Origin of the sequence: Iodobacter fluviatilis (assembly GCF_004194535.1) — a bacterium.
Classification (GTDB): Bacteria; Pseudomonadota; Gammaproteobacteria; order Burkholderiales; family Chitinibacteraceae; genus Iodobacter; species Iodobacter fluviatilis_A.
This window is the reverse complement of the sequence record NZ_CP025781.1, coordinates 3571588-3629258: the sequence shown is the minus strand read 5'-3', so window position 1 is coordinate 3629258 and position 57671 is coordinate 3571588. Positions and strand designations below refer to the sequence as shown.

Annotated in this window: 45 protein-coding genes and 2 rRNA genes (2 of these 47 only partly in view); 24 read left to right on the top strand and 23 right to left on the bottom strand. The window is 48.8% G+C overall.

The genetic code is table 11. From position 1 onward, the window contains the following. The 6 genes from C1H71_RS16040 to C1H71_RS16015 form a co-directional block, all read right to left on the bottom strand. Nucleotides 1-1150 carry the 5' portion of a M3 family metallopeptidase gene (locus tag C1H71_RS16040; protein WP_130107450.1) on the bottom strand. Its footprint begins 851 nt before the window's first position, so only the first 1150 of its 2001 coding nucleotides appear in the window; its start codon is at nucleotides 1148-1150; its stop codon lies off the left edge, out of view. A gap of 155 nt (nucleotides 1151-1305) precedes the next feature. Next, the gene (locus C1H71_RS16035) at nucleotides 1306-1725 is read right to left on the bottom strand and encodes an ExbD/TolR family protein (RefSeq protein ID WP_130107449.1); all 420 of its coding nucleotides are present in this window, start codon (nucleotides 1723-1725) and stop codon (nucleotides 1306-1308) included. Between the two features lie 69 nt (nucleotides 1726-1794). Beyond that, complete coding sequence (locus C1H71_RS16030) at nucleotides 1795-2232, bottom strand: ExbD/TolR family protein (protein WP_130107448.1); 438 nt, start codon at nucleotides 2230-2232, stop codon at nucleotides 1795-1797. A 2-nt stretch (nucleotides 2233-2234) separates the two neighbouring features. Beyond that, on the bottom strand, nucleotides 2235-2972 hold the full coding sequence (locus C1H71_RS16025) for a MotA/TolQ/ExbB proton channel family protein (protein WP_223145898.1): 738 nt from the start codon (nucleotides 2970-2972) through the stop codon (nucleotides 2235-2237). A gap of 33 nt (nucleotides 2973-3005) precedes the next feature. After that, the gene (locus tag C1H71_RS16020) at nucleotides 3006-3650 is read right to left on the bottom strand and encodes a hypothetical protein (RefSeq protein WP_262488312.1); all 645 of its coding nucleotides are present in this window, start codon (nucleotides 3648-3650) and stop codon (nucleotides 3006-3008) included. 386 nt (nucleotides 3651-4036) lie between these two features. Continuing rightward, entirely contained in the window at nucleotides 4037-6532 is a 2496-nt protein-coding gene (locus C1H71_RS16015) for a TonB-dependent receptor plug domain-containing protein (protein WP_188053356.1), read from the bottom strand. Nucleotides 6533-7315: 783 nt separating this feature from the next. Here C1H71_RS16015 and C1H71_RS16010 point away from each other — a divergent pair. The 3 genes from C1H71_RS16010 to C1H71_RS16000 all read left to right on the top strand — a co-directional run bounded on the left by C1H71_RS16010 (nucleotide 7316) and on the right by C1H71_RS16000 (nucleotide 11194). Next, nucleotides 7316-8011 (top strand): crotonase/enoyl-CoA hydratase family protein, encoded by a 696-nt coding sequence (locus C1H71_RS16010; RefSeq protein WP_130107445.1) that lies wholly within the window; start codon nucleotides 7316-7318, stop codon nucleotides 8009-8011. Between the two features lie 669 nt (nucleotides 8012-8680). Further along, the gene (gene serS, locus C1H71_RS16005) at nucleotides 8681-9955 is read left to right on the top strand and encodes a serine--tRNA ligase (RefSeq protein WP_130107444.1); all 1275 of its coding nucleotides are present in this window, start codon (nucleotides 8681-8683) and stop codon (nucleotides 9953-9955) included. 330 nt (nucleotides 9956-10285) lie between these two features. Then, entirely contained in the window at nucleotides 10286-11194 is a 909-nt protein-coding gene (locus tag C1H71_RS16000; protein WP_130107443.1) for a hypothetical protein, read from the top strand. A 292-nt stretch (nucleotides 11195-11486) separates the two neighbouring features. Here C1H71_RS16000 and tssA read toward each other — a convergent pair whose 3' ends face one another. The 5 genes from tssA to C1H71_RS15975 form a co-directional block, all read right to left on the bottom strand. Next, entirely contained in the window at nucleotides 11487-12575 is a 1089-nt protein-coding gene (gene tssA / locus C1H71_RS15995; protein WP_130107442.1) for a type VI secretion system protein TssA, read from the bottom strand. Continuing rightward, entirely contained in the window at nucleotides 12572-16381 is a 3810-nt protein-coding gene (locus tag C1H71_RS15990; protein WP_130107441.1) for a type VI secretion system protein, read from the bottom strand. The genes tssA and C1H71_RS15990 overlap by 4 nt, the downstream gene beginning before the upstream one ends. Beyond that, a complete protein-coding gene (locus tag C1H71_RS15985; protein ID WP_130107440.1) occupies nucleotides 16378-17106 on the bottom strand; it encodes a DotU/TssL family secretion system protein in 729 nt (242 codons plus the stop codon). The genes C1H71_RS15990 and C1H71_RS15985 overlap by 4 nt, the downstream gene beginning before the upstream one ends. Next, entirely contained in the window at nucleotides 17099-18451 is a 1353-nt protein-coding gene (gene tssK / locus C1H71_RS15980; protein ID WP_130107439.1) for a type VI secretion system baseplate subunit TssK, read from the bottom strand. The genes C1H71_RS15985 and tssK overlap by 8 nt, the downstream gene beginning before the upstream one ends. A 324-nt stretch (nucleotides 18452-18775) precedes the next feature. Further along, nucleotides 18776-19237: a type VI secretion protein gene (locus C1H71_RS15975; protein ID WP_130107438.1), complete on the bottom strand. Its 462-nt coding sequence runs from the start codon at nucleotides 19235-19237 to the stop codon at nucleotides 18776-18778. A 152-nt stretch (nucleotides 19238-19389) separates the two neighbouring features. Here C1H71_RS15975 and tssB point away from each other — a divergent pair, with 152 nt between their 5' ends. The 12 genes from tssB (at nucleotide 19390) to C1H71_RS15915 (ending at nucleotide 34438) form a co-directional block, all read left to right on the top strand. Continuing rightward, the gene (tssB, locus tag C1H71_RS15970) at nucleotides 19390-19956 is read left to right on the top strand and encodes a type VI secretion system contractile sheath small subunit (RefSeq protein ID WP_130107437.1); all 567 of its coding nucleotides are present in this window, start codon (nucleotides 19390-19392) and stop codon (nucleotides 19954-19956) included. A gap of 16 nt (nucleotides 19957-19972) precedes the next feature. Continuing rightward, on the top strand, nucleotides 19973-21451 hold the full coding sequence (gene tssC / locus C1H71_RS15965) for a type VI secretion system contractile sheath large subunit (RefSeq protein WP_130107436.1): 1479 nt from the start codon (nucleotides 19973-19975) through the stop codon (nucleotides 21449-21451). 439 nt (nucleotides 21452-21890) lie between these two features. Continuing rightward, the gene (locus C1H71_RS15960; RefSeq protein ID WP_046352862.1) at nucleotides 21891-22391 is read left to right on the top strand and encodes an Hcp family type VI secretion system effector; all 501 of its coding nucleotides are present in this window, start codon (nucleotides 21891-21893) and stop codon (nucleotides 22389-22391) included. A gap of 196 nt (nucleotides 22392-22587) precedes the next feature. Next, the gene (gene tssE / locus C1H71_RS15955; RefSeq protein WP_130107435.1) at nucleotides 22588-23034 is read left to right on the top strand and encodes a type VI secretion system baseplate subunit TssE; all 447 of its coding nucleotides are present in this window, start codon (nucleotides 22588-22590) and stop codon (nucleotides 23032-23034) included. A gap of 137 nt (nucleotides 23035-23171) precedes the next feature. Beyond that, entirely contained in the window at nucleotides 23172-24959 is a 1788-nt protein-coding gene (tssF, locus tag C1H71_RS15950; RefSeq protein WP_130107434.1) for a type VI secretion system baseplate subunit TssF, read from the top strand. Nucleotides 24960-25419: 460 nt separating this feature from the next. Then, nucleotides 25420-26514, top strand: coding sequence for a type VI secretion system baseplate subunit TssG (gene tssG, locus C1H71_RS15945; protein ID WP_188053354.1), 1095 nt, complete (start codon nucleotides 25420-25422; stop codon nucleotides 26512-26514). Beyond that, complete coding sequence (gene tssH, locus C1H71_RS15940) at nucleotides 26511-29066, top strand: type VI secretion system ATPase TssH (protein WP_130107432.1); 2556 nt, start codon at nucleotides 26511-26513, stop codon at nucleotides 29064-29066. Before tssG ends, tssH begins: the two co-directional genes overlap by 4 nt. Nucleotides 29067-29173: 107 nt before the next feature. Continuing rightward, nucleotides 29174-30187, top strand: coding sequence for a hypothetical protein (locus C1H71_RS15935; protein ID WP_130107431.1), 1014 nt, complete (start codon nucleotides 29174-29176; stop codon nucleotides 30185-30187). A gap of 109 nt (nucleotides 30188-30296) precedes the next feature. Continuing rightward, nucleotides 30297-31151 carry a transposase gene (locus C1H71_RS15930; protein ID WP_130107430.1) on the top strand — a complete coding sequence of 285 codons (855 nt, stop codon included), beginning with the start codon at nucleotides 30297-30299 and terminating at the stop codon, nucleotides 31149-31151. A gap of 37 nt (nucleotides 31152-31188) precedes the next feature. Next, nucleotides 31189-31797, top strand: a complete 609-nt coding sequence (locus C1H71_RS15925) for a hypothetical protein (RefSeq protein ID WP_130107429.1) — start codon at nucleotides 31189-31191, stop codon at nucleotides 31795-31797. A gap of 9 nt (nucleotides 31798-31806) precedes the next feature. Beyond that, a complete protein-coding gene (gene tssI, locus C1H71_RS15920; protein WP_130107428.1) occupies nucleotides 31807-33813 on the top strand; it encodes a type VI secretion system Vgr family protein in 2007 nt (668 codons plus the stop codon). Nucleotides 33814-33919: 106 nt separating this feature from the next. Further along, complete coding sequence (locus tag C1H71_RS15915) at nucleotides 33920-34438, top strand: toxin-antitoxin system YwqK family antitoxin (RefSeq protein ID WP_130107427.1); 519 nt, start codon at nucleotides 33920-33922, stop codon at nucleotides 34436-34438. A 150-nt stretch (nucleotides 34439-34588) separates the two neighbouring features. Here the strand turns inward: C1H71_RS15915 and C1H71_RS15910 are convergent, their stop codons facing one another. The 4 genes from C1H71_RS15910 to C1H71_RS15895 form a co-directional block, all read right to left on the bottom strand. After that, nucleotides 34589-34858 carry a hypothetical protein gene (locus tag C1H71_RS15910; RefSeq protein WP_130107426.1) on the bottom strand — a complete coding sequence of 90 codons (270 nt, stop codon included), beginning with the start codon at nucleotides 34856-34858 and terminating at the stop codon, nucleotides 34589-34591. A gap of 49 nt (nucleotides 34859-34907) precedes the next feature. Next, nucleotides 34908-35303: a DUF4280 domain-containing protein gene (locus C1H71_RS15905; protein WP_130107425.1), complete on the bottom strand. Its 396-nt coding sequence runs from the start codon at nucleotides 35301-35303 to the stop codon at nucleotides 34908-34910. Between the two features lie 163 nt (nucleotides 35304-35466). After that, entirely contained in the window at nucleotides 35467-36549 is a 1083-nt protein-coding gene (hppD, locus tag C1H71_RS15900; RefSeq protein WP_130107424.1) for a 4-hydroxyphenylpyruvate dioxygenase, read from the bottom strand. A 73-nt stretch (nucleotides 36550-36622) separates the two neighbouring features. Further along, nucleotides 36623-37408 (bottom strand): phenylalanine 4-monooxygenase, encoded by a 786-nt coding sequence (locus tag C1H71_RS15895; RefSeq protein ID WP_130107423.1) that lies wholly within the window; start codon nucleotides 37406-37408, stop codon nucleotides 36623-36625. 155 nt (nucleotides 37409-37563) lie between these two features. On the opposite strand from C1H71_RS15895, the gene C1H71_RS15890 reads away from it, so the two are divergent. The 6 genes from C1H71_RS15890 (at nucleotide 37564) to C1H71_RS15865 (ending at nucleotide 47139) form a co-directional block, all read left to right on the top strand. Then, nucleotides 37564-38037 (top strand): Lrp/AsnC family transcriptional regulator, encoded by a 474-nt coding sequence (locus C1H71_RS15890; protein WP_130107422.1) that lies wholly within the window; start codon nucleotides 37564-37566, stop codon nucleotides 38035-38037. 293 nt (nucleotides 38038-38330) lie between these two features. Continuing rightward, a complete protein-coding gene (locus tag C1H71_RS15885) occupies nucleotides 38331-38756 on the top strand; it encodes an NfeD family protein (RefSeq protein ID WP_130107421.1) in 426 nt (141 codons plus the stop codon). Continuing rightward, the gene (locus C1H71_RS15880) at nucleotides 38756-39700 is read left to right on the top strand and encodes an SPFH domain-containing protein (RefSeq protein ID WP_130107420.1); all 945 of its coding nucleotides are present in this window, start codon (nucleotides 38756-38758) and stop codon (nucleotides 39698-39700) included. Before C1H71_RS15885 ends, C1H71_RS15880 begins: the two co-directional genes overlap by 1 nt. A gap of 20 nt (nucleotides 39701-39720) precedes the next feature. Further along, nucleotides 39721-40653, top strand: coding sequence for an exopolyphosphatase (locus tag C1H71_RS15875; protein ID WP_130107419.1), 933 nt, complete (start codon nucleotides 39721-39723; stop codon nucleotides 40651-40653). A 568-nt stretch (nucleotides 40654-41221) separates the two neighbouring features. Continuing rightward, complete coding sequence (locus C1H71_RS15870; protein ID WP_130107418.1) at nucleotides 41222-41932, top strand: serine/threonine protein kinase; 711 nt, start codon at nucleotides 41222-41224, stop codon at nucleotides 41930-41932. Continuing rightward, a complete protein-coding gene (locus C1H71_RS15865) occupies nucleotides 41929-47139 on the top strand; it encodes an AAA family ATPase (RefSeq protein WP_130107417.1) in 5211 nt (1736 codons plus the stop codon). Before C1H71_RS15870 ends, C1H71_RS15865 begins: the two co-directional genes overlap by 4 nt. A gap of 32 nt (nucleotides 47140-47171) precedes the next feature. On the opposite strand, the gene nudB is transcribed toward C1H71_RS15865, so the two are convergent. After that, on the bottom strand, nucleotides 47172-47639 hold the full coding sequence (nudB, locus tag C1H71_RS15860) for a dihydroneopterin triphosphate diphosphatase (protein WP_130107416.1): 468 nt from the start codon (nucleotides 47637-47639) through the stop codon (nucleotides 47172-47174). A 293-nt stretch (nucleotides 47640-47932) separates the two neighbouring features. Between nudB and C1H71_RS15855 the strand changes: the two genes are divergently transcribed. The 3 genes from C1H71_RS15855 to C1H71_RS15845 are packed head-to-tail and all read left to right on the top strand — an operon-like array spanning nucleotide 47933 to nucleotide 50341. Continuing rightward, nucleotides 47933-49141, top strand: coding sequence for a SufS family cysteine desulfurase (locus C1H71_RS15855; RefSeq protein ID WP_130107415.1), 1209 nt, complete (start codon nucleotides 47933-47935; stop codon nucleotides 49139-49141). Beyond that, on the top strand, nucleotides 49138-49542 hold the full coding sequence (locus C1H71_RS15850) for a SufE family protein (RefSeq protein WP_130107414.1): 405 nt from the start codon (nucleotides 49138-49140) through the stop codon (nucleotides 49540-49542). Before C1H71_RS15855 ends, C1H71_RS15850 begins: the two co-directional genes overlap by 4 nt. Nucleotides 49543-49594: 52 nt before the next feature. Further along, a complete protein-coding gene (locus C1H71_RS15845) occupies nucleotides 49595-50341 on the top strand; it encodes a basic amino acid ABC transporter substrate-binding protein (protein WP_130107413.1) in 747 nt (248 codons plus the stop codon). Between the two features lie 180 nt (nucleotides 50342-50521). Here the strand turns inward: C1H71_RS15845 and C1H71_RS15840 are convergent, their stop codons facing one another. The 7 genes from C1H71_RS15840 to C1H71_RS15810 all read right to left on the bottom strand — a co-directional run. Next, on the bottom strand, nucleotides 50522-51280 hold the full coding sequence (locus C1H71_RS15840) for an SDR family NAD(P)-dependent oxidoreductase (protein WP_130107412.1): 759 nt from the start codon (nucleotides 51278-51280) through the stop codon (nucleotides 50522-50524). A 1-nt stretch (nucleotide 51281) separates the two neighbouring features. Then, entirely contained in the window at nucleotides 51282-52604 is a 1323-nt protein-coding gene (gene hpnE / locus C1H71_RS15835) for a hydroxysqualene dehydroxylase HpnE (RefSeq protein WP_223145897.1), read from the bottom strand. Next, on the bottom strand, nucleotides 52595-53428 hold the full coding sequence (hpnD, locus tag C1H71_RS15830; protein ID WP_130107410.1) for a presqualene diphosphate synthase HpnD: 834 nt from the start codon (nucleotides 53426-53428) through the stop codon (nucleotides 52595-52597). The genes hpnE and hpnD overlap by 10 nt, the downstream gene beginning before the upstream one ends. A gap of 143 nt (nucleotides 53429-53571) precedes the next feature. Continuing rightward, the gene (locus tag C1H71_RS15825; protein WP_130107409.1) at nucleotides 53572-54204 is read right to left on the bottom strand and encodes a DUF4136 domain-containing protein; all 633 of its coding nucleotides are present in this window, start codon (nucleotides 54202-54204) and stop codon (nucleotides 53572-53574) included. A gap of 2 nt (nucleotides 54205-54206) precedes the next feature. After that, nucleotides 54207-55307, bottom strand: a complete 1101-nt coding sequence (gene aroC, locus C1H71_RS15820) for a chorismate synthase (RefSeq protein ID WP_130107408.1) — start codon at nucleotides 55305-55307, stop codon at nucleotides 54207-54209. A gap of 192 nt (nucleotides 55308-55499) precedes the next feature. Beyond that, nucleotides 55500-55613: ribosomal RNA gene (gene rrf / locus C1H71_RS15815) — 5S ribosomal RNA — on the bottom strand. Between the two features lie 149 nt (nucleotides 55614-55762). Then, nucleotides 55763-57671 (bottom strand): 23S ribosomal RNA (locus C1H71_RS15810); it runs 982 nt beyond the window's last position.

Sequence of the window (57671 nt, the reverse complement as noted above, 5' to 3'; positions counted from 1 at the left end):
CATCGCTATGCCAGGTTTTTAAAGCGGCATTAGGGCGAAATTCAACGCCATATAAAGTGCCGGTGACATTCATCATCCAAGCAATCGTTGGCTCAGTTGGAAACTGCTCACGCACTTGTTTTTGATCAAGTTGATAGCGGCTGGCTTTTAGTTGCTCTTCATAAAACGCGACATCCCAGCGCTTGAGCTGGCTATCGGCCTTGCCAGTAAAGCGGGCTTTTTCTTGGCGCAGCTCTTCAATGTCGGATTTTTCTAGCTCGCTCACGCGCGATTGCACGTCACTCAGGAAAGTATTGACGGCCTCGGGGGTGGCTGCCATTTTATTACGCATAGCAAAGGCAGCGTAGCTTGGATAGCCGGTTAAATCAGCCAGCTGTTGGCGTAGTTGCACCACTTCTTTTAAGATTTGCAAATTGGCCGCACCGCCAATTTTCATCCGCGCAATATAGTAGCGCTCACGCGTTGTTTCTGATTCTGCATAGCCCATTACCGCATCAATTTCTGGGTAATCAAAGCCCAATACATACTGCCCTGCCGCATTTTTCTTTGCTGTTTCTAAAAAACGAGCGGCAACGCCTGTTAATTCAGCGGAGCTAAAGCTGATCTTGGCCTGATTATCACGCATATTGCGCGAGAAATCCTGCTGCAGTTTTTCTATTTTATTAAAGATCGCCAGCAATTCGGTACGCTTGGCTTTGGATAGATTTACGCCACGGTCTTCAAAATTATTTAGAATGTCGGCCCGCGCTTCAGCATCAATTGCGTCTTTAGGCTTGAGTACTTTAAAGCGGCTATATAAAGCTTCACTTTGTAAAACATCATTCATTAAAGCTGACATTTTCAAATTGCATGCATCTGCCGTTGCACGTACCGCGCTATCAGGGCTAACTTCTGATAATAAACCTGCGGGCCCACCAATTTTATCAGCCAATTGGTTAATCCTATCCCACTCGGCTAGCGTATTAGCTGCATTGACCTTATTTAACGGTAATTTTCCTAATTTTGTAATTTTGCCCTTCGCTTGATCAATACCTTGCTGGCATGACTGCACCATTTGTTCTGCATTAGGCAATAATAATTCGCCGCTTTGCGCCGCATACAGGGGCGCCGATGCAAACAAGACACTAATACATATCGCTAATTTATTCATTACAGCCCCTGTGATTATTACTCTATGTTATTTTAAATTTAAAATAGGCAAACAACCGCGCATATAAGATGCAAGCCGCTATTTATAAAAACCTTGTACTTAATTTTTATTTGGGTAATGCAGAAAAGCTAGGTGTGAAAACACACCTAGCTTTTTTACTGAATAAACTGTTCGTGACCAACAATACCAATCTTTTTAACACCTAAGCGCTGGGAGCTGGCCAAGACCATTGCTACCGCTTCATAATTTGCATCTTTATCAGGGCGAATATGAAACTCTGGTTGAACTGCTTTTTGTGCGGCGGTTTCAAGATTTTTTTCTAATTCAGCACGGTTAGCCAAAGGAGTACCTGCCCAAGAAATAACATTGCTGCTATTAATATCGATCTGGACCACTTCTGGTTTTTCAGTTGGCTTAGAAGGCGAATTAACCGGCATATCCAATTTAACAGCGTGTGTTTGAATTGGAATGGTGATAATCAACATAATTAATAGCACCAGCATCACGTCAATCAATGGCGTGGTGTTGATTTCCATCATCATATCGTCATCATTACCGCCAACGTTCATTCCCATAATTACTCTCCACAGGGATGCTTTGCATATCAGAGACGGGGCTAGCCCGCCTCTGTCATCTAAAAGCTATTAATTTCTTGCTGGTGGCTCGGTAATAAAAGCAATCTTTACAATACCTGCTCTTTGTACCGCTAATACAATCCGCCCTACCGAGCTATATTTAGAAGACATATCGCCGCGAATATGGACTTCCGGTTGAGGATCCATTTTTGCAATTTTCACCAAACGCGCCAGTAATTCTTCATCTGACTTAATTTGGCTGATATTCCAATAAATATTACTCTTCTCATCCACGCCTAAAATAATGTTCTCAGGCTTAGTTTGGGTAGGGATATTCATTTCCTTTGGCAAAGTCAATTTAATGGTTTGCGTTACAACAGGAATAGTGATCAAAAAGATAATGAGCAGTACCAGCATCACATCCACCAAAGGCGTGGTATTGATGCTAGATATGACCTCATCTTCATCGTGGCTAGATGCCCTTTGTCCTGGCCTCAGATATCTCATAATTACTTAGGTGTGCTGAGTAAATTGGTGTGCAAGCGTGCAGCAACGGTGTGAACCATTTCTACCACCAGTTTGTTGCGACGAACCAACCAGTTGTACCCCAGTACCGCAGGAACCGCGACAGCCAGACCAATCGCAGTCATGATCAGTGATTCACCCACTGGGCCAGCTACTTTATCGATAGACGCTTGGCCCGAGATACCAATTGCTGTCAGCGCGTGGTAAATACCCCATACAGTACCAAACAGACCCACGAATGGTGCAGTAGAACCAACGGTTGCAATCACCGACATCCCTGCCTGCATCTTGCTGGCAGCATGATCCGCCGCATCGTAGGTTGCCATAGATACCCAAGTATTCAGGTCTACGTTTTTGCTTAATTCGCCGCTGTGCTCACTGGCCGCTTGTGAACCCGCGTGCGCCACCGAACTATAAATACCGTCGTCTTTCAGTGCTTTTGCTTTAGTGAGCAGCTCTGGGCCACGCGCTTTGAGCAAATCACGGCCAATTTTAATTAAACGACGCTGATCTAAAACTTTAACAATCGACACGTACCATGTGGCTGCCGACATGGTCAGCAAAATAACTAAAGTCCCTTTGGCTACAAAGTCACCTTGGGCCCACAAAGCGTCGATGCCATATGGATTGGCAACAGCTTCAGTGGTATTCGCCAAAACTGGCAAAGCACATGCAGCTGCAGCAGCTGCAAACATAAAAAATTGGCGGGAGAACTTAGCCATGATTTACTCCATTCGTTAAAGTGAGGGACTTAATTATTCAGATTCAAGTTTGAAAGAAAGCTCTTGCTCAAAAGTCGTATCCGCTTTGCAGTGATTGCCTTGCAAAGATTGCTTAGCTGCTTGCAAAAACTGACTGCGAAAAGACATTGGAATCCCACTAGAAAACTTAGAGCTGATGATTTCACTCAGTTTCCCTTCGGCGTTGGTTTTATAAACAAGGGTGACAATGCCACTAATGTCTTCACCCAGCGCTTTACGTGGATACTCCAGACCACCAAATTTAGAGCAATTCCCTGCGGTTGAAATAGGGCCAACAGGGGCAGGCGCGGCTGTAGCTTGCGGTACTGCCGGAGCCGAAGGCGCTTTTACTTCTGATGTTGCTTGAATCGTATTAACTGACTGCGAAGTTGGAGCAACAACCGGCGGCGGCACATATGCAGGCTGCTGCTGTGGAGGTGGAGGCGCGGTCTCCTTCACCACTTTCTCAATTTTTGGCGGTGGCGGCGGGGGTGGGGGTGGCTCACTAATCACAGCCACTTCAACTTTCTGCTGAATGACCTTGACCAAATCCTTGCCTAAACCTGTAACTAGCGCATAGACAACGAGCACATGCAAGGCAGCCACTCCAGCCAAGCCCACTGCACGACGATCACGTGCGTTCTGGCCAAAAGCTTCCACTATGCTCTCCTTAAAAAATGTTTCGTAAAAAACTTAATTAGTTATTAAGCGGTAATATACTTAACATTACTCTAGCCAATAAAAAAATTCACTAGGGTTTTCTCTAATTTTTGTAAAAAAATCAATAAAACCAAACAAAAAAATCAGATGAAAGCATTAGTCTCTTCTGTTTTTTTTCAAAAGGCACCGTTACATAAATTTTCAAGCATTCAGAAATAAACAAATTGGAATAGGATAATAAATAAGAAGGATTTCCCACCTTTGCATCATAAACAAAAAAAGCAGCAAATAAAAAAATAAAAAGTTATATCTTTATACTACATAAAAAATTACTTTCCCGAACAAACACCCGCAGAGCAAACAAGCTCTGCGGGTAATTTTTTTAATTAGAAAGAGTACTTAGCACCCAAGGAGAAGAAACGGCCACGTACGCTATACAACTCTGCAAAACCCATTTGGCTGTTATTGCCGTTCACGTTTGCATTAGAGAAGGGTGGCATATTATCAAACAAGTTTTTTACAGCAGCGTCAATCTTAAGGTTTTTAAAGCCTGAGTAACTCAAGGTCAAATCAGTCTCGGTATAGCTAGGCACCTCACGAACGTCAGGGCCAATTGGCGCTGAAGCTGAATTTGGTAGCTTCCTATCATAGAATCCTGCCGTCGTTTTAACTGCAATAGCACTACCCCATGAACCGTTATCCGCCTCTACCCTAAATGTATTTCTCCACTGAGGATTGTTATACACACCATTCCAGTTTTCTAATTCATTATCAATATTAACCTTTTCATTGGTTAAGTAATAAGAGTTTGTATTACTGAAAGTGAATATTCCAAATTCAGTTGGCAATCTAAATTTAATATCTGTATCAATACCTTCAACAGTCAAGCTAGTAAGATTTTGAAGTGCCGTATTGATAAGAATGCCGCGTGCATCGTACTTATAAGCACCATGCTGGATAGCCTGTAACTCTGTAGGCGTATCAATCACATCGCTTTTTTCTGTTTTCCACCAGTCAATGGAGCCACTGAATGGTCCATATTCAGCCACAACACCGAAGTTGAATGACTTACCGGTTTCAGGCTTAAGCGCTGTATTACTACCAGTAGTAAGATACCCATCCACTTTACAATTCTTTGGCTGGCCGAGAGCAGCGCACTCCTCAGGCGTTTCTACGGTATAAGCCCCCTCTCCTGCACCGCCCGATAATTGCTTCAGTGTTGGCATGCGGAAACTTTCTGTATAGGACGCACGAAATAACACTTCTGGAATAGGCTGGAAGCGTGCGGCCAAGCGTGGTGATGCTTTTGAATCTGAGTCATAACTATCGTAACGGACAGCCGCTTGCAACTCCAAGCTCTTCAGGACAGGAATCGACAATTCTGCATAAACAGCTTTTGCATTACGCGAAGCATCTACCGCGCCCTGCTGAATACTCCCAAATACCCCACCATCCTGACTTAACTGATCAGGGGTGTCTTTAACGGATTCACGTGTAGCCGAAACGCCAACAGCATAAGCCAAAGCGCCACCTGGCAAACTAATACCAGTTTCGCCACTTACCTTTGCATCAAAGAATGAAAGCGAACTTTCACCCTCACGACGCGGAGTCACTTTAAGAGCATCAACAATGGCTTGATTATTGTTTGTTGAAGTGCCATCAATCGCACCACTTTCTAATGCCGCAAAAAACTTATCGCGGTCCAAATAATTGCTATCTTGATTAGTCTGGGTGCTTACACCATGACCAGCGGCAATATTCCAGTCAAAACCATTTGTTGAACCTTCAATGCCTGCCACGAATTGGTACATTGAAGAATCACGATCAGTAATACGTGGTCCAGCTTGCATAAAGCGACCTTGATACTGCTGCACCTTCCCCGCGGTATACATCGTATCAGGCGCAGGTTGCGCCTCGAAGTGATCCTGAGTCTTGGAGTAAAAGCCCTGCAAAAACGCACGAATATCGTCATTAATTTTTACAGTACCAAGCAACATGCCCGTCTGGCGATCAGCACCGTTGTAAGCTGTCAGAATGCTGTTATTAAAATCAAACTTACACTTACCATCGGCACCTAACAATTCAGTAGGACAAGGCTTAACCTGACCTGTACCACCTTTATTAATATTGCCATAGGGTGAGAAGTTACTACGGCCATCTTTACCGCCATAGCTTCGAAAATCTACTGACTTTGTTAAGTCACGGTCTTTGCGCAGAATTGCATCGCGCTTAAAAATATCAAAACTTCCGAATACATTAAAGCCTTGCTCATCCAAGTCGCCATAGCCACCGCTCATACCAAAGTTTTTTTCCGTACCATCGCCTCGGCTGGATTGGCCAACATTGCCACGAATTTCTCCACCCTGATAATTCTTCTTGGTAATGAAGTTCACCACACCACCAACTGCATCAGCACCATATACCGCTGAGCCGCCATCCTTGAGAATTTCAACACGCTCAATTGCGGAAATTGGAATCATATTCACATCAACACCGGAAGGTGACGCAGTATCTCCAATTGCACTAACTGGCAATCTACGACCATTTAGTAATACCAGAATATCTCCTGTTCCCAAACCACGCATCTTGATATTTGTACTGCCCGATGCTGACGGTGCATTACTAGTCAGCTCTCCTTGATCCATAATATCCATTGAAGAGATATTTTTGAGCAACTCATTCACAGAAGCCGCACCAGTTTTTTCAATTGCTTTACGGCTAATTGTCTCAACAGGTGTCGCACCCTCTTTCTTAATCCGCTTGATACTCGAACCCGTTACTTCAACGCGCTCAACCTTATTTATTTTTTCTTCAGCATGCACATTAAGAGCCGCGCCAGCGCCAATGAGTGCAATTGCTACTGCTAGTTGTTTCGCTTTCATGAAAGCCCCCTGATATTTTAGACTTACAATACAAAGCTCACTGATGAAGTGAACCCTCTCGCCCTGCATGCCGCTTTTTATTTACGCGACTTTCGCTAGGTAAAAATTAACATAGGTGAATAATGTCAATGTAACGATATGTAACCAATCAAGAGGGCTATGTAGGCGTAATTTATGAGTTGTTTGTGCTCGATTATTCATGCAAATCAAAAACCCACCAGCAAGCTAGGGATACTCCCAACTTGAGCCACTTATAGCAAATTTTGCAGTTTTCCTTCTTCTTCAAGCCATTTTCACGACCGTAAGCAAAATAATTTAGCTCATTTTAATCAATAAGATAGCCGAACAACTTAAGTTAAACGCATAAATACCCCTAATAAATACGGCGTAACCCGTAAGATTTTTTTAAAGCATCCATTCATCAACTAAGGTTTTTCTTAGGAGCATTTTAAAGAAATCCAAGCATTTTTATGCCTTTTTAATAGCAAAGTAGGTAGTTTTAAGTCCATTAAAATCCGCTACACAGGATAAAAACACTCCAAAATTATTAGTTTTACGTCATAAATTATTTATATTGAGTAAATTTCAAAAGAAATTTATGAGTGATATCTACCACACTCTGCAACAATCAAAACAAATTAAAAAGCATACTGAAATATTCACGTCATCTTTTTGTTGAATATTGTAAATAATTACTCCAGCACTGCAAGCGGACTAACCCCACTTTACCCAATTATCCAGAGCAGCTAAGGTCTGCACTTACCCATTCAATAAGAGCCAACTATGAGTTCACTTGTGTCTTACCAATTAGAAGATGGCATTGCTACGCTGGTTTTAGCCAATGGCAAGGTTAATGCCATCTCTATGGAGGTGATTACCGCCTTCAATCAAGCGCTCGATCGAGCCGAGCAAGATCAAGCCGTGGTGTTAATTACGAGTTATGCAGGGCTACTATCCGCTGGCTACGATCTGAAAGTAATGACTTCGGGCTTGGATAACGCCGTTCCTTTAGTTACGGCAGGCTCCATGCTTAGCCGCCGTCTACTGGCCCACCCCTACCCTGTTATCGTGGCCTGCCCTGGGCATGCGATCGCTAAAGGCGCTTTTTTATTACTTTCTGCGGATTACCGTATCGGCGTAAATGGGCCATTTAGCATTGGCTTAAACGAAGTGCAAATTGGCATGACCATGCCACAAACCGGTATAGAAATCGCACGCAATCGCCTAAGCCCTGCGGCGTTTCAGCGCTCTGTAGTCAATGGGGAGATGTTTAATCCAGAAGGCGCTTTAGCCGCTGGCTTTTTAGATATGCTGGTTGCACCAGAAGCGCTAGCCATCAGCGCCTTAGCCGTTGCTCAGTCGCTTAAAAAAATCAGCATGAAGGCGCACAAAAATACCAAACTAAAGGCACGCAAAGAGCTACTTACCGCATTAGATGCCGCGATTGAGCTGGATAAAACAACGCTAAGCTTGGATTAAATAAGTGACTGGTACCTAAGATCTGTTGACGTTTCATTCGCCATTGCGCTAAGCCGGAAAACGGCCAAGCACAAGGCATGTGACGAAGGCAATAACGAGGAGCATAACGCAGTGAATGGCCCTTTTCCGACTCAGCCCTTCGGGTTTAGCCCCTTTTTGGGGCTGTACTGCCATGAATGAAACGTCAACAGATCCTAGCAGCCTGTCGGACTTAAGCGATCGTAGCGAGGGAAAGACCGGTTTGAGACAGATTTCGTGGGTTTTTGAGGCGAATAGCTAGCTACTCAACGAAAAAATGCGTGAAATATGGCCAAATCCGGCTTTTCCGTATTAGATCAGTCTTAAGTCCGACAGGCTGCTAGAGGCAGCAGCCCACAAGAAAATTGAGGGGCGTTACTTGTTGCACTCTATTTATTAAGAGCGTAGCAAGCATCGCCTCTCAATCATTAAATACGCGTGCCATTTTTGGCCCTATATTGCCAAATAGTGTAGTCATCTTGGTCAATACATAGGTGAGAGCCAACAAAGCAACCCCACATTTATAACTGCCCCCGCGTCTTCCGCCTCTATTAATATAGGCTTTCTAGATTTGGCTTAAGATTTTAGGTTTTTAAGAGTTTGCCAGCCGTGTAAACTATCAACCATTCATTGAAAAAAAAGACGACGATTATGCTCGATATCAACTTACTCCGTACCGACTTGGAAAACGTGGCTGCACGCCTTGCCAGCCGCAAGTTTATTCTTGATGTGAACGCCTTCTCCGCACTAGAAAACGAGCGCAAATCGCTGCAAACACGTACCCAAGATTTACAAGCCAAGCGCAATGCCAGCTCTAAGCTGATTGGCCAAGCCAAAGCGAAAGGCGAGGATGTATCGGTCATTATGTCCGATGTTGCCCATCTAGGTGACGAGCTAAAAGCCGCTGAAACCGCACTGGCTACGCTACAAGAAAAAATCAATGACATGCTGTTGTCCATGCCTAATCTGCCGCACGAATCCGTGCCGGTTGGCAAAGACGAAACCGAAAACGAAGAAGTACTACGCTGGGGCACACCACGCATATTTGATTTTGAAATCAAAGATCACGTCGATCTAGGCGGCCCGCTGGGCCTTGATTTTGAAACCGGTGCCAAATTATCTGGCGCGCGTTTCACTGCGCTGCGAGGCGGCATTGCCCGTATGCACCGCGCATTAGCGCAATTTATGCTCAACACCCATACGCTAGAGCATGGCTACGAAGAGGTTTACACCCCTTCTTTGGTGAACGCAGCCAGCATGATGGGCACGGGGCAATTACCTAAGTTTGAAGAAGATTTATTCAAAGTAATCCGCCCAGATGCCGAACCACTGTATCTGATCCCTACCGCCGAAGTGCCTGTCACCAATTTTGTTCGTGACAGCATCGTGAAGCTTGAAGACTTACCGATGAAATTCACCGCGCATACGCCGTGTTTTCGCTCAGAAGCCGGTGCCTATGGCCGTGATGTGCGTGGTTTGATTCGCCAACATCAGTTTGAAAAAGTAGAGCTGGTGCAAATTGTTCACCCAGATGAATCACTCAGCACACTAGAAACGCTTACCGGCCATGCAGAAGCCATCTTGCAAAAGCTGGAATTGCCTTACCGCAAAGTAAACCTCTGTACGGGCGATATGGGCTTTGGCTCGCAAAAAACCTACGACTTAGAAGTATGGCTGCCTGCGCAAAACACTTACCGCGAGATTTCTAGCTGCTCCAGCATGGGCGCCTTCCAAGCCCGCCGCATGCAAGCCCGCTTTAAGAATGAGCAAGGCAAGAACGAGCTCGTTCACACCCTCAACGGCTCAGGCCTTGCCGTAGGCCGCACCTTGGTCGCCGTATTAGAAAACTACCAAAACGCAGATGGCAGCATTACCATCCCTGCGGTATTACGCCCTTACATGGGTGGCTTGGAAGTGTTGAAGTAAGAATATTAAGTGCCTTGAAAAGCCGCGACCTTAGGTAGCGGCTTTTTTATTGCGCCATCTATCAAAAACACACAATAAAATTACCACAACCTTGCAAAAAATCGCACAAAATATGCCGTTTACTTTAAACTGCCGCTCATTCTAATAAACACGAGCTGTAGAATGGCTGCCATTAAATACACCGCACCTCTTTTTGCCCTTTTACTTGCTGCATGTGGTGGAGATGAAAGCAATACCGATATCGTAGTGGCTCCGCCCTCAACGAGCTCCGCCATTTCACAATTACTACTGGCGCAATACTCAAGCAGCGAAGTCAATTTAAATAACGTATTGCAAAATGAAATACTGCACCTTGATTCAGTTCAAACAATCAGCACGGCAAATGGCAAACAAGAAGCCAGTATTGACCGTTATGATACTATTTCTATTAAAGACAAAGCATTCAGAGAAGAACAATTTAATTTCGATTCAAAAAATCTGCAGTGGCAAAACATTCCATTAAACAATAATGAAGCACTCTATTTAGTCGATGGAAAATGGGAAAAGCTCGGCCAAGCAAAGGTCACAGCCAAGGGCAATGACATTATTCTTGATTACGGAAATGATATTCAATATTTAATTAGCGGCACAAGTAAAGATATTAGCAATTTAGCAGTCATGAGTGTTAACTTAACAAAACAAAATACCCAAACCCGCCCTGAATATGCATTATTCAAACCCCCCGCGCCCGTATTTCCAGCAGGATCGCAAGCTTATTATTTAGGCCACAGCCCACTTAAAACGACCTATCTTAGCTATTTTGGCAACAATACAACCTTTAAGTCCATTGATGAATGGACCACTTTCTACTCAAGCAATAGCAAAAACACCGTGGCACAAAATAGCATATGCCCTTTCCAATTTGATCTTACTCGTAAAATGGTGATTTTCAGCAACAACCCTAATCAATCTGTTAAATGCATGGCAAAAGAGCAGCCATATGAAATTCGTACAGTTAAACAGCAGCAGCTTTTAGTGATGGCAGAGATTCAAGATGACAATAGCCCTGCCATTGGCAAAGAATTTTATGCCATTTTTAATGGCTCACTATTAGAAGGCAGCGTTCAAGAGCCTTTTGAATTACCAAACAACACAAAACCCGCCTCAAACTCAGCCCGCTTAGAAGTTGGCTTTAATAAAATAGCAATTAATCATTTATTCAAATACGGTGGACTTCCTGCCACGGCGCAATTGAAATAAGCAATGTACCCCCCCCTCTACCAAGAAATCCAAAAAAAATGAACGAATGGCTGATGGGGAGTTTGCATAGTTTTACAATATTAATAAGTAGTTAGGCATTATTAAATGCAAAAGCATGTATTTTCGTAGGGTGTGTAAGCGCTTTTCTTGTGCACCGGCCCTTGGTGCGCAACGACTTCGTCGTTTCACACCCGAAGAGAAGCACATGATTTTAAAATATTGGATAACTTATACAAAAGTACTTACTGCAACATTTTACCGCCAATAGACTTAAACATTTGTGCTACTCCCCCTAAGGCAACACACCCATCAAAGTCCATAATTTTCTTGCTTCTGCATCACTAGAAATCAACTCGGCCAAAAGATCTCTTAAAGGTTTATTGCCCCACTCCACGCTGCGGTAAATTAAGTAAGGCACGGGGCTATGTGGCTCGGTTTTAGCAAGGTAATCTGCAATCAATTGTAATTGTCGATAGGCCTCTTCTCGGCTACGGGGTTGGCTAAAAGGGAGCGCTTCCATTGTTGATTTTTTCTCTGTAGGCGAAGATAAAATTAACTCGGTAAGGATAGGCTGAGGATGCATGGCCAGCCAGTCTTTTAAAATTCCGTCATACTCTTGCATCAGCAAGAGCAATGATTTAAACGTGGGTGCGTCGTTGCCCATTTTTTCATCACAATCTTGTGATAAAGCCACCAAATGCAGCATGCCTTGCACAATAAACTCATAAGCACTTCGGATGATGCGCACATCCGATCCGCGCACCACTTCATTTATTTTTTGTGTTTTCTTCACAGCAGCATCCAGCAATAGCTGTGAAGCCTTGCTGGTCGATTTACCTTGATCTAGCCCAAGCTGCCTTTGCAATACGCGCCAATCTGCCAAAGTAAATGAATCTAATTCACTACGCTGATCCAGTACCGGCATAGGCATTCTAGAGAGCAGTATCGTGCCAAAAGAATGCACGCCCCAAGCGAGGGGGCCGGTTCTAAAACTCATATCGCCATCACTTGGCAACGGATAAACACTGTCCCAATAGCGCTTGCACAGCTCAGATAATAAACACAGCGCGGCATTCAGGCCTTCAATACCGCGCCGGTGCATCCACGCCTCGCCCAACCAGACGGCTACAGTTAAATCTTTGCTGCGCGTTTGCAAAATCTGCCGACCTATCTTTTCAACCGTAGACCAATCGCTACGCTTGACTTCAGATTGCCAAATACCGGTGGGCAAGCTGGTATCGTCTTCGCGCTTGGCTTCACGAAGCACGTCGTATTCCGCCTCATATCGGATCGACATGCCACAAGGTGATTCATTAGAAATAGGCTGCAATAGCGATTCAACGCCCCCCATCAACCCACTTGGCATCAACTCTTCACTCATTTTAGTTCCGCCACAGTTGTTGAATCTGGCAAGGTGATTTGCCTAAAGGGGGATACTGGGGCTTTTAGCGGTAGGGCATTGATTAAATGTACCGGTAATAGCGTTTTTGCCCCCACAGCGCTTATGCCAAAGCGAGCAAACATTTGTGCGTGCGGATTATCTTTGCTTAGCCCTCGGATAGGCAGGCTAAACAGCAGAGCAGGATAGGCAAATTCATCCTGAAACACCATGCCTGCCGGTGCTTGATGATTACGTAAGAAGCGCAGTAAAGACCATGCACCACCATAGCGCCATTCGGCCGTTTGCTCACTCACCATTAAATTGGGCTGCATGCCCTCTTCAGCAGGCAGACGCGGTGAATCTTTTGCCCAGCGCAATGCAAATGTCACAGGCTGGCCAAGCAACCAGCGCAGCTTTGCTCGCTCGCCCTGTGGATAGCGCAAACGCTGTGCGCCAAGGCCTAAGCTCCACTCAACCACCTGATCTGCACCCTGCTCTTTTTCTTTATCGCTACGCCATTGCACATCAATATCCACACCCAAGGGCTGCGGTTGCTCAGCAGTACCGCGCACTAGGAGCGGCCCTAAAAGCTCACGGGCATTTTGCAGCCCTTGCAAATACAGCCGCGCCGCCTGCATATTTGCAGCATCCCCCTCGTCCATCCCCGCTAGCGCACTTGGCAAATAACTATCAATCAACCGTATCAAGACGCTCACTCTTTCTATATCAGCATCGGCAGCGCCGGTATTGGCGGCAAAAGGGAAACGCCCCGCAAGATGTTGATTAAAATACAGGGCCAATTGCTGCCAAGCATAAGCACTACTTTGTGCCCGTAGCCCTGAGCAGCGCTCATTGGCCAAACTCACTAAACGCTGAGCCCGCTCAAAAAAATATCCAGGCCCAGCGGGCAACTCCAGCTGCTGCAAACTACTATGGCAGCTGTTTACATCTATCTCATTTAAATCTTTGCTGATCAGCTGTGCTAGCAGTGCTGGGCCACTATCGGGCGCTTTTTCTTTGAACTTCTTCAGATCCACGGCCACACCACGCCAACGCATAATCATTTGCATATCTTTTACCGACACGCCCTTAGGGTGCGCAGCCAGCCACTCCATCACCACACCTTGATTAACCGCTACGCTGGCAAGCTGCTCAAACTGCCTTACTAAATACTGCTGTAGCTCAAATGGGTTACTGGCTTTAAATGCCTTATAACTGGCATTTTTTTTGCCATCCCACCAAGAAAACGTGGCTTGTTTAGGCTGATACAGTGCCAATTCGGCCAACTGGGCATCGGCTTGGCGCAGGCTTTGCAGCGCTCTATCGGTGATTTCTCTATTTAGCTCGTTAGCTAAATCATTGCGCCCTAACTCAACAAAAGCAGCGCTCGTAGCGGGCGCAGCGTGGATCAAGTCATCCAAACTATCCTTACCACGGCTCTGAACCTCATCGTCAGCATATCCCCCCAACACATGCCACATCGCATTGGCGGTGCTTTTGCTGGCAAACGCACCAAGGGCAGATCGATATACATCGGGCACTTTGGCTAAGTTTTGCGCCTGATAACGCTGCCTACTTTGGTAGTTTTCCATCGCGCCGCGCAGCGTTTCTTCATTCATCCCTTTTAAGCCACTCAGGGCCGTAGTTTTAGGCCCTACCGAGTGGGCCTGCATCACAAAATCTTGCTCAAACAAATAGCGAATCGCGCTTTGCAGCTGCACTACTTCTTCTCTAAGCCCCAGCGCACCTTGCGCAGTTAGCGATGAATCTTGATTGGACCAACGCTCTTGAAACGCTTTACGCACGCTACTGGCATGCGCTTCAATCTGCTGCACCGCCTCTTTGCCCACAAAACTACTAGAGCGGGCATGGTTTAATAAGGTGCTATAGCCTGGCACTAAATCTTGCCCCGATGCACTACTCCACGCGCTATTGCTGGCTGCAATGAGCCTTTTAAGTAGCGCAATTTGCCGCTGCAACGCATCTAGCTCGGCATAGCTATTGCGATTATTGCTTTGTAAATCGGTCAGGTGTGTTTGTACGTTGTCGGCCATTTCTGTAAACGTGGTGTCACCATATAAACGATCCAACCAGCTCTTCATCAGCCCAGAAAAGTTCGACTTGGTTTGCTTTACCGCATCCTGCAAGCGAATAAGCTTGCCCATTTCGGGTGCATATTGGCGTAATATCCCCTCAAGTTTGGCTCTTAAATGCAAGCGCTCTGGGTGGAAATCTGTGCTCCATAATCGGTTACTTAAATTAGTCATACTGTTTAAAGCATCATTCCCGCCCCTCAGGGCGCGGTTATATAAGATCACATCTTGCTCAAGCAAGCTGGCCTCTTGCATCAAACGTTGCGCCACTAAATAACGCGGCCAATTTTCAGGACTGGTCGTCGTATCGCCGCTGCTTACATCGCTATTTGCACCAAGAGCCTGCAAAAAAACTAGATCCGCTTGCAGTTGAACATAGATAGAAGCAAACCACTGTGTTTTGAATAAGTTAGCGACTTTTTTATCCAAATCCTGATCAAAAGAAGAAAGCAATGAGCCAGGAAACACCACGCTGGCAAAGTGCAAGCGTGGCGCATTTACCAACATATGCCACAGGCCAGATACCGCTTGACTAGCAGAATCATTGTCGGTTTGCTCCTCACTTTGTCCCGACCCAAGCTCGCTCAAAAGGTAATTCAACGTAATCGCTTCTTGGCGCTCACTCTGCCAAATCCACACCATTGCCAATAACCAAACCGCACAAAAAACGCCCATGCCGATACACACATAACGATGCCAGCGCTGGCGCAAAGACATAATCCGCACAATAGGCTGCGCCAAGCCCCGCTCAGCAGCGATGCGTTGGCGTAATAATCGCCCAGCAAAGATAGGCATTGCTGGAACTTGCGCACCAACGGGGCTAAAACCATCCATATCATCTTGAGGCGGCTGATAAGCGCCCACAAAATACAGCCCACGTAGCACCGGTGCATCACCCAGTGCATTACTTTGAAAAGCCGCATCGCCTAAAGCCAATAAAGGCGCGCGTAACGCATCAAATTGCCGTGGCAATAAATACAGCGCATCGCTAACGCCACCATTTAATGCGCCAATTTCATCAATGCAATCGCCGAGCTGATTTTGGAGCTGACTAATGGCTTTATCTAAGTATTCGCGCTGATAGACGCTAGCCAAAGGTAAGGTAGAAGACCACCCTAACGCACAGTCTTGCGCCTGATCTGGCAAGGATTCGATAAGCTCCTTGGCCCCAGCTATTTCTTGCAAGCCGGTAATCAACCAATACACCGGCAAGGTTTGTCCCAGTTTTTGCTGGGCATCTTGAAATTGCTTACACAGCATAATTTCGGCTTGTAATACTTCTCCCTTAGCCAGCAAGCGTTCGGCAGAAATCGCCCAAATCACAGCATCGATTGGCCTTTGCCCACGTACCCTCAGCAAAGCCCCCAATAAACGTCGCCACGCCGACAAGGCGACCAGTGCACCATCGGCCTGCATAAAAATATCGTGAGGAGGAACCAACACCACGGCATCGCTTGCATACCAAATGCGCCCAAACCACGCGGTTTTTTCCTCACTTTTTAATTGCCAAGCGCGGCATAAAGACTCCGCGCTATTTTGGTCATCACCCAACAGTAACAGCCAAGGCACTTGGTAGCGCCCTTCTATGCCACTGTCTTTTTCCATTTTCTTAACTGAATCAATAAAGCTACGCGCTAGGCGATCCATCTTGCTGAGCCCATAGCAAAGCAGCAGCAATACAACGATAACCAACAAGATAATCAGCAGTTTCACAGCTTAGCCTCACTAAGCGCTAGGTTAGCCAATTCAATACTTAGATAAATATCCCGCCAAAATAGCTGACTAAGCACTAGCATCACCAGCAATAAACCAGCAATCATCAGGCCCAGCCTAAACCCATCGGGCAACATTTTTCGCTCGCTCAGCTGCAAAGGCTGGCCCATACAACCCGCCTCTAGCACGGCTCCCAGCCGATGATGGTCTGGCTCACGTTGATAAACCTGGGCAAATAAGGCCTTACACCACTCTCCGTATTGTTTAGGATTCATGCGCAGGCGGCCCCGAAACCCCAGTACCAGCGTCATTAAATAAACCGCCGCTAAATCACGCTCACTAGGGTCTTGCCTTGCCAGCATTTGCTCGATGTCATCAGGTAGCGATTCGCCTGCCGTGCGGGTGCCAAATAAGCGGAACTCTAAGGGTGTAAGCTGCCAACTACTCTGCCCACTCCAATCGCTAAAGAGCAGCACTTCATCGAGTAAGGCCACAAAGGCGTATTGCATGGTTTGCGCATCTTTAGCGCTAGCGGTGCCGGCCTGCATCACAACCGATCGATAAACCCGCTTAGCTAAGATGCTGGTTTCTTCAACCATGCGCTGCACCAAGCTCTCTTTGGGCTCTGCGCTGGTTAAAAGGCTGGGAGAGAGCAAAAGCCACTCCTCCCAAATTTGGCAAAATGCCTGTTTTAAAGGCAGTGTCTGACGGGTGATATCAGGCATTTTTGGCCTCGCTCAGCACCGGAATACCATCCGTATCTGGCGCAAACAACTCGATACTTAATGGCCCAGCATCACTACTTGCGGCGGCAATGCATAAGAGCTCATCCGGTTTAATCCAACCTGCAAACTCATACAATATAAACAAGCGCGTATCCTCACCCACGCTATAGCTCGCCTGCTCTTGCCTATCCAGCTGGCGATAGGCCACGCCCTGCATTCTTTGCTTTTGTAAGGTTTCAACCAAAGACAGCGAGGCAATGACCGTATTTTTAAGCCACAGCCCCGCCGCATCCTCCGCCACCCCATTGGGCATGCGCAATCCCATCACCCATTGCCCACTGTCTTTTAATGTGGAGGGCGGCATAATCATAAAATATGTGCCTTCGTGCTTAAATGGATAGCGCGCATAGCCCACGCGAATCTGGGCAATCGCCTGCGAGATAAAACCAATCACCTCCTCAAAACAGCCCAATAGTTCTTGATAATTAAAAGCACGAAAAGCAGGCACGCCCGCGATGGGGTTCAAGCCACATATCGATCCCGCAGCGCCACATAAAATGTGATGCAAAGTATTAGGGTGGGCTACTCGGCTATCCAAGGCGCTTTTTAGCTCAGGTAATCTGGCCCAAAGCGCCGCCAACTGGCGATTAAGCCGAGCCATATCACCCTCATTATTGGCCTGCTGTGCCAGCCTTAAACGTCCAGCCAAAAACACACACTTTTCACCGATATTTTTACATAAATCAGCGATTTGCATCCCCAGTAGCGATTCCGGCCAAATCCGTGGCTGTGGTGCAAAATATGGCACCTTAGCAAAACCACCCGCTACTTCCTCCACCCGCAGCAAAGGCAGGCACACCCCGTCAGCACATTGTTGCTCACTAGCCAGCGTCAGATTGGGTTGCCAAAGAGTAAGCGATGCGGGTGATTCTTTACTGACTAAATCAGGAATATCTTTACCCACCACCGAGCGATAACGCCGACCACTGCGATCTAATTCACCCGCTCGATACAACGGCGGCACTACGATATAAAACGTAGCAAGCCGATTAGGCTCGGCCATGATGGGGGCTTTTAAATCCAACTCTAAAGGAGGGTGCACCCCTGGCTGAATACATACCCATAAGCCATCAGGCAGAATGGCCTCTAGCGCCAACACCCGTAATTTGCCGCTGATTAAAGCCGCTTCATCGATCTCCAAATTAAGCACGCCCCAGAAATAAGGCTGTGCAGTAAATGCATACTGGGCGGCCAGCGTTTCGGCGCGCAAAGACTGTTGTTGAAAGTGCTGCGGCAAAAGCTGCATTCCCTCAAACCAACAAATTGCTTCTGGAATTTGACCCACGCTATCCCCTGATTATTTAAGCCTTTGTAGCGTGGGTAAGTTTTTTGCCCACGCTACATCGTGCTTCCCATCCTTAAATCTGCCGGTTTCACCCCATACGTGCTAGCGCAGCCACCATATAACCTCGGCGGCGCATGAAAGATTACTAAACCGAGCGAGGAAGTCTGTGAGAGCACTTACAACATTAATCAATAAAACACCTCTGAGAAGCGCTGTAAGTCTCGATGTTCTCTGTGTTTAAGCTTTAACTCTCTGGCGCATATGGAGATTCACCCTCCCAGCAGAAAGTGCCACGCAACATATCTGATGCAGCGCTTTAAAACCTCAATCCCCACTCACCCAACGTACATCTTGGCTATCCAAATACAGCAACACACTTTTTTGCTGATCTAAACGTAATCGGTGCATTCCTAGCGAGCTATATGCGGCGTAAACCAATACGGCCAAGCCTGGCTGGCCCTTTAATGGGGAATCAACGACATCCAATCTTTGCCCTGGCACTAGCTCACGACTCCAAACAAACAGCGCTTTAGGGAAATCGCGTTGTAACTGGGCCTTTTGTTCAAACCATTGCGCGGCAGATAGGGTTAAGAGGCGTTTAAGCAGTTCTTCATCGTCTACCACCACTAAATCAATGGGGATAGGGGTGTCTTCATTGGCCATAGAGGCCACCGAAAAGGACACGCTGCTTAATTTAATCGAGGGTTTTAACAGGCCGCAGCCAGCCAGCACGATGCAAAGCAACGGCGAGCAGACCCAGCGATATTTTTTTTGAGAATCTCGCACAAAACCCTCGAGTATGCTTACTAAAATTACGCCATTAACTGATGATCATTATATAAATAACTTTCTTAAAACTTCCAACTAAATGTTTGCAATTACAATGACCGTCTTCTAGATTCAACAAACACTCCCAATCCATCGTGCATGAGGCCGTCATGACAGAAAGCACACAACACAAGCTAGATCGCGTTCGCCCTCCTCGCGTCCAAATTACTTACGACGTGGAAATTGGCAATGCAATCGAGAAAAAAGAGCTCCCTCTTGTGGTCGGCATCTTGTCCGATCTATCGGGTCAGCCCAAAGAAAAGCTACCAAAGCTTAGCGATCGACGCTTTATCAATATTGATCGAGATAACTTTATCGACGTATTGGAATCGATCAACCCACGCCTTGCTATCCAAGTTGATAACACCATCGCTGGCGATGGCAGCAAGCTCAATATCGAGCTTAATTTTTATGAGCCACAAGATATCAACGATAAAAATGCCGTGCCTAAGAGCAAAGATTTTGATCATTTCGACCCAATCAGCATCGTGAACAAAGTAGCGCCGCTGAAAAAGCTGTTTGAAGCACGTCAGCGCCTCAGGGATCTCCTCGGCAAGCTCGATGGCAATGATGATCTGGATAAATTATTGCAAGACGTGATTGCCAATACCGAAGGGCTGAAAGAAATTCAATCCGCCTTGCCTGCTACCCCAGAGCCTGCCCCTGCAGCCGCTTAATTGACGGAGAATCATCATGCCAGAAACACAGCCAGCAGCAGCGGCAGGCGGAGCAACTGCCACACTCAGCCTGCTCGACAGTATTATCAAAGACGGCAAAATGGCGCTGGATGACAGCCAGAAAAGCCATGCCACCAATTTGCTAGGCGAATTTGCCACGCAAGTGCTCGATGGCGTGATGAAAATCGATAAAGATACGGTGGCCATGATTAACCAGCGTATTAAAGACATCGACGAGCTGATCAGCACTCAGCTGAATCAAATCATGCATCACAAAGATGTGCAGGAGCTGGAAGCCTCATGGCGCGGCCTGCATTATTTAGTGATGAACACCGAAACCGGCACACGGCTTAAGCTGCGCCTGATGAATGTATCGCGCAAAGATCTGCAAACCGATCTAGAAAAAGCGGTTGAATTTGACCAGAGCGCCTTGTTTAAACAGATTTACGAAGAAGAATACGGCACCTTTGGTGGCCATCCTTTCAGCGTATTGGTGGGTGACTATAAATTTGGCCGTCATCCGCAAGATATCGCGCTCTTAGAAAAACTATCCAATGTGGCCGCTGCCGCGCACGCGCCTTTTATTGCCGCTGCCGACCCCAAACTATTTGATATGAGCAGCTTTGCCGATCTGGGCCTGCCGCGTGATTTGGCTAAATTATTTGAAAGCAGCGAGCTGATTAAATGGCAAAGCTTTAGGGCCAGCGAAGATTCCCGCTATGTGTCACTGGTCTTGCCACACGTATTGCTGCGCCTACCTTACGGCCCAGACACATTGCCCACAGAAGGCATGAATTATGTGGAAGACGTAGACGGCACCGACGCCAGCAAATATCTATGGGGTAATGCCTCATGGGCACTGGCACAGCGCATCACTAACGCGTTTTCACTCTATGGCTGGTGCGCAGCGATTCGCGGCGTTGAGGGCGGGGGCGCAGTAAGCGGCCTGCCATCGCATACTTTCTCTACTGCGTCTGGGGACAAAACCCTGAAGTGCCCAACCGAAGTACCGATTACTGACCGGCGTGAAAAAGAGCTGAACGATCTGGGTTTTATTGCACTCTGCCACAAAAAGAACACCGATCTAGCTGTGTTTTTTGGCGGGCAAACCACCAACAAACCCAAGATCTACAACACCCCGCAGGCCAACGCCAATGCCAGCATATCCGGCATGTTGCCCTATGTACTCGCCGCATCCCGCTTTGCGCATTACATCAAAGTCATCATGCGGGACAAAATCGGCAGCTTTATGACGCGTGACAATGTTCAAAGCTATCTGAACAACTGGATCGCCGATTACGTGCTGATCAACGACAACGCCCCGCAGGAAATCAAAGCGCAATACCCGCTAAGGGAAGCCCGTGTTGATGTCACCGAAATCGCAGGCAAGCCCGGCTCCTACCGCGCCACCGTCTTTTTGCGTCCGCACTTTCAACTGGAAGAGCTCACCGCATCAATCCGCTTAGTGGCAGAACTACCACCGCCTGCGGCTTGAGGTGTTTAGACACTAGGGTGGGCAAGATAAAACATCTTGCCCACCCGAAGAAACGAAGCGGTTTAATTTTTGATAGCAAACAAGGAAAAGATTTATTAACCACGGTCGCGGTATAGGGCTTAGATCCCCCTGAAAGCACGCCGAAGCGAGGAATAAGCGGTTCGGGGTTTCGAAAAAGGGGTAGCGGGCTTGCTCCCGAGCAGCCTTTTTCGCCGAACTGATTATCCGCAGCGAGGGGCCTTCGTGCTTTTGAGGTTGCGGTTTTGCTTCCTTTCTTGGCCGTTCAAGAAAGGGAGTCCCCTGCGGGGGATTCCCGCACCAAAATCAACGTGCCGCAGGCACTAAAAACGCATAGGCCATTGTGCCCACGCCAAGCTAAACCACGGCGGGTTTCACCCAAGCCGTCAATCAACACCACCATCACAGGGAGCTTTAAACAATGGATGCCATTATTCTCGACTTGGGTGCGGACATTAAGGGCGAGTGCATGCTCGAGGGCTATGTCGACAAAATTGAAGTGATGTCGTACAGCCACAATGTAGCCATGCAAGTCACCAATGACGTCAGCAACTCTGAACGCACCTCGGGTAAGCCGCACATTGGCGAATTTACCACCACCAAATTTGTCGATGCCTCCACCCCGCTACTCAATCAATATTGCTGCGCAGGTAAAGACATCCCCGAAGTCAAAATCACCATTGGCCGCAATGCCTCGGATGACAGCGGCAAAATTGTGGCCTTTATTGTTTACACCCTGACCAATGCACTGATTTCTAATGTCAGCGTCAGCGGTGGCACAGGCGGCAAACCGGTAGAAACGCTTTCTTTGAATTTCACCAAAATCAAGTGGGAACTCACCACGCAAAAAGACAGCGGCGACAAAGAAGGCACCGCCGCCAGCACATGGGACTTGACCTCTAATAAGCTGATTAAAGGCTAAGAATTAGGTTCGTGTTTACTTCCCGCTACTAAATGTCGTCATTCCCGCTTGTCTTTGGCGGGAATCCAGCAGCGCGGCTGGATCCCCGATAAAAACACTCGGGGATGACGGTTTACCGTATCGAGATATTATTTATTTAAGTGTGATTACAAGTTGTATTCACGCTTAAAGCCATCAACATCATTGGCCTTACCTTATGCAAACCGATCCATTTCGAGTGCCTTTATTTGAACGCCTGCAAGACGACGCGCCGCACAGCGCAGAAATCACCCCGCACCGCCAATATGGCAAAGCCGCGGTGATGACATCGGTGTGCAATGAGCTTTCCCGAATACTCAATACCCGTCGCGAAAGCATGCCGAGGTTGGCCGAGCACAGCATTATCGACTACGGCATCGCCGACTGGAGTGGCTTTAAAACCGGCTTTGATGCAGACCGCCGCCAGTTTATCCGCGATATCAAACAAGCCATCAGCGTGTTTGAACCACGGCTAAAAGACGTACAAATTGAAATATTCAGCACCGATGGCAGAAGCGCCACCCTCAGCATTTTCGCCGAATTGCGCGGCACACAAAATGAGCGGGCGGTGCTGTGTATTAAGCAAACTGAGGATGGGATGAGTGTTGAGGAAGTTGATGCGTAGAGTGAGACGTTCATTGTGTACCGCTCATTCGCAAGCATTGCATCACCCGCCCTACGAAAAAAACTAAACGTCATTGCCTTTAGTGGTGCACATAGACAGGGAGTACACCCTCCATACAACGAAGCATTGAGGTTTAAATGAGCGATTCGATAGACGATGTTTTGCTTGATTACTACCAGCGTGAGCTGACCTGGTTGCGCCACGCTGGGGCGGATTTTGCTGAGCGGTTTCCTAAGATCGCCCATCGCTTGGAGCTTTCCGAATACGAATGCCCAGACCCGCATATTGAGCGCCTGCTCGAAGGATTCGCGTTTTTAAATGCCCGCTTGCAACGCCAGTTAGATGATGATTTTTCGCAGCTGAGCAGCTCATTATTAGAAGAGCTCTACCCCTACGCCATCCGCCCCATGCCCTCCACAGCCATTGCTTGCTTTCAGGCAGATGCCAGCAAAGGCAATGTCAATGCTGGGCTTGAAATCAAGCGTGGCACATCGCTGTTTGTAAACCACCAGCGAAGCGAGCAGGAAACCGACAGCATTTACTTTAGAACCACCGCCCCGCTCACTGTCTGGCCTTTGCAAATTGACGAGGCCATCTTGCTGGATGCCGAAGAAGCACAAAAACTGACTGGCCTTGCCAAGGCGCAATCGGCGCTGAAGATCCGTATTCATTGCAATGCGGCTGAAGGCTGGCCTGCGCTCACACTCAGCACGCTAAAAGTGCATTTGGCCGGATCACCGCTAACTGCCGCTGCGCTTTATGATTTACTCGGCGCACATAGTATTGCCATGTTTAGCTTACTAAAAAACAAAATCGCTCCCATCAAAGGCTTACCAGAAGCCTGCGGCTTTACTGATGATGAAGCACTTTTGCCCAGCGAAAGCGGCGCACTCGCCAGCCACCGCATGCTGCTTGAATACTTTAGCTGCCCGGCCAAATTTGCTTTTTTTGAGCTGCCGATCAGCGTTCCTGCTGACACTGAACACGATTTAGAAATCATCATCGCGTTTAACACCCACCCCGCCAGCCGCCTTAGCCTGCAAGCTGGCGATTTGGCCTTGGGCTGCGTGCCAGTGATTAATCTCTTCCCCCGCACCTCCGAGCCTTTACGCCCCAGCGGCAAAACGCGCGAATACCGCATCGTGGCCGACAGCCACCGAGAGCACGCCACCGAGATCTATGCCATCGGCCAAGTGCGCGCCAGTAAAGCCTACGGTGCGCAAATTGTGCCGCGCTATTTTGGCCTAAACCATGGCGATGCCAACGGCTGCTTCTGGCACGCCAGACGCGTTGACGGCGTCGCTCAGCGGCGCGGCAGCGATATGCTGCTCACTTGGGTGAACGCGAATTTTCTAGCTACAGACCCGCCCGCCCCCACGCTAAGCGCCGAGCTGCTTTGCACGAATCGTTTCCTCGCTGAATCGCTGGCAGCAGGCACGGCACTGGCCTTTGAACAACCCGGCCCTGTCGCCAAAGTACGCCTCATGGCCTCGCCCACCCCACAGCTGCCTTACGCCAGCGCGGCACAATGGCGATTAGTTTCGCAACTTTCCTTAAATCACTTGTCACTCATCGAAGGCCCGCAAGCCCTTGCCGCGCTGCACGAAATCTTAAACCTCTACAACGTCGGCCACAGCGCCTCCACCCAGCAGCAAATAGCAGGGATTCGCAGCATCCAAACCCAACGCACGGTGGATAGAGTCGGCAAAGAAGCATGGCGCGGCTGGCGCAATGGATTAGAAATCAGGCTGGAGCTAGACGCCAGCCAATTTGCGGGTAGCAGCCGGGTCTTATTCTCCGGCGTACTCGCCCAATTCTTCGCCCAATACGCCAGCGTAAACCGCTTTATCCGCACCGTATTAGTAGAAAAAGACCGAGAAATAAAAACATGGCAACCGCTGGTGGGTGATCCACTCATTCTGTGAATTTATCAAGAGATGGAAACCCAAGTCTTGAACCACTTCGGCCCCAGAGAACACGGAGTTTCACGGAGAAAAACAAAATATTTGAGTTTAAACATATGTAACGCAATCACCGAAAACCGCAATAACCACGCTCTTAGCACAGGGCTTTTTATCCTCCCCTTGAAACACGCCGAAGCGAGGAACAAGCGGGCGGGGTTTCGGCGAGGACTGTTTGAGCGAGCGAAGCGAGTGAGTTCCGCAGCCGCCGCTCGATTGTCCGCAGATGAGGGGCTTTCGTGTTTCGTGGGGTCGCCTTCTTTGGCTTCGTTTCTTGGCGAAGCAAGAAAGGAAGGCCCCCGCGGTGGCTACCGCACCAAAACACTGTGCCAAAGGCACTAAAAAGATCTTTTTGAATTGTGTGTGCACGTCATTACGCACCCCATAAACCATGAGCTACGCCGCATGCAAAGCAGAAACAAACATGCCCGCTAACACCCTCATCAGCGAACTCTTCGCCGCGCCCTATCGCTTTGAGTTTGCTCAAGCGCTGGCGCTGCTGGAAAAATGCTACCCGCGCAAAACGCCGCTGGGTACGGGGCTAGATCCTCGGCAGGAAACGGTGCGTTTAAGCGGGCCGCTCTACCCGCTGTTTTACCCCAGCGCACTAGCGTCGCTCAGCAAAACAAACCATCGCCTCAGCTTCAGGGCCAGCACTAAAACTTTCAAACTCAGCCTCAGAAGCAAGCCAGTAAAGCGGCGCTCGCACGCCAGTCAGCTGGAATTGCAAGCCTGCCATTTCGGCCTAGGTGGCCCCGATGGCCCGCTGCCTTATGCCTATCAGGAATGGCTGCAAGGGCGGCGCTTACAAAAAGATCATGCTCCGGCGGCGTTTTTAGATTTATTTCATCAGCGCATCCTCGGCCAGCTGTATCGGGTGCAGGGCAAGCACCATATTGCCGCGCCTTTTACCGCGCCAGATCGCAGCGCCGTGCAGCCGCTGCTGCGCGCACTGGCCGGCATTCTGCCTAAGGCCTTACATCATAGGCAGGATATTAGCGATCAGGCCTTACTCGCCCGCGTGCCCATCCTTGCTAATCGCCGCCGCTCGGTGGAGGGCTTTCAAGCGCTGGCCGCCAGCTACTGGGGCGACACACTGACAATCAGGCAATTTGATGGGGCTTGGAGCAACTTGCCCGCATCACACCTCAGCCTGCTGGGGGCAAAAAATAATACGCTGGGGCAAAACGCCGTAGTGGGTAAGCGGATTTGGGACGAGCACGCAGGCATTACGCTCACCATAGGCCCGCTGTCTTTAGACAAATATCTGGCCTATCTGCCCACCGGCAAGCTCTACGGCAAGCTAATGGCGCTGGCGGCGTTTTATTTTGGGCCAGAGATGCGTTGCAGACTGGTGCTAAAACTATCCCCCGATGCAAAAACAGCCAGCGACGGCCCTCATTCCACCCCGCTATCCAAAACCGCCACGCCCTTTTTACTTGGCCAGACCACATGGCTGGGCCGATCAAGCCATATTGCTCGGCAATGCCAGATCAGCCCCGGATCGGCGGCCCTATGAGCCTAGATTTAAGCGCCCTGATTGCCCTGCTGAACACGCCCTGCCGCGAAGCACTGGAACGCGCCGCCCAGCGCTGCCTGGTGCAAACGCATTTTTATATCGAGATTGAACATCTGCTGCTGGAGCTGATCGAGTTCGAAGGCGATCTAGCCGCCATCCTGCCACGCTGCGGCATCAACCGCGATGCGCTCAGCACCGAAATCAACACCGCGCTGGAGCGCTTTAAACGCGGCAACACCCGTACCCCGGCCTTTGCCACGCATACCGTTAAGCTATTAGAAAGCGCCGTGGTCTATGCCACTGTCAGCCACAATCAGCGAGTGCGATCCGGCATGCTGCTGCTGGCGCTGTTAGAAAACGAAGAGCTGCGCAGCCTGCTACTCAATGGCGTTTCATCCTTGCTTAGCATTAACCGCGACACGCTGCGCAGCGAGCTAAGCAACTGGAGCGCCGCCTCTTGTGAAGCGCCGCCTACTCCCACTGCGAGTCAGCCTACCGCTCCACACTCAAGCACCAGCCCTAATGCGCAAGAAAACAGCGTGCTCAAGCAATACACGCAAGATCTTTGCGCCGATGCACGCGCGGGCAAGATTGATCCGATTGTGGGGCGCGATGGCGAGATCCGTCAGGCCATCGATATCCTGCTGCGGCGCAGGCAAAACAACCCCATTTTGGTGGGCGCGCCCGGGGTCGGAAAAACTGCCGTGGTGGAAGGCCTGGCGCTTAGAATTGCCGCAGGTGAAGTACCACCCGCGCTTAAAAACGTGGCGCTTCTGGTGCTGGATTTAGGTCTGCTGCAAGCAGGGGCCAGCTTGAAAGGTGAATTTGAGCAGCGCTTAAAAAGCGTAATCGAAGCGGTTAAAAACTCAGCTATTCCGATTATTTTATTTATTGATGAAGCGCATACGCTGGTGGGCGCAGGAGCAGCCGAAGGGCAAAATGACGCCGCCAACCTGCTCAAACCCGCGCTGGCCCGTGGCGAGCTGCGCACCATCGCCGCCACCACATGGCTGGAATACAAAAAATATTTTGAAAAAGACCCCGCGCTGGCAAGGCGCTTTCAACTGGTGCAAGTAGAAGAGCCAGATGAGGCCACCGCCATCGAAATGCTGCGCGGTGTGGCCGCCGAGCTGGAGCAGCACCACGGTGTGTATGTGCTAGACGCCGCCATTTGCGACGCGGTAAAGCTATCGCACCGCTATATCACCGGCCGCCAATTGCCCGACAAAGCCATCAGCGTGCTCGATACCGCCTGCGCCCGCGTGGCACTGGCCCAGCACGATGTGCCGCCGCAACTGGAAAGCGCCCGCCACCGGCAAAACGCCATTAACGACGAGCTAAACCGACTAGAGCGTGAGCAACTCACCGGTGCGCCGCACAAAGCTCGCATCGCCGATCTACAAGCAGAGCATGGCCAGCTTAAAGCGCAGATTCTGGAATTAGAAAATCGCTGGCAAGAAGAAAAAGCCGCCGTGGTAGAGCTGCTCAGCGCCCACGCCGCCTTAATCAAATTATCCAGGCAGCAGCCGCGCAGTAGCGATGAGGAAGAGCTATTTACCGACCTGCCCGCCACCATCAAACGCCTTGAAAGCGGGCTGGACACCATACGCCAAGACGACACCATGGTGCCCGCCCATGTGGATTCGCGCACCGTCGCCGCCGTGATTGCAGGCTGGACCGGCATTCCGGTTGGCAAAATGCTGGCCGACGAAGCTTACGCCATCCGCACCCTAGCCAAGCGCATGGGGCAAAGAATCGTCGGCCAGCAAAGCGCGCTAGATACCATCGCCAGCCGTATTCAAGCCTATCGCGCGGGCCTGACCGACCCAGCCAAACCGGTAGGCGTATTTCTGCTGCCCGGCCCCACTGGCGTCGGCAAAACCGAAACCGCCTATGCGCTGGCCGACGCGCTCTACGGCGGCGAGCGCAATCTGGTGACCATTAATTTGTCTGAATATCAGGAAGCGCACACCGTTAGCCAGCTAAAAGGCGCACCACCCGGCTATGTAGGCTACGGCAGCGGCGGCGTGCTCACCGAAGCGGTGCGGCGCAAACCTTACTGCGTGGTGCTCCTCGACGAAATCGAAAAAGCCCACCCCGATGTGCTGGAAGCGTTTTACAACGTGTTTGATAAAGGCATGATGGAAGACGGCAGCGGCTTAGTGGTCGATTTTAAAAACACCGTCATCCTTGCCACCAGCAATGTAGGGGCCGAGCTGATTATCGACACGCCCCCACAAAATTTCGCCACCACCCAATTTGCCGACGATCTACGCCACACCCTACTGCAATCCTTCCGGCCTGCTTTTTTAGCCCGAATGACGGTCGTGCCCTACCGTGCATTAGACGACGCCATTCTCAGTGAAATCGTCAAAGCCAAATTAGCCAAATTAAAAAAACGCTATATGGATGCGACGGGGAAAACCTTTGAATTTGAAAGCGGGATTGTGGCGGCGGTGTTGGCCCGATGCCGGGGAGCGGGTGCGAGGGATGTGGATAATGTGTTGATGGGGGAAGTGGTGGGGAAATTGGCGGAGTGGGTGTTGGAGTGATGGGTCAATGTTTAATTTTTTTATTGAGGGAGGGGGAATTGTCAAATGTAAGACCTAACCCCTTTTTTCCCCTTTTCAATAAGTAAAGACAAATTAAGGAGAGTATTGTGCCTGTTAATATCATCATTACACTTACAGTTGATTATAATGCTGAGGTGCATCAAAGTGCTGCGGCATTGTTTTATAAAATAAAGAATAAGACACAAATGCAGCCGGCGAGCCGAGTGGTTTGGTTCGACATAAGGTTGGATGGTCCGGCTGAAGCCATTATATTTATCTATGAGAAAATTTGGGACTTCAATCAAGGCAACCCCGATTACACCAACTCCGCAGTCTATATCATAGGCCACGGAGCTGGTGGAAAAATGGCGGGGGTTCCAGATAAACAACTTGCGATCAACCTAGAAAACTTCTTGGAGCGCGAAGCAGAAATTCCTCTAAGGTGCGAATTCGAGAAGCTTTGCCTGCTCGCCTGCAACGTCGGAAAACTTAGTCCAGCGATGACTGGGCCAAGTTATTTAATGACACTATCCAATATGTTTAGCAAATATCATTTCCGCAAAATAATGGCATGGAATAGCTGGGTTACTCTGTTCACCTTCCAGCATCTAGCAAGCCTCTGCAGCCATAATGCAGGCGAAATTCAACAGTTTTATAATAAGCTAATGGAAACATACGAAACCTCAAAGACTAGCGTTGGAGACTTATGTAAATTCGAGACTCCCCCAACTCCATTCAAGAAAGATCTCGCAAAAAAAATACAACTGCTACTGGATAAGATACCGCTTGAGCAACTACTCAGCTTAATAGGCAAGCGCCTTGTAGAGGTTAACAGTACGCCAAAATCTAAGCAGTTTTCTAGCCCTAATGTATTGGGTCTTACGCTCCCTTCCAACACTTTTAACTTACCTTTAATAGAAGATTACAGGTCAAGACGTCCGATCACTATGGAACGATTGGTTATCCCGGCACTACGGAAAAAAATTATAGACGAGTCAGTAATAAAATTAATTCTTCAATATTCCGCTGACTGGGGTTGGGTCTATGATCCTGAGAAATCGAAACTTTGCTTGATTTGCCCAGAAGTTGCAATGGAAGTGGGGCTTCCAAATTTTGGATGAACGCCATCTTCCTGGGTCTCGAAAAAAGCTCTGGGGTCAGGTCTTACATTTGACATTCCCCCTCCCGCATCTATTCTTATTTCTAAGTTAGACAGGCAAGGAGAACGGAATGTCGCGGCCTTTGCGGGTGGAGTTTGCTGGGGCGCTGTATCACGTTACGGCACGCGGTAATGCGCGTGCCGCTATTTATTTGTCGGATGAAGACAGGATTGAGTTTCTTGCGCTGCTTGCCGACACTGTTGCACGGCATGATTGGTATTGCCATGCCTATTGCCTGATGGACAATCATTATCATTTATTGATTGAAACGACTCGCCCCACTCTGTCGAAAGGCATGAAATTTTTAAACGGAACGTATACCCAATCATTTAACCGTACACACAAACGGGTAGGCCATCTCTTTCAAGGGCGGTACAAGGCCATTCTGGTGCAAAAAGACACTTATTTATTAGAGCTTGCGCGCTACATTGTGTTGAATCCTGTGAGGGCAAGAATGGTTCACGAGCCAGAGCAATGGCCGTGGAGCAGCTATCGGGCAATGGTGGGTGCTGCGCTTGCACCTGAGTGCTTAAGCACCGATTGGGTATTGGCAGGATTTGCCCAAACAAGACAAGCCGCCCAGCTAGGCTATATCCGCTTTATTCAAGCAGGAAAAGGTCAGCCTTCCCCTTGGGAACAACTCAAAAACCAGATTTTTCTTGGCGACGATGCATTCGTTGAAGATATGCAGTGCAAGATTGCTCCAGAGCAGTCGCTGCTGGATATACCCAAAAAACAAAAACTAGCACCCATTAAACCTTTGCAATGGTACGAAGAGCACTACCCAAGCCGAGCCGAAAGCATGGCTGCGGCTTACTTGAGTGGGCATTACACGCTTACACAAGTTGGAGCGCATTTTGGCGTAAGCTACGCCACAGTAAGCCGTGCCGCAAAAAGCAAAGTGAGTGTCAAATGTAAGACCTGACCCCTTCCAAGGCCAGACCAACCAATAGGGACATCGAATGAAACCCGGCCACGCCGTTCTGGCACTATTACGTCATCAGCCAAAAACCGCATTTAGCGCTTGGGGATTTATCGTCCGCGGCGGTCCGTTATCCAATCCGCTAGGCGGTGGCTGCACGCTGACTTGTCAGCAATACCGTCATTCGAGCATCTACCAAATCGATGTGACCGCAGGCGGCCCGGATTGGTATATCCCGTTCGGTAACGGCAAAGCCAGGTATTGTGATGTGCCCAGCGGGCAGCCAGATGGCACCTTGGTGGTGACATTTCCTATGAATGGCTGTGCGCTCTCGGTTCATGCCACTGCTACCGGCAATCGTTTCTTCCACGATTCGGACGGTCATTCCATGGGCGGTTTAGTGCTCGGAACGCAGAAAGTGCGCATTACCTATGCCGACTATGCCGGGCCAGATAATACTACCCATGAGCGTAGCCTGCGCTATTTCGGGCCTGACAAGGAGAATGCCGGCGGTTATGAGCACAGCATCATTTGCGTTAAAGAGGGTGGTGAATGGGGTGTCTATGCCTCGGCAGTCATACGGCTTAACGCCGATGCTTGGCAGATTAAAGACCGCGTACCTTACGCAGTAGGCCGCTTTGCCGACTGAGGAGTTTTAATGACCCGCCCCACCGACACCGCCACCTCAATCTCCCTTACCGCCTCGGCCCTTGCGGATCTTTACCCCGATGGCGTGTCGGGGGATGAGGGTTTGAATCAGCTGGGTGTCATCACACTGGCAGGCTACAGCGGCACCACGCTGACGATGGATGCGGCGATTGCCACGCACCTAACCGTCACCTTGCGCCACGATACTAAAACGCGGCCGCTGGACCTGTTGTGCGCAGAGATTCGGCAGTTGCCGGGCGATGCGACAGTAGATAAATACAGCCTGACGCTGCGCCCCTGGCTGTGGTGGCTGACGCTGGCGAGTAATAACCGCGTGTTTCAGGCCAAAAGCGTGCCGGATATAGTAAAGGCAGTGTTTGCGGTGCACGGCTTTAGCGATTATTCGCTGAAACTCGATGCCACTTATGATCCGCGCGAATATTGTGTGCAATACGGCGAGAGCGATTTTGATTTTGTTTCCCGCCTGCTGGAAGACGAGGGGATTTTCTGGTTTTTTACCCATGAAGATGGCAAGCACACGCTGGTACTGGCCGATAGCAACGATGCCTTCCCCGCCTGCCCCAATGCCAGCACCATCGCCTGGCTGGGGCAGGATATGGGCGCTAGGGAATTACACGGCATCCGCAGTGGCGAGCTATGCCAGCAGGCAGTTTCCACCGCTTACAACACCAGCGATTACGAATTCACCGCCGCCAGCACTTCGCTTTACTCGCAAACCAAGGCGGTGGATGGCGCGCGCTCGGTATATGAGCATCCGGGTGGCTACACCGCCAAGGCCAAAGGCGACGCGCTGGGCAAAATTCGCGTGGCGGGTTTGCGCAGCCAGGAGACGCGCTTTATCGGCGAGAGTGATTGCCGCTGGCTGATCCCCGGCCACACGTTTACCCTGAACGGCCACGATAATGCCGCCGCCAATATTGAATGGGTGATCACCGCCGTTACGCACGACGCAAGCCATGCTCATTATCGGAATCGCTTTAGCGCCATCCCCAAGGCCACGCCCTACCATCCGCCAAGGCTTACCCCCAAGCCGCGCATGCATACGCAAACTGCGCTGGTGGTGGGCAAATCAGGGGAAGAAATCTGGACTGACGAATATGGCCGCATCAAGATTCAATTCCCATGGGATCAGGACGGCAAAAAAGACGAAACCAGCTCCTGCTGGGTGCGGGTGATGCAAGCGTGGAGCGGCAAAGCCTTTGGCGCGCAGTTTATTCCGCGCATCGGGCAGGAAGTGGTGGTGACCTTTATTGATGGCGATCCGGATAAACCGCTGGTCACCGGCTGCGTTTACAACGGCGACAACAGCCTGCCCTACGCCCTGCCCGCCAATCAGACGCAATCGGGCATCAAAACCAATTCATCCAAAGGCGGTGGCGGCTTTAATGAGCTGCGTTTTGAAGATAAAAAAGATGCCGAAGAAGTGTTTCTGCAAGCGCAGAAAGATCTTAAAACCAACACGCTCAACGACGTCACCCACACCATCGGCCACGATGAAATCCGTACGGTAAAAAACGACCGAACCCGCACCGTACAAGAAGGCAACGACGCCACCACCATCGAAAAAGGCAACCGCACGCTCACTGTAAGCAAGGGCGACGAAACCACCGATATCAAAGGCAAGCGTAGCCTAAAAGCAGGCGGCGACGAAGCGCGTGAAGTAGGTGGCGACCTTACGCAAAAAGTCACCGGCAATTACACCATCACCGTCGACGGCAATCTCAGCATTAAAGTCAGCGGCACCATCAGCATAGAAAGCAGCGGCGCTTACACCGCCAAAAGCGACGCAGCACTGACCAATCAGGCAGGCACATCGCTCACCAACAAAGCGGGCACGGCGCTGACTAATCAGGCAGGTACATCGCTGGATAACAAAGCCGGCACCACCCTCACCAACGACGGCGGCGTCAGCCTGATGAACAAAGGTGGCGCAGAGCAAACTGTTGACGGCGGCGGCATGCTGACCATTAAAGGCGGGCTGGTGAAGATTAATTGATGCTGCCGCGTGGTCACAAAGGCGTGCCCACCCTACGGAGATTTTGTAGGGTGGGTGCAACCCGCCGCTTTCAACAACTCACTTCACTCAAAACGAGGCCACCACCATGCCCCAGCCTTTTGAACTAGAACGCGGCAGCAGCAAGCTTAGCGGCACGATGAATGAAGGTGCGCTGGATGGGCCATTTAAGGTGTTCGATCAAAAAAGGCCCCTTACATCCATGCAATATAAGAATGGCGATTTGCATGGGCCTATGTTAATCATGCACCCCAATGGCAAGCCATCGGCAAAACTCAACTATCAAGCGGGACTATTGCACGGCATCGCCCTGTTTTTTTCGCCACAAGGAGTGCTGCAGCGAGAATGCGCATATCAGCAGGGGCAGCTGCATGGCCCATTAAAAAATTTTTTTAATAATGGCAAAGTTGCGCAACTAGAGCATTACCAAACGGGGCTGCAACATGGCGAGCAGCTGCGCTTTCACCCCAATGGGCAAGTCGCTGAAAAACAAAACTATAAACAAGGCATTGCCGAGGCCGAAATCCAGCTTTTTGATAACGAGGGCAAGACGCTTGGCAAAGATGGCAAACCAGTTTCCAAACTTAAAGCGTGGTTACAGCCCTAGCAGCCTGTTGACGTTTCATTCACCATTGCGCTGAGCCGGATAAAGGCCAGTCACAAGGCATGCGTCGAAGGCAATAACGGGTTATTTCCGAGGAGCATAACGCAGTGAATGGCCATTTTCCGGCTCAGCCCTTCGGGTTTAGCAGCACACTTAGATGATTTTTTTAAGCAAGCGGTAATAGCCAACGGGAGCAGCAGATTGTCTGCCTACACTGCGGGTTGCGCTGCACAGAATGCACCACGGGCTTTGGATGGCGATCAGCTGCTGATTAATACCTTCGATAATCGCGGCGGGATTGCTAACTTTGGCTTTGCTGATCAGCTCAACGCTGGTGCATTGGCGCTGCTTTTGCAGCAGCGCACAAACACGCTGCTCTTCAGGGTTAAGATTAAGCGAGCTAAATAGGTTACTTATAGACATAGATAAACTGCAGTTTCATAAGCCCGCTATTGTGGCATGGCCATGCATACTAGGCGATTAAATCCTGCATCTGCCCTGGCATCACAATCTTAATCACCCCGCCCCAGTTACACATCAGCATGCCGCCAGAGTTAAGTGCAGGCATACTGCCGATCAGCACTGTAGGCGCGCCGCCGGGTATCCACGGTGCGGCCGTCATTGGAATGCACGGCATAGGGGTGAGCACCCCCAGCGCGGCCGCCGTTGCCGCCGCCACCATAGGATTGGCTAGGCTCATACATGTGCCAAACGGCGCAACATTGACGATAGGGATGTAATCCATAATATTGGCAGCAGGCATGCCGCCAGCCATGCAGCGGTTCAGCGGCAAAACATTTAAAGTGCCAGGAGCCGCACCAAAGCTACACTGCAAAGAAGCGCCGCTACAAACCTGTGGGCTACCCATAGACTTCTCCCCTACTCCATATACTGAACAATGCAGAAAGCATAGCGCACAAAAAAACGCCTACACACCTTATAACTCAGCCCATATGCGAAAGCATACAGTCAGCGAAGCAATAAAAAAAGCAGCCACTTGCGTGACTGCTTTGATGAAGTAAAAAATAAACTTAATCCGCGCTTAATACACCACGGCGAACTTGGTCTTCTTCGATCGACTCAAACAGCGCTTTAAAATTGCCATAGCCAAAACCTTCATTGCCTTTACGTTGAATAATTTCAAAGAAAATCGGCCCAATCACCGTTTCGGTGAAAATTTGCAGCAGGATACCGTCGCCTTCGGTTGGCGCGCCGTCAATCAAAATACGATTTTTACGCAGGCGCTCTAAGTCTTCACCGTGGCCTACTAGACGAGCATCGGTGCCATCGTAATAGCTATCAGGGGTATCAAGGAAACGTGTGCCACTGGCTTTCAGCGCTTCTACTGTGGCAAAAATGTCATTGCTGGCTAAAGCAATATGCTGAATACCTTCGCCTTGATACTGGCGCAAGAATTCTTCAATCTGGCTTTTATCGTCAGACGATTCGTTAATTGGGATGCGAATCTTGCCACATGGGCTAGTCATAGCACGGGAAACAAGACCCGTTAGCTTGCCTTCGATATCAAAGTAACGAATTTCACGAAAGTTTGCGATGTTTTCATAAAAGCTCGACCACAGATCCATATTGCCGCGCATGACATTGTGCGTTAAATGGTCTACCTCAAATAAACCCACGCCTACCGGATGCTGATCCACACCTGCGAGTGGCACGAAATCAACGTCATAGATGTTTTGGTCTTGACCATAGCGGTCTACAAAATACAGTGCCGAGCCACCAATCCCCTCAACAGCGGGTATGTTCAGCTCCATAAAACCAATTGGGCGGCTAAACGGTTTAGCACCATGCTCAATGGCATACTGGTAAGCACGATCAGCATCGGCCACACGCCAAGCCATAGCACAAGCGGATGGGCCGTGAGCGGCCGCAAACTCATGGGCTGGCTGGGTTGATTCGCCGTTCACAATAAAATTGATTTCACCTTGGCGGAACAAACTGGCGTTTTTGCTGCGATGGCGAGCAATTTCTACAAAGCCTAAAGACGTAAACAGCGTCTTCAGGCTGTTTAATCCTTCCTGACTATTGGCGGTGTATTCAACAAACTCAAAACCGTTTGTTGCAAGTGGGTTGATGCTCGGTTTTTCCATTTTCATCTATCTCTCCAGTAGGTGATCCCATACAACCATGCACAGCGTAAAAATATCGTTACGGCATTTTTGTATTGGATTAATTTAAACCGTGCTTAACGGTCCATTGTAAAAACTCTTTTTCTAAGGCATCAAAACTTTCAATCACAAACAAGTCTTCCTGCATATGCCATATGTCATATGCAGTTGCTGCTACACGCTCAATATCAAACGAATGCTTACGCGTTTGATCAGACAAGCTGAACATCACTTCTTTAGGCGACGAGGCAATCCCCGCACCAAAAATATGCAGGCCATCGTTTTCTTGAATCAGGCCAAACTCTACCGTGTACCAATACAAGCGAGCCAGCCACACTTTTGCAGGGTGGTCTAACTCAAACGCACGTACACCTGCACGGCCAAAAGCTTCAAAAAAATCAGCAAAACGCGGATTCACCAATAAAGGAACATGGCCCATTAAATCGTGGAACATATCGGGAGCAGGCGTGTAACCTATTTCATCAGGCTTACGGATAAAATCAGTTGATGGAAAAATACGCTGTGCTAGTAATTTAAAAAAATCTTCATCAGGAACAATTCCCGCAACACGTGTTAGCTTCCAACCAGAAAGCGCTTCCACTTTATCGCTGATTTCCAGCAAACTAGGAATGCGATCACAAGGGAACCCAACCTGCTCAATCCCATCTAAAAAAGCTTGGCAAAGCCGACCCGGCAAAACTGCTTTTTGATTAGCCAACAAGATGGCCCATGTTTGATGTTCTACGTCAGTGTACTGTGGGATAGGGTAGGAACGGAGCTCTAAAACTGCGTCCGGTGTGGACATTTGCATGTCTGGCCTGAGGGTTGCTGCTTCATCGGTATACACAAGACTTCTCCTAATGGTATTTTTCACAGCAACTGTTCTACACTAGCTTTCCATTCTACAAAAAGTGTAGAGCAATTTTATTTCTAAAATGCCAATAAAATAAATATTTATGCAATTTAACGCCAATTAAACATAAAACAAGGGGAGAAAACACCATGGAACTAGATAGGACTGATATTAAAATTCTTAACGAGCTTCAGTTACATGGCCGTTTGAGCAATGTAGAACTCGCTGAAATCATCGCTTTATCACCTTCACCTTGTTTGCGCAGGCTCAAACAGCTCGAAGATAGTGGCGTGATTCGCAAATATGTTGCACTTTTGGATCCACTTTTAATTGGCCTCGGTTTGCAGGCATTTATTCGCGTTTCTTTAGAAAAACGCGGCCATAGCCATCTGCAAGAATTTGTGGCTGCCATTCAAGATTGGCCAGAAGTCGTAAATTGCTACGCCATGACTGGCGAAATGGATTATTTGCTGCAGGTTTACTTTGAAGACATGACGCACTTCTCTAAATTTGTGATGGGCCAGCTACTCCAGCACCCCGGCATTGCCGATATCAAATCGAGCTTTGTTCTCAAAGAATTCAAAAACACCACCAACCTACCTTTAAGCCACCTAAATCCATAACAGATCTTAGACGGCGGCCTCTACGTTTAGCAGAAAAACTCAGGGGCGCGGCGAGCTGCCGCTGCCACCTGACAATTTTGGCTAATTGACAATGCAGGCATACCTCTTTTACACCCCACTTCACATCACCTCGTCATATTCCTTACGCATACTACAAAGCTCAACGTAATAAAAAAGCAAAAAACTGTCTGTTTTCCATAAAAGAACTGATGGAATACTTCCTTGCTGCTTGCCAGAGCCTAGGTATTTCAGCTATACCGAATCACTTATTCATATCAATAAGATAAGGCGTGATGAGTTTACAAACACTCTGGCTAATTGCTGCATTACTGCTTGCCGGATTTGAAATGCTGACTGGCACTTTTTACTTACTCGCAATCGCCCTTGGCCTGCTCAGCGCAGCAGGAATGGCTTTTTTTGGGCTTACTTTCACCATACAGGCCATTACGGCGGCGCTAGTAAGCTTACTTGCCGTTGCCGTACTGAAACACTGGCAAAGTACACGCACGCCACCGCCCGAGGAAATCAGCAGCGATATTGGTCAACATGTAACAATTGTGGAATGGCAAGGAGAGCGTCGTGCTCGCGTTCGCTATCGTGGCACACTGTGGGATGCCGAGCTGACAGCAGATACGCCAACGGGCTTAGATGAGTACATTATCATTGCAACACATGGCAACTCTCTCACACTTAACCATTCACCTCTGAGGCACCCCTAATGGAATTCGGTTTTCCTGTTATCTTTTTATTTATTGCAGTCATTTTTGTCGCTAAAACTTTCAAAGTAGTGCCGCAGCAGCACGCGATGATTGTGGAGCGGCTGGGTAAGTTTCATGCTGTTTTGCAACCAGGTTTAAGTTTTATCGTGCCATTTGTAGATCGAATTGCTTACAATTTATCGTTAAAAGAGATTCCACTCGATGTGCCATCACAAATTTGCATTACACGGGACAACACCCAGCTGCAAGTTGATGGCCTACTTTACTACCAAGTAACCGATCCTAAACTGGCCTCTTATGGCACATCCGATTACGTCATGGCCATTATGCAATTGGCCCAAACCACACTGCGCTCTGTGATTGGTAAGCTAGAACTAGATAAAACCTTTGAAGAGCGTGATGACATTAATGCGGCAGTCGTCAGCGCCTTAGATGAGGCAGCCCGCAGCTGGGGTGTTAAAGTCTTACGTTACGAAATCAAAGACTTAACCCCACCTAAAGAAATTTTGCACTCCATGCAGCAGCAAATTACCGCCGAGCGTGAAAAACGTGGCCGCATTGCACAATCTGAAGGGGTAAAGCAAGAGCAGATCAATCTTGCCACAGGCCAGCGTGAAGCCTCTATCCAACGCTCAGAAGGTGAGCGCCAAGCCGCCATCAATGCGTCTGAAGGCCAAAAACAATCGGCGATCAATCAGGCAGAAGGTGAGGCCGAAGCACTTCGTCTAGTAGCGAAAGCCACTGCAGAAGCCATTCATATGGTGGCGCAAACCATCCGCCAGCCCGGTGGGCATGAAGCTGTTAATTTAAAAGTAGCTGAGCAATACGTAGCGGCCTTTGCCAATATTGCAAAAGAAGGCAATACCATGTTGATTCCTACCAATGCCAGCGATATTGCGAGCGTGGTAGCAACAGCAATGTCGGTCATTAAACAACCGTCTTAATCCCCGAAGGAAATAGCACCATGTCAGAACAAAAATACCGCCTCGTTACCCGCAGCGATTTTGATGGTCTTGTCTGCGCGGTGCTACTTACTGAATTAGAGATGATCGACGATATTTTATTTGTGCACCCTAAAGATATGCAGGATGGCAAGATCGCGGTCACTGCCCACGATATCACCACTAATTTACCCTATGTGCCTGGTGCTTTTTTATCGTTTGATCATCACCTTTCCGAAACAATTCGCACCGTGGGCGAAAAAGCAAACCATATTATCGACCCTAAGGCACCTTCCGCTGCCCGTGTGGTTTATGACTATTACGGCGGGAAAAGTGTTTTCCCCAATATTAGTGATGAAATGATGCTTGCCGTAGATAAAGCTGACTCAGCTGAATTTACCCGCGAAGAAATTCTTACGCCTAGAAATTGGGTGCTCCTCAATTACTTAATGGATGCTCGCACGGGGCTGGGCCGCTTTAAAAGCTTTAGAATTTCCAACTATCAACTCATGATGGATTTAATTAAATACTGCGGCAGCCACGGCATTGAAGATATTTTAGCGTTGCCTGATGTTCAGGAAAGAATTGAAGTTTATTTTGAACACGCCCCACAAGCCAAAGAGCAGCTCACTAGTTGCAGCCGTATTTACGATAATTTAGTGGTGCTTGATTTAAGAAATGAAGAAACTATTTTTGCCACCAATCGCTTTATGATTTATGCGCTTTATCCGCAATGCAATATTTCCATTCATATGCTGTGGGGCTTGCATCAACAAAATACGGTATATGCCACTGGGAAATCGATTATTAATCGTAGCTCACAAACCAATATTGGAGAGCTGATGTTGGAGTATGGCGGCGGCGGCCACGAAAATGCCGGCACCTGCCAAGTAGCCAATGAAGACGCCAACCGTGTACTACGCGAATTAGTACTAAAAATCACCGCAGATGGTTGAGACACACAAGCTAGCAGCCTGTCGGACTTAGACGGTCGAAGCGAAAAATCGCATGGCCGAGACCAGATTTTGCCGGATTTGCAGCGCCAATGACGATTTATTGGTCAAAAATCTAGTGAAATATAGGCCGATCAGGTGATTTTGCAGCTGACTGATGCTAAGCCCGACAGGCTGCTAGCAGCCTGTCGGGCTTACGCGATCGTAGCGAGGGAAAGGCCGGTTTGAGACTGATTTCGCGGGTTTTTGAGGCGAATAGCTGGCTATTCAACGAGAAAATGCGTGAAATATGGCCAAATCCGGCTTTTCCGTAGTAGATCAGTCTTAAGTCCGACAGGCTGCTAGGGCCTTTATTAATGACGGCAAAACTGCGCCCTAAATCTATTAGTAAGGCATTTTTTTGCAACGAGTACGGCTCTTCAAGGGTGATTATTTTTCCCTAGGGCGCGAATTTATCCGCCCTAGGAAATTCAATTTCTACGATATCCGTACAATATAACGCACACAGGCTTTGGGACACTCACCCAACACAAGATCACATTGATCTAAATATTTTTCGCTTGGAGTAAGAGTGAACATCCCTGGCTACAGTCTAAAGAGCACGCTTTATCAAGACAAGACAGGCAGTATGCATCGCGGCGCTCGTAGTGATGGCACGCCATGTCTTTTACGTATTCAAGCCCTACCCCGAGCGAGCATCGCCCTCACGGTTGAACGTGAATTACTCGAACAAATTCACACCAAACATACCCCACAAGTATTCGATCTATTCAAGCACGGCGCATCCATGGTGTTGGTACTAGAGGATTGCCCTGGCCGCACCCTTGAAGACTTAATGAATGAAGCAGGACATAGCCCCAGCACCACCTTACAATTAGCCATTACGCTCGCCAGAAAGCTGCAACGTACTACCGCCATAGCCCAAGCGCTCGCCGCTCTGCACGCTTGTGGCAAACCCCACGGCAGGCTTTGGCCAGACCACATCATTATTGCGCCCGACCATACCGTACACTTTGTTGGCATGGCAGATGGCGGCGAAGCCGACCCACAAATACATCGCGCAGCATATTTCTCTCCCGAACAAACGGGGCGTTTACGCTCAGACGTTAATCCACGCAGTGATCTCTACACATTGGGCGTTATTTGCTACCGCATGTTTACCGGCCAGCTGCCTTTTAATAGCAACGACACGCTGTCGTTAATCCATGCACACCTAGCCAAAATACCGACCTCACCCAGCGAAATATCGGATACCCCCCCGCCCTGTCCGCCATCATTATGAAGCTACTCGAAAAAATCCCCGAGAAGCGCTATTACACCGCAGCAGGTTTAGCTAATGACTTACAACGCTGCACCGAGCGGCTAAGCAATGGCCAAACCGCACTTTTTCCACTTGGAGAAGATGATGAGCCAGGCGTACTGCACCCCTCCAACACCCTTTATGGCCGCGACCAGCAGCGGCTTAGTCTTTTAGATGCCTTTTCCCGCAGCCGCACACAAGCTACGGAAGTGGTGCTAATCGCTGGATATTCAGGCATAGGTAAGAGCGCGCTGGTTCAGTCACTACGCCCTGACATTATTATGTCGGATGGTTTTTTTATCGAAGGCAAGTTCGATCAATTCCAGCGCAGCATTCCCTATGCAGCACTATCTAGCGCCTTTGATAAATTAGTGAGGCAATGGCTGGCCGAGCCAAATCCAGAGCAATGGCAACGCCGCGTTTTAGAATCTGTTGGTAGCAATGCCCAAATTCTGATTGATGCCATTCCCGCTCTGCAATGGCTGCTTGGCCCTCAGCCGCCCGTGGCTGAGCTTGGCCCCGCGGAATTACGCCATCGCTATAACAAAACCCTAGTAAATTTTATCCAAGGCATTTGCCAAGCTAAATCACCCTTAGTATTGTTTTTAGACGATTTACAATGGGCCGATCCTGCCAGCTTAGATTTAATGGGCCAATTACTCACCAATAGCCATAATAAAAATTTATTATTAATTGGGGCCTATAGAAACACTGAAGTCAACCAAGGCCATGCTTTACTATTGGCACAGGCAGAATGGCGTACTCAAAATGTACGCTGCACCTTTATTGAGCTTGCACCGCTCACTGTCGAGCAAGTCAATAATCTGCTTAATGATGTGTTGCACTTAGCAGATCACACCATGCCATTAGCCAGCCTTATCCATAGAAAAACCGGTGGCAATCCCTTTTTCATTGGCAAATTGCTACGCACATTAGTCGATGAAGAGCTGATTTGCTGGGATCGGAGCACTCGCCTATGGGCCTGGGACATCCCCCTACTGGCCACCTTTAATGTGGCAGAAAACGTCGTTGAGCTGGTGATTGAACAGCTCCACCGTCTACCCAACCATGTGCAGCAATTAGTCAGCTCGGCAGCCTGCTTTGGCAATACCTGCCACCTAGCCGATTTATCCAACATCACAGGGCTTAGCAGCAGCGTCACGCAAGACAGCTTAACGATTTTACGCCAAGCCGAACTCATGACAGAAATCCCCAATGATGCAGGCAAGCCCAAGCAAATTCGTTTTATGCACGATCGTGTACAGCAAGCCGCCTATTCCATTCTCAATAAAACCGAGCAAGAAGACACACACCTACGCATCGCCTATCACCTAATGAGCCAGCACGAAGGCTCCGCCTTACAAGAGCATTTGTTTATTATCGTGCAGCAATTGAGTGCGGGCTTAAATGCGGTACTCCTCGCGCAAAACCCTGAACAAAATCGTATTTTGGCGCATTTGTTTTTACAGGCAGCCGACAAAGCCATCGGCTTAGCTGCCCATGCCAGTGCCAAGCTCTTTACGGGCAATGCACAACGCCTACTTGATAATGAAAACTTTTGGCAAGGCGACTACCCGCTACTGGTCCGTCTAAACTACACCCAAGCCCAAGCCGCATTTTTATCCGGTGATTTAGCCACATCAGAGGCCATTATTTTAGCCACGATGCCACGCTTACATAGCGTGCTTGAAAAAGCCGAATTTCAAAACCTATTAATTATTGGCAAAACGCTGAGCGCCGATTATCAAGGCGCGATAGAGGCGGGGCGTGAGGCTTTGGAGCTACTGGGCCTCGCTTGGCCACAAGACCCAGAAGCTGCTTTCCAAAATATTTTGCAGCAAATCGAAGCCCGCATGGCAAACCGCCTTCCCAGTGATTTGCTCCAACTACCGCTATTAAGCGACCCCTGCCAACGGTTAATTCAAAAAACCCTGCTTAACTTAGATACCGCCACTTCATTTGGCAATCCTAGTTACTACCCCTTTATTATTTCCCGCATGGTGCTTACGGCCTTAGAGCACGGCAACTCCATAGAGATTTGTAAAGGTTATGGCACCTTTGGCGTTTTACTTGGCTCGCTCTTTGGCCAATGCCAGCGTGGCTTTGAATTTGCCAGCCTAGGCTATCAGCTTATCCAGCCATTAGATGGGCTGGCACTTAAATGTAGAACCGGCTGGCCCTACGCGGTGGGTTGTTTGCCTTGGGTTAAGCCACTGCACGATTCATTGCCGCTCATTCAAGACAGCATCAATGCGGGTCTCATGACTGGCGATCAGCAATTCATCGGCTACCTATATTGCGCCGATGTACTGCACCGTTTTATCAGCGGTCTGCCACTGGCAAAATTAAACGAGCGCATCGAGCAAACCCTACAAACATGCATTGCCAATAAAAACCAATGGGCTATCGATACACTACAGGCATTACGCATCTCGGTGACGGCTTTTACTACAGAGGATTGGGATAGCCACAGTCTTACAGATAGGCAATTTGTGCAGGAGTGTGAGCAAGGGGACAAGCGCTCATCGCTATGTTTTTATCACATCTACCATGCACAACGGATGCTGTTTGCTGGCCGCTATGAGGAAGTGATTCATCATGCCCGCCAAGGCTTGGTTCTTTGCCGTTACATCATGGGGTTTATTTCTAATTTTGATGCACATTGGCTACTCGCCATGGGCTTAAGTGCCAACGCACCCAATGCTAAGCAAACTCAAGAAATTCAGGCATTACGTGAGCAACTCGCCTTATGGAGCCTAGATTGCCCTGCCAACTTCGCCCACAAACTCTTGATGCTCGATGCGCAAATCGCACTCTTGCAAGGGCAGCACGAAATAGCACTACGTCATTGCCACCAAGCCACCGCAGCAGCCCGCAACCAAGGCTTTATCCAAGATGTGGCACTGGGTGAAATTCAAACCTGTAAATTATGGATTAACCATGGGTTTCCTATTTACGCCACTCATCATTTAAGAGAGGCAACCCTCAGCCTGCAACACTGGGGAGCCAAAGGCTTAGCCAAATCACTGCGGCATGAATTTAGCAGCGTTTGGCAACTCATCCCGCCCGAGGAGGATACGCTTAGTGGCAGAGCGCTCTCTTCCGCTGGAGTATTAAAAGCCACGCAAGCCATTGCCAGCGAAATTGCACTTGACCCACTACTGCTAAGACTAACCGAATTAATGATTGAGAGCGCTGGCGCCACGATGGGTGCGTTGATCTTGGCAGAAGATGCACAACCACGACTCAAAACAGTGGGGATTATCGAAAATGACACCATTATTGTTCGGCATAAAAATAGCCGCAGCCTACCGGTCGCAGCCTCCATTTTGCAATATGTATGGCGGACACAAGAAACGGTGGCCCTCGATGATGCGAGTTTAGATGAGCGCTTCCAGCGCGACCCCTATGTGCATAGCACCCGCGTAAAGTCCTTACTCAGTGGTCCTATCATTAAGCAAGGGGTGTTATTAGGTGTTTACTACTTAGAAAACCCATTGGCTGCGGGCACCTTTACCCCTGCTCGACAAGAAGTCATCCTTGCCCTTGCCACTCAGGCGGCCATTTCAATAGAAAACGCACGCCTTTACGATGAGCTAGAAAACCGCGTCACTATTCGCACCCAAGAGCTCAGCACCGTAAACCAAGATTTAGAAAACGAACTGGCAGAAAGAAACCGCATCGAAAAAGCCCTCAGAGAAAGCGAATCACGCTTTAGGGCCATCGTGGAAAGCATGCTCACTGGCTATTTAAAAACTGAGCTAGTAAGTGGGAAAATTCTCGCCATCAATACCGCTATGCTCAATATCCTTGGTGCAGATAGCTCTGAAGATGTATTAGGCGAGCCCTCGCTTAACTTTTTTTCCAACCCACAAGAGCGTAACCAACTCCAAGAGATGGTGTTAAAGCACGGAAGAGTGAGCCGCTACGCCATTAAAATTCGCCACCGCAACGGGAAAATTCTGGATGCGCTCACCACCAGCCGCCTACTTTACAACACCGATGGCGAGCCCAGCCATATCGAAACCACCATGATGGATGTGACCGAGCTTAATAGCGCCAGAGAAGCCGCCGAAGCCGCCACGCGTGCCAAAAGCGCATTTTTAGCCAATATGTCGCATGAAATTCGTACACCGATGAATGCCATTCACGGCATTGCACACCTACTTAAGCACACCGAGCTGAATGAAAAACAACAAGATTACCTGCTAAAGCTTACCCAATCCACTAATACACTGATTGCATTGATTGACGATATTCTCGATTTTTCTAAAATTGAAGCAGATCGTCTAGAGCTAGAAAACGAGGTTTTTTCTTGCCGCCGCATCATGAACCAAGTGATGTCGCTTTTACAATTTAGAGCGGAAGAAAAAGGGCTGCTGCTTAAATTGAATATCCCTGCGCAATTATTAGAATGGCGCAAAGGTGATGCCTTACGTTTAACGCAGGTATTAATTAATTTACTCGGCAATGCCATTAAATTCACCCAACAAGGCGAAATACATTTAGAGCTCTATAGTCATAATACCCAGCTCACTTTTGCCGTCAGAGATCAAGGAATTGGCATGACTACGGAGCAAATCCAGCGCCTATTTCAGCCTTTTAGCCAAGCAGACAACTCCACGACTCGCCGCTTTGGCGGCACAGGGCTTGGGTTATCCATCAGTAAAAAACTGGTGGCACTCATGGGGGGCGATATTACAGTCAAAAGCCAGCTTGGCATTGGTAGCCAATTTAGTTTCACCCTAAATTTACCTCTCGCACCTGACCAAATGCACACATCTGCCAACTCAAGCGACGCGGAACAAACCCTCACCTTTGCTGGCAAACATGTGCTGGTTGTCGATGATGTCGCCATTAACCGCTTAGTGGCCCGAGAGCTACTATCACTGGTAAAAATAACGTGTGATGAGGCAAATAACGGTGAGGAAGCTCTGAATAAGCTGCTTAGCCACCACTATGATTTAGTACTCATGGATTTGCAAATGCCGATATTAGATGGCCTAGAAGCTACTCGGCAAATGCGCGCCAGGGGCGATAGCACGCCCGTAATTGCTCTCACAGCCGATGCGTTAGAATCACACAAAAAAACCTGTATAGCCGTCGGCATGAATGACCATCTTGCCAAGCCCATCATCCCTTTGCAGCTGCACAGCATGCTAAAAAAATGGCTGATAGACCAAGTTTAAACCCCTGCTAGGGGTTCTATCCAATCAGCCAATTAATGCCCGCATCGCTCTGGCAAGCTGCGAATCGCATCGGCATTGGATGGAGAAAACACCATTTCAGCCGCTTGTATCCAACCCACCCATTTAAACCGCCGGTGTTCGCTAGTAGCAAGAGCAATATCCAGTGTGAATGGCACTTCTAGGCTAAAAACGTGTTCGGTATTATGCGTTGTGCCTGGTGCATAGCGATGACGCCAGATTTCAAAAATTTCGAAATCGTGACTTTGCTGCCAATCGCGTAATTTATACAGCTGCGTATCTATCCCTGTTTCTTCAAACACTTCACGGCGTGCCGTTTGCCCCAGTAACTCTTCCCCCTCTCGGCTTCCTGTAACCGACTGCCAAGCTTCATTAAAATCAGTCCGCTCCAAGAGCAATACCTGTAGATCAGGTGTATGAATCACAATCAGTGCGGACACGGCTTGTTTATAGGGAGGAGCAGCAGAAAAGGAAGTGGTCATAGGAGATTTGCGAAAAGAGATGGGCAAAGAGCAAAGCTTAAACCATGCGTATGCAGACTCACAACTTTAGTGATAAAAAACACTCAGTGGGTTGAATTTAAAAAATGGCCGCTCCAAGTAAAAGCGCGAACTTAAACAATTGTTTCCCCTATAAATAATTTGCATCCTGCCGCCTCTTTGTGACGGATGAATTAGCGCGTAAACTCAGCCAGTAAATACTATCCCGTAGGATGGGCGTGCGTTATAGCCCGCTTGCACGCTACAATCCCTTCCCATATCGACTTTGAGCCGCCATGTTTGATGCCTACGCACTACGTGCCCAGTTTCCTTTACTGGCGCGTACACCAGCACTTATTTACCTCGACAATGCAGCCACCACTCAAAAACCGCTGCAGGTTTTGGATGCTGAGCGTCATTTCTATGAAACTGCCAATGCCAATGTGCATCGTGGCTCACACCGGCTTGCTGTTGCCGCAACCGATGCCTTTGAAAACGCCAGAAGCAGCGTAGCGCATTTTCTTAATGCCCGTTCCAGCAATGAAATCGTTTTCACCCGTGGGGCCACCGAAGCTATCAATTTAGTTGCTCATAGCTGGGGCGCGGCAAATTTGCAAGCAGGCGATGAGATTTTACTCAGCACCTTAGAGCACCACGCTAATATTGTGCCATGGCAAATGTTGGCCACGCGCTGCGGCGCCGTCATCAAGCCGATTCAGTTATTACGCGATGGCAGCTTAGATCTTGAACATTTTCATTCGCTACTCTCCAATAAAACCAAGCTGGTTGGCCTTACGCATATTTCTAATGCAATTGGCAGCGAACTCCCCATTGCCGAACTCATTAACAGCGCTCATCACTATGGCGCCAAGGTATTGGTCGATGGCGCGCAAGCGGTGGCGCATAAAATCATCGACGTGCAAGCGCTCAACGCCGATTTTTATGTGTTTTCCAGCCATAAAGCCTACGGCCCAACAGGTATCGGGGCTTTATGGGCACGCAGCGAAATATTAAGCAGCATGCCACCTTGGCAAGGTGGTGGCGAAATGATAGAGCGTGTTTCATTTAGCCAAACCAGCTATGCCGAAGCCCCCGCACGTTTTGAAGCAGGCACGCCCGCCATTGCCCAGACGATTGGTTTTGCCGCTGCGCTAGATTGGTTACAAGCACAAGACCGCGTCGCCATTGCCCAGCATGAACATTTATTGCGGCTGCAATTAGAGCTAGGTCTCAGCCAAATCGAGGGCATACGCCTTATTGGTAACGCCCTACAAAAAGGCCCTGTTGTATCAATGGCCTTTACCCACGCCCACCCTTACGACGTCGCCCAATTTTTAGACGCCCGAGAGATTGCCGTAAGGGTAGGTAATCACTGTGCTCAGCCTTTACTGGCTAGCCTTGGGCTATCAGGCACATTACGCGCCTCTTTTGCTGCGTATAACACCCACAACGATATTGATACGCTCCTTGCTGCTCTGAGCGAAACATTGGAATTATTAGCATGAATAAAGCAGAAATAGAGCGCAAACTAGCAGGTGCCCACGGCTGGGAGGGGAAAAATCGCCTGCTGGTGCAATTGGCACGCGATTTGCCTCCCTTACCTACCAGCGAGCTTAACGACGCCAATCGCATTGTGGGCTGTGAAAGTACGGCATGGCTCACCATAGGCTGGCAACAAGCGCAGATACAACTGGCTGCTGATAGTGAATCACGTATCGTTAAAGGGCTGCTGGTGCTCCTGATCGCCGCCTACCAAGGAAAAACCCGCACAGAGATTCAGGCTTTTGATTGCGAGTCATGGCTGATATCACTAGGGCTTACTCGCTTTTTGTCTGCATCGCGTGGCAATGGAGTAAAAGCCATAATCGGTAAAATTTATGATGCAATTGGCGAAGCTCAGCATTGACTGACATCGCCCGTTTCGTAATGCTATTAAACTCATGAACAAGGATGGATTAATGAAAAACCTACGTAAGTTATTTGCTGCTTTAGTGACCGCCAGCCTGATTGCTGCTCCTGCATTTGCCGAACGCACACTGGCTGTTGGCACGGATGCCACCTTTGCTCCGTTCGAGATTTTAAATAAAAAACAAGAAGTCGAAGGTTTTGATGCTGATTTAATCCATGCGGTTGCGGCTAAAGCTGGCCTGCCCATTAAAGTGATCAATACCCCTTGGGAAGGCCTGTTTGCTGGCTTAAATAATGGCGAACGCGATATCGTTATTGCTGCGGTAACCATTACCCCAGAACGCCAAAAATCAATGGATTTCACTGCACCTTACTTTGAAGCCAAGCAATTGATCGTCGTTTCTGCAAAAAGCCCTGTGGCTAAATTAGCAGATCTTAAAACAAAAAAAATGGCAGTACAAAACGGTACGACGGGTGATATCGTTGCGCAAAAGCATTTCGGCAAAGCAAATACCAATATCCGTCGCTTTGAAACCATCGTATTGGCATTGCAAGAATTAAAAGCCGGTGGCGTGGATGCTGTGATTGGTGATAATAGCGTGGTAAAAAACTACCTCATCAACAATCCAAATTCAGGCTTTAAGCTCATTGATGACACCAGCTTTGATAAAGAGTTTTACGGCATTGCGGTTAAAAAAGGCAATGCTGCACTACTTGCCAAATTAAACAAAGGCCTCGCTGATGTAAAAGCAGATGGCTCTTACCAAAAAATCTACAGCAAATATTTCGGCAAATAAGATCTATTTGATGTAAAGAAAATAGCCTCTTGGGGTGATTTTCTTTACACTAAAAATACTCAACCTGCAAAAAAAAGCCCCACTACGGTGGGGCACTAAGGGGATGAAGAAGCACTACAAGCTATAGCACTGTGACTAGGATCAAATAATCGCTAGCAAGTTCCCCACCTACCAAGTTTTTTACATTTCACTTACGAGTTGCAGAGTTTGACCGCTCTGCCCACGGCTAGCGTCGCCCATCCAGTACAAAATCGCCGGTAAGATGGATTCAGTAGGCGGCAAGCTTTCGCGTGTTTCACCTGGGTGCGTTTTTAAGCGCGATGGCGATTGAATCGGGCCCGGCACTAAGAGATTAATCCGCAGGTTTTCCATACTATCCCACTCAGAAGCCGCGATCTCCACCAGGTTTTTTTGCCCAACTTTGCTCACACTATACCCACCCCAATACGCATTTGGCGCAAATGCATGCGTTTCACCCAGCAGCAAAATACTGGCATCAGGCGCAGCTTTAAGCAACGGGAATAGCGCGCGATTCAACACAAATGGGGCGGCGACGTTCACTTTGAACATGTCCATCCACTCGTCCATTTTTTGATTGGCCAAGGGTGACAAATGGCTAAAGCCATTTGCACAATGCAAGATGCCATCCAAACGGCCAAATTCTTTTTGAATAAGCACCGCCATCTGTGCAATTTCTGCCTCGCCCGATTTCGCCAAATCAAAGGGAATCGCTGCTGGTTGCGGATAGCCCGCAGCTTCAATCTCATCGTAAACTTTAGCGAGTTTTTTCTCATTACGGCCCAGCAGAATCACGGTTGCTCCGTATTCAGCCAACGCCAAAGCCGCTGCGGCACCAATACCCTGCCCTGCACCTGTCACTAAAATCACACGGCTTCGAAATGCACCAACCGGTGCCTGATAGTTTTTCCAATCACCCATGTCATTCCTCCATTATTTTAATTATTAACTCTTGAACCACACCCTGCGCCGCAGCCACCCCGCTTCTTACCGCCCCCTCTAGGGTTGCTGGGTAATCACCGCAACCAGCCAATCCCCTAGTGTAGTCCCCTGCTAACCAAAAGCCGCGCTCCGCCGTTTGATTACTTGGCCGCTGCATAGAGGGAGTGCAAGCAAAGGTAGCGCGCTTTTCTGTAATTACCCGCTGCCATATAACATCAGCAGGCAATGCTAAACGCTGATGCAGCTCCGCCACTACCGCCGCTGCCAGCTCTTCCTGTGGCAAAAACTGGTGCGAGCCAGTGGCTGAAATCACTACCGCAATCAAACCATCCATGCCGTGAGTAAAGCCACGATCAAACACCCACTGCGCTAGCGAATCGCTCAAGCCCTGCATGGGTCTGGCTAGCCGCGTGCTTTGATCGTATTGCAAATAAACCGTAACAATCGGCTGATAGATCCAATCCCCAAAAGCCTTTAGCTGCGGCAGCGTAGCCAGCACAGGCGCTAATCCATAGGGTGGTAATGCACAGATAACGGCATCAAAGCACTCAGCCTCTCCATCCAAACGCCAACCTTCAGGCGTTTTTGCTAGCTGACTAATCCGACGTGAACGATAAACCTGCCCACCTCGCTGCTGAATAAAACGCTCTGCCGCATCGGGAAACAAAGCAGAGAAATCGATCTTAGGCAGTAATAAATCTGAAGCGGCCCGTGCACCACCCAAGCTATCTCTAAGCACATTCAATAAAACCTGTGCAGACGCCAGCTCAAGCGGTGTATTTAAAGCCGCCACGGTTAGGGGTTGCCAAAAACGGCTAATTAACACCTTAGGCTGGCTTTGGTCTACTAGCCAGCGGCTAACGCTTACATCCTCGACCAATTGCCAATTCGCCGCTTGTGCTCCTCGAATCGCCCGTAGTAAAGCAAAGCGTTCTGCCCAAGTTAAGCCTTGGGCAAAAATCAGGCCAACGGCCAAATGCAAAGGCGCAGGGAGCTTTGGGCAAGCCAAACGAAAGCCCGGCTCCACCACCAGCTCCATTGGCATGCGCAAAAAAGCCGCCTCGTAATCCACGCCCACTTTGGCCATCATGGCTAGTAATTCGGTATACGCACCAATCACAAGATGCTGGCCGTTATCAAAAGACTGGCCGGCTAACTCCACCCGTCTTGCCCGTCCGCCTAAGACTTTACCGGCTTCAAAGACGCTGGCTTTAACCCCTAGGCTAGCTAACTCAGCGGCAGCTGCCATACCGGCGTAGCCACCTCCCAATACCGCTACGGATAATTTTTTATTTAAAACCACCACGTTTTCCAAGCCAGCCATAATTTACGAATTGGCGTTAAAGAAATACGCTGATTCAATACCTTCCCCACACCATCTTTTTGAATTTCTTTTAGCGTGGCACGATAAATAGCCGCCATAACCAAGCCGGTGCGCTGCTGTTTTTTATCTACCTCAGGTAATTGACTCATTGCTTGCGCGTAATATTGCTCAGCACGCTCTATTTGGAAATCCATTAACGCTCTAAATTCAGGGGTATCACGACAAGCTAGAATATCAGCAGCGGGCACATTAAATTGTTGTAATTCAGTGACCGGCAAATAGATGCGGCCGCGACGCGCGTCTTCACCCACATCACGAATGATATTAGTCAATTGAAACGCTAGACCCAAATCATGGGCATATTTAAGCGTACCACGATCGGTAAAGCCAAAGATTTGCGCCGCCATTTGCCCAACAACTGAGGCTACTCGGTAGCAATACAATTGCAAATCTTTAAAGCTATTATAACGAGCCATATCTAGATCCATCTCCATACCGTCGATGATTTCTATAAATAACTCACGTTGCAAATCGTACTGCTTAATTGCTGTTAATAACGCTTTAGTTACTGGATGCTGGGGCGAGCCTGCAAATAGCTGATCAATTTCACTGCGCCACCATGCCAATTTAGTTCTAGCCACTGCTTCTTCATGGCACTCATCCACCACGTCATCCACTTCACGGCAAAAAGCATATAAAGCGGTAATGGCTTTCCTTTGCTCTAATGGCAAAAATCGAAAGCTATAATAAAAACTAGAGCCACTTTTTGCGGCTTTATCTTCACAATATTGTTCAGGTGTCACAGGACTTTCCGATTTAATGAATGATGCTGAGTGCGCAAGCGTCTATTTCGTTAACAAAAAGATGCCCAACCATGAATGGCATAAAATGTACGGCGTTTAAAGTACCGAGCATCTTTTATTTGAGACTTGCGTAAATCAATCAATTATTGCTCTGGCAAAATAATTTTAACTTCACGTGTAGAGCCAGAAACACCTGGAAACTGCTCAAATAGCGCCCGAATAAGCCAAGGCACGGCAGGCTCAATGGCATCATCTCGGCTACGGTTGATCGCTCTGCCTTCAAACACTTTAGCAAAGCGCCCAGCTGCCAAATCCTTTTTATCCAAGATATCTAAATTTAACTGCCGGCTAAAAACGGTGTCACTCACGGGGCGGCTACCAACAATACCATTCTCTGCCTGGGTATAAGGCACTAAAACCACACCATTTGAGGTAGAAACTCGGCGATAGTAAGTACTAAAACCTACCGTTCCCCAAATAGGCTCTTGCGAGGTAATCGTTTTACCGCCATCCACCTGATACTGCAAGCGCACCAACCAATCTGCCGCACTCATATTCGGCACATACACATAGCCCTTACTCATTAGCTCGGCAGATACGTCTTCTTCAAAATCACGCTGAGCTAAGCTTTGCACTTGTGAGGCATCGCGCTCAAAGGTAAATTTATGCGCAGCAGGGGCACTCGCCAAAGTATGCCGCACGCTGACCGAAGCCAAAAACGGCGGTGTAGCGCAGCCACTTAATAATAAAACAACAAGTGCCAATCCTTTTAGCATGATTAAATCCTTTTAGCAGGAATCTGTGGGGTACCCACTTTTACATCACCACACTGGGCACGATGACGCAAAGCATGATCAATCAACACTAAGGCCAACATCGCCTCAGCAATCGGTGTGGCACGAATGCCCACGCACGGGTCATGCCGCCCTGTAGTTGCCATTAGCACTGGATTGCCCTCTTTATCAATCGAGTTACGCTCTTGGGCAATACTAGAGGTAGGCTTAACCGCCAAATTAACCACAATATCTTGCCCAGTAGAAATGCCACCCAAAATACCACCAGCATGATTGCTTGCAAAACCCGTTGGTGTAAGCTCATCGCAATGTACCGAGCCTTTTTGCGCGATACTTGCAAAGCCCGCGCCAACTTCAACGCCTTTTACCGCATTAATACTCATCATGGCATAAGCAATTTCTGCATCAAGGCGATCATATACTGGCTCACCCAAGCCCACCGGCACATGCTCAGCCACTACAGTGATTTGCGCGCCTACTGAATCGCGTTCTTTACGAATCGCATCCATATAGTCTTCAAGCTGCGGCACCATTCCTGCATTCGGTGCAAAGAAGGCGTTGCCGTTTACCTCATCCCAGCTATTGAATGGAATCTCTAATTCGCCAAGTTTACTCATATAGCCACGAATTTCGATACCGTATTTCTCCCGTAGCCATTTTTTAGCGATTGCACCAGCGGCAACGCGTACCGCAGTTTCGCGTGCAGACGAGCGCCCGCCGCCGCGAGGGTCTCGAATACCGTACTTATGCCAGTAAGTGTAATCTGCGTGGCCTGGGCGGAATGTCTCCACAATTTTACCGTAATCTTGACTGCGCTGATCTTGATTACGAATCAACAATGCAATCGGTGTGCCCGTAGTTTTTCCTTCATAAATGCCAGATAAAATCTCTACCGTATCTGGCTCTTTACGCTGAGTCACATGCCGTGAAGTACCCGGTTTACGCCGATCTAATTCAGCCTGAATATCTTCAATACTCAAATCCATGCCTGGCGGGCAACCATCAACGATGCAGCCAATTCCCGCACCATGACTCTCACCGAAAGACGTCACCGTAAATAACAAACCAAGTGTATTACCAGACATGAGTTAAATCCTTGAGCAGAGCAACAAGCTTAATTCTAACATGGACAGAGATAGACCAAGACTTACAAACAAGGGTGAGATCGAGTATTTTTTACAACAAAACCTTCCATTCTTTTTCTTCCACCCAAAACAAAACCCCCGCCTCTTTCGAGTACGGGGGTTTTGTTTACTACGTCTTTACTACTAATGGGGGTCTGGCAATGACCTACTTTCACACAGGTAATCTGCACTATCATCGGCGCTAAGGTGTTTCACTGTCCTGTTCGGGATGGGAAGGAGTGGGGCCACCTCGCTATGGTCGCCAGACTTTAACGGGTTAACTCGTTGCACTTATTGCTCTGCAACGCGTTCAGTTCAATAGAAGAAGTAATATATTGCTTTGTATTGCTTGTTTCTCAAATTTAGTTTTCTAATCTGGGTAGATTATACCGTCGCACACACGCGCTTCAGGTTATAGGATCAAGCCTTACGGGCAATTAGTATCGGTTAGCTTAACACATTACTGCGCTTCCACACCCGACCTATCAACGTCCTGGTCTCGAACGACCCTTTAAAAGGCTTAAAGCCTTGGGGAAATCTCATCTTGAGGCGAGTTTCGCGCTTAGATGCTTTCAGCGCTTATCTCTTCCAGATTTAGCTACCCGGCGATGCCACTGGCGTGACAACCGGTACACCAGAGATCTGTCCACTCCGGTCCTCTCGTACTAGGAGCAGCCCCCCTCAAATTTCCAACGCCCACTGCAGATAGGGACCAAACTGTCTCACGACGTTTTGAACCCAGCTCACGTACCACTTTAAATGGCGAACAGCCATACCCTTGGGACCGGCTACAGCCCCAGGATGTGATGAGCCGACATCGAGGTGCCAAACTCCGCCGTCGATGTGAACTCTTGGGCGGAATCAGCCTGTTATCCCCGGAGTACCTTTTATCCGTTGAGCGATGGCCCTTCCATTCAGAACCACCGGATCACTATGTCCTGCTTTCGCACCTGCTCGACTTGTCTGTCTCGCAGTTAAGCCGCCTTATGCCATTACACTATCAGTACGATGTCCGACCGTACCTAGGCGACCTTCGAGCTCCTCCGTTACAATTTGGGAGGAGACCGCCCCAGTCAAACTGCCTACCATGCACGGTCCCCGATCCGGATAACGGACCAAGGTTAGAACCTCAAAGGGGTCAGGGTGGTATTTCAAGGTTGGCTCCACACAGACTAGCGTCCATGCTTCAATGCCTCCCACCTATCCTACACAAACCACTTCAAAGTCCAATGCAAAGCTACAGTAAAGGTTCACGGGGTCTTTCCGTCTAGCAGCGGGGAGATTGCATCTTCACAAACATTTCAACTTCGCTGAGTCTCAGGAGGAGACAGTAGGGCCATCGTTACGCCATTCGTGCGGGTCGGAACTTACCCGACAAGGAATTTCGCTACCTTAGGACCGTTATAGTTACGGCCGCCGTTTACTGGGACTTCAGTCAAGAGCTTGCACCCCATCATTTAATCTTCCAGCACCGGGCAGGCGTCACACCCTATACGTCGTCTTTCGACTTTGCAGAGTGCTGTGTTTTTGATAAACAGTCGCAGCCCCCATTTCTCTGCGACCCATTTCAGCTCCAGCCGCAAGGGCTTTCACTTAATATGGGCTCACCTTCTCCCGAAGTTACGGTGATAATTTGCCGAGTTCCTTCTCCTGAGTTCTCTCAAGCACCTTAGAATTCTCTTCCTACCCACCTGTGTCGGTTTGCGGTACGGTCAATATAAAGCTGAAGCTTAGAGGCTTTTCTTGGAAGCATAGGATCAATCACTTCAGTCCGAGGACTTCGTCGTCACGTCTCAGCGTTATAGCAGCCCGGATTTGCCTAAGCCACACGCCTACTCGCTTAAACCCACTATTCCAACAGTGGGCTGACCTACCTTTCTCCGTCCCCCCATCGCACTTTATATCGGTACGGGAATATTAACCCGTTGTCCATCGACTACGCATTTCTGCCTCGCCTTAGGGGCCGACTCACCCTGCGCCGATGAACGTTGCGCAGGAAACCTTGGGTTTTCGGTGTGCGGGCTTTTCACCCGCATTATCGCTACTCATGTCAGCATTCGCACTTCCGATACCTCCAGCATCCTTCTCAAGACACCTTCGCAGGCCTACGGAACGCTCCTCTACCATATGCACATCGTGCATATTCGCGTCTTCGGTTATCAGTTTGAGCCCCGTTACATCTTCCGCGCAGGACGACTCGACCAGTGAGCTATTACGCTTTCTTTAAATGATGGCTGCTTCTAAGCCAACATCCTGGCTGTCTATGCCTTCCCACCTCGTTTTCCACTTAACTGATTATTTGGGACCTTAGACGGCGATCTGGGT

Coding starts and splice junctions, on each gene's coding strand:
- C1H71_RS15915 (WP_130107427.1), top strand. CDS start 33,920: ATGCCCCAGCCTTTTGAACTAGAACGCGGCAGCAGCAAGCTTAGCGGC.
- C1H71_RS15890 (WP_130107422.1), top strand. CDS start 37,564: ATGGAACTAGATAGGACTGATATTAAAATTCTTAACGAGCTTCAGTTA.
- C1H71_RS15855 (WP_130107415.1), top strand. CDS start 47,933: ATGTTTGATGCCTACGCACTACGTGCCCAGTTTCCTTTACTGGCGCGT.
- C1H71_RS16010 (WP_130107445.1), top strand. CDS start 7,316: ATGAGTTCACTTGTGTCTTACCAATTAGAAGATGGCATTGCTACGCTG.
- C1H71_RS15865 (WP_130107417.1), top strand. CDS start 41,929: ATGAAGCTACTCGAAAAAATCCCCGAGAAGCGCTATTACACCGCAGCA.
- C1H71_RS15960 (WP_046352862.1), top strand. CDS start 21,891: ATGGATGCCATTATTCTCGACTTGGGTGCGGACATTAAGGGCGAGTGC.
- C1H71_RS16030 (WP_130107448.1), bottom strand. CDS start 2,232: ATGAGATATCTGAGGCCAGGACAAAGGGCATCTAGCCACGATGAAGAT.
- tssG (WP_188053354.1), top strand. CDS start 25,420: ATGCCCGCTAACACCCTCATCAGCGAACTCTTCGCCGCGCCCTATCGC.
- tssH (WP_130107432.1), top strand. CDS start 26,511: ATGAGCCTAGATTTAAGCGCCCTGATTGCCCTGCTGAACACGCCCTGC.
- serS (WP_130107444.1), top strand. CDS start 8,681: ATGCTCGATATCAACTTACTCCGTACCGACTTGGAAAACGTGGCTGCA.
- C1H71_RS15885 (WP_130107421.1), top strand. CDS start 38,331: ATGAGTTTACAAACACTCTGGCTAATTGCTGCATTACTGCTTGCCGGA.
- aroC (WP_130107408.1), bottom strand. CDS start 55,307: ATGTCTGGTAATACACTTGGTTTGTTATTTACGGTGACGTCTTTCGGT.
- C1H71_RS15850 (WP_130107414.1), top strand. CDS start 49,138: ATGAATAAAGCAGAAATAGAGCGCAAACTAGCAGGTGCCCACGGCTGG.
- C1H71_RS15825 (WP_130107409.1), bottom strand. CDS start 54,204: ATGCTAAAAGGATTGGCACTTGTTGTTTTATTATTAAGTGGCTGCGCT.
- C1H71_RS15925 (WP_130107429.1), top strand. CDS start 31,189: ATGAAACCCGGCCACGCCGTTCTGGCACTATTACGTCATCAGCCAAAA.
- tssB (WP_130107437.1), top strand. CDS start 19,390: ATGACAGAAAGCACACAACACAAGCTAGATCGCGTTCGCCCTCCTCGC.
- C1H71_RS16015 (WP_188053356.1), bottom strand. CDS start 6,532: ATGAAAGCGAAACAACTAGCAGTAGCAATTGCACTCATTGGCGCTGGC.
- tssA (WP_130107442.1), bottom strand. CDS start 12,575: ATGAGTGAAGAGTTGATGCCAAGTGGGTTGATGGGGGGCGTTGAATCG.
- C1H71_RS15930 (WP_130107430.1), top strand. CDS start 30,297: ATGTCGCGGCCTTTGCGGGTGGAGTTTGCTGGGGCGCTGTATCACGTT.
- C1H71_RS15985 (WP_130107440.1), bottom strand. CDS start 17,106: ATGCCTGATATCACCCGTCAGACACTGCCTTTAAAACAGGCATTTTGC.
- C1H71_RS15880 (WP_130107420.1), top strand. CDS start 38,756: ATGGAATTCGGTTTTCCTGTTATCTTTTTATTTATTGCAGTCATTTTT.
- C1H71_RS15910 (WP_130107426.1), bottom strand. CDS start 34,858: ATGTCTATAAGTAACCTATTTAGCTCGCTTAATCTTAACCCTGAAGAG.
- tssE (WP_130107435.1), top strand. CDS start 22,588: ATGCAAACCGATCCATTTCGAGTGCCTTTATTTGAACGCCTGCAAGAC.
- C1H71_RS15840 (WP_130107412.1), bottom strand. CDS start 51,280: ATGGGTGATTGGAAAAACTATCAGGCACCGGTTGGTGCATTTCGAAGC.
- C1H71_RS15875 (WP_130107419.1), top strand. CDS start 39,721: ATGTCAGAACAAAAATACCGCCTCGTTACCCGCAGCGATTTTGATGGT.
- tssF (WP_130107434.1), top strand. CDS start 23,172: ATGAGCGATTCGATAGACGATGTTTTGCTTGATTACTACCAGCGTGAG.
- C1H71_RS15905 (WP_130107425.1), bottom strand. CDS start 35,303: ATGGGTAGCCCACAGGTTTGTAGCGGCGCTTCTTTGCAGTGTAGCTTT.
- hppD (WP_130107424.1), bottom strand. CDS start 36,549: ATGAAAATGGAAAAACCGAGCATCAACCCACTTGCAACAAACGGTTTT.
- tssI (WP_130107428.1), top strand. CDS start 31,807: ATGACCCGCCCCACCGACACCGCCACCTCAATCTCCCTTACCGCCTCG.
- C1H71_RS16025 (WP_223145898.1), bottom strand. CDS start 2,972: ATGGCTAAGTTCTCCCGCCAATTTTTTATGTTTGCAGCTGCTGCAGCT.
- nudB (WP_130107416.1), bottom strand. CDS start 47,639: ATGACCACTTCCTTTTCTGCTGCTCCTCCCTATAAACAAGCCGTGTCC.
- tssC (WP_130107436.1), top strand. CDS start 19,973: ATGCCAGAAACACAGCCAGCAGCAGCGGCAGGCGGAGCAACTGCCACA.
- C1H71_RS16035 (WP_130107449.1), bottom strand. CDS start 1,725: ATGGGAATGAACGTTGGCGGTAATGATGACGATATGATGATGGAAATC.
- C1H71_RS15845 (WP_130107413.1), top strand. CDS start 49,595: ATGAAAAACCTACGTAAGTTATTTGCTGCTTTAGTGACCGCCAGCCTG.